At 62.5% G+C, this 56,579-nt stretch carries 58 protein-coding genes and 1 pseudogene (2 of these 59 only partly in view); 47 read left to right on the top strand and 12 right to left on the bottom strand.

Translation table 11 applies throughout. The features are described 5' to 3' along the window. The 37 genes from AB8B02_RS27875 to AB8B02_RS27695 form a co-directional block, all read left to right on the top strand. A protein-coding gene (locus tag AB8B02_RS27875; protein ID WP_439065746.1) for a hypothetical protein crosses the window boundary here: on the top strand, positions 1-267 show its 3' portion. The gene continues 231 nt to the left of window position 1, outside the view; 267 of the gene's 498 nt are visible here — the last part of the coding sequence; the start codon falls outside the window, past its left edge; it ends in the stop codon at positions 265-267. A gap of 75 nt (positions 268-342) precedes the next feature. Beyond that, positions 343-2,475, top strand: coding sequence for a ParB/RepB/Spo0J family partition protein (locus AB8B02_RS27870; protein WP_439065745.1), 2,133 nt, complete (start codon positions 343-345; stop codon positions 2,473-2,475). Between the two features lie 101 nt (positions 2,476-2,576). Next, positions 2,577-3,053 carry a hypothetical protein gene (locus AB8B02_RS27865; RefSeq protein WP_439065744.1) on the top strand — a complete coding sequence of 159 codons (477 nt, stop codon included), beginning with the start codon at positions 2,577-2,579 and terminating at the stop codon, positions 3,051-3,053. A gap of 166 nt (positions 3,054-3,219) precedes the next feature. Next, a complete protein-coding gene (locus AB8B02_RS27860; protein WP_439065743.1) occupies positions 3,220-3,636 on the top strand; it encodes a hypothetical protein in 417 nt (138 codons plus the stop codon). Further along, entirely contained in the window at positions 3,629-4,273 is a 645-nt protein-coding gene (locus tag AB8B02_RS27855) for an antitoxin of toxin-antitoxin stability system (protein ID WP_439065742.1), read from the top strand. Before AB8B02_RS27860 ends, AB8B02_RS27855 begins: the two co-directional genes overlap by 8 nt. 158 nt (positions 4,274-4,431) lie before the next feature. Further along, positions 4,432-8,781 (top strand): strawberry notch-like NTP hydrolase domain-containing protein, encoded by a 4,350-nt coding sequence (locus tag AB8B02_RS27850; protein ID WP_439065741.1) that lies wholly within the window; start codon positions 4,432-4,434, stop codon positions 8,779-8,781. After that, positions 8,782-9,819 (top strand): DUF7146 domain-containing protein, encoded by a 1,038-nt coding sequence (locus AB8B02_RS27845; RefSeq protein ID WP_439065740.1) that lies wholly within the window; start codon positions 8,782-8,784, stop codon positions 9,817-9,819. Between the two features lie 307 nt (positions 9,820-10,126). Continuing rightward, positions 10,127-11,095 (top strand): DUF2493 domain-containing protein, encoded by a 969-nt coding sequence (locus AB8B02_RS27840; RefSeq protein ID WP_439065739.1) that lies wholly within the window; start codon positions 10,127-10,129, stop codon positions 11,093-11,095. Between the two features lie 162 nt (positions 11,096-11,257). Further along, positions 11,258-11,674 (top strand): hypothetical protein, encoded by a 417-nt coding sequence (locus tag AB8B02_RS27835; protein ID WP_439065738.1) that lies wholly within the window; start codon positions 11,258-11,260, stop codon positions 11,672-11,674. Positions 11,675-12,371: 697 nt separating this feature from the next. Then, positions 12,372-12,773 (top strand): single-stranded DNA-binding protein, encoded by a 402-nt coding sequence (locus AB8B02_RS27830; RefSeq protein ID WP_394083207.1) that lies wholly within the window; start codon positions 12,372-12,374, stop codon positions 12,771-12,773. A 411-nt stretch (positions 12,774-13,184) separates the two neighbouring features. Next, positions 13,185-13,352, top strand: coding sequence for a hypothetical protein (locus AB8B02_RS27825; RefSeq protein WP_439065737.1), 168 nt, complete (start codon positions 13,185-13,187; stop codon positions 13,350-13,352). A gap of 204 nt (positions 13,353-13,556) precedes the next feature. Continuing rightward, the gene (locus tag AB8B02_RS27820; RefSeq protein ID WP_439065736.1) at positions 13,557-13,817 is read left to right on the top strand and encodes a helix-turn-helix domain-containing protein; all 261 of its coding nucleotides are present in this window, start codon (positions 13,557-13,559) and stop codon (positions 13,815-13,817) included. 108 nt (positions 13,818-13,925) lie between these two features. After that, positions 13,926-14,204 carry a DNA -binding domain-containing protein gene (locus AB8B02_RS27815; RefSeq protein WP_394083849.1) on the top strand — a complete coding sequence of 93 codons (279 nt, stop codon included), beginning with the start codon at positions 13,926-13,928 and terminating at the stop codon, positions 14,202-14,204. A gap of 118 nt (positions 14,205-14,322) precedes the next feature. Next, complete coding sequence (locus AB8B02_RS27810) at positions 14,323-14,547, top strand: transcriptional regulator domain-containing protein (protein ID WP_394083201.1); 225 nt, start codon at positions 14,323-14,325, stop codon at positions 14,545-14,547. 61 nt (positions 14,548-14,608) lie between these two features. After that, complete coding sequence (locus AB8B02_RS27805) at positions 14,609-15,094, top strand: DUF2285 domain-containing protein (RefSeq protein ID WP_394083199.1); 486 nt, start codon at positions 14,609-14,611, stop codon at positions 15,092-15,094. Positions 15,095-15,231: 137 nt separating this feature from the next. After that, positions 15,232-15,513, top strand: a complete 282-nt coding sequence (locus AB8B02_RS27800) for a helix-turn-helix transcriptional regulator (RefSeq protein WP_394083197.1) — start codon at positions 15,232-15,234, stop codon at positions 15,511-15,513. Positions 15,514-15,523: 10 nt separating this feature from the next. After that, a complete protein-coding gene (locus AB8B02_RS27795) occupies positions 15,524-16,645 on the top strand; it encodes a replication initiator protein A (protein ID WP_439065735.1) in 1,122 nt (373 codons plus the stop codon). Then, a complete protein-coding gene (gene parA, locus AB8B02_RS27790) occupies positions 16,642-17,280 on the top strand; it encodes a ParA family partition ATPase (RefSeq protein ID WP_439065734.1) in 639 nt (212 codons plus the stop codon). The genes AB8B02_RS27795 and parA overlap by 4 nt, the downstream gene beginning before the upstream one ends. A 31-nt stretch (positions 17,281-17,311) precedes the next feature. Further along, entirely contained in the window at positions 17,312-17,566 is a 255-nt protein-coding gene (locus AB8B02_RS27785) for a hypothetical protein (RefSeq protein WP_439065733.1), read from the top strand. Beyond that, positions 17,563-18,081 carry a DUF2840 domain-containing protein gene (locus tag AB8B02_RS27780; RefSeq protein WP_394083187.1) on the top strand — a complete coding sequence of 173 codons (519 nt, stop codon included), beginning with the start codon at positions 17,563-17,565 and terminating at the stop codon, positions 18,079-18,081. Before AB8B02_RS27785 ends, AB8B02_RS27780 begins: the two co-directional genes overlap by 4 nt. After that, complete coding sequence (locus tag AB8B02_RS27775) at positions 18,078-18,623, top strand: S26 family signal peptidase (RefSeq protein WP_394083185.1); 546 nt, start codon at positions 18,078-18,080, stop codon at positions 18,621-18,623. The genes AB8B02_RS27780 and AB8B02_RS27775 overlap by 4 nt, the downstream gene beginning before the upstream one ends. Before the next feature lie 67 nt (positions 18,624-18,690). After that, positions 18,691-19,029 (top strand): DUF736 domain-containing protein, encoded by a 339-nt coding sequence (locus AB8B02_RS27770; protein WP_394083183.1) that lies wholly within the window; start codon positions 18,691-18,693, stop codon positions 19,027-19,029. Positions 19,030-19,032: 3 nt separating this feature from the next. Next, entirely contained in the window at positions 19,033-19,818 is a 786-nt protein-coding gene (locus tag AB8B02_RS27765) for a lytic transglycosylase domain-containing protein (protein ID WP_439065732.1), read from the top strand. Between the two features lie 244 nt (positions 19,819-20,062). Further along, positions 20,063-21,802, top strand: coding sequence for a relaxase/mobilization nuclease domain-containing protein (locus AB8B02_RS27760; RefSeq protein ID WP_439065731.1), 1,740 nt, complete (start codon positions 20,063-20,065; stop codon positions 21,800-21,802). A gap of 31 nt (positions 21,803-21,833) precedes the next feature. Beyond that, positions 21,834-23,822, top strand: coding sequence for a conjugal transfer protein TraG (locus AB8B02_RS27755; protein ID WP_439065730.1), 1,989 nt, complete (start codon positions 21,834-21,836; stop codon positions 23,820-23,822). A gap of 8 nt (positions 23,823-23,830) precedes the next feature. Next, positions 23,831-24,265 (top strand): CopG family transcriptional regulator, encoded by a 435-nt coding sequence (locus AB8B02_RS27750; RefSeq protein WP_394083175.1) that lies wholly within the window; start codon positions 23,831-23,833, stop codon positions 24,263-24,265. A 168-nt stretch (positions 24,266-24,433) separates the two neighbouring features. Next, positions 24,434-25,417 (top strand): P-type conjugative transfer ATPase TrbB, encoded by a 984-nt coding sequence (gene trbB, locus AB8B02_RS27745; protein WP_394083173.1) that lies wholly within the window; start codon positions 24,434-24,436, stop codon positions 25,415-25,417. Continuing rightward, positions 25,414-25,746 carry a TrbC/VirB2 family protein gene (locus AB8B02_RS27740; protein WP_394083171.1) on the top strand — a complete coding sequence of 111 codons (333 nt, stop codon included), beginning with the start codon at positions 25,414-25,416 and terminating at the stop codon, positions 25,744-25,746. The genes trbB and AB8B02_RS27740 overlap by 4 nt, the downstream gene beginning before the upstream one ends. Continuing rightward, the gene (locus AB8B02_RS27735) at positions 25,746-26,027 is read left to right on the top strand and encodes a VirB3 family type IV secretion system protein (protein WP_394083169.1); all 282 of its coding nucleotides are present in this window, start codon (positions 25,746-25,748) and stop codon (positions 26,025-26,027) included. The genes AB8B02_RS27740 and AB8B02_RS27735 overlap by 1 nt, the downstream gene beginning before the upstream one ends. A gap of 10 nt (positions 26,028-26,037) precedes the next feature. Then, a complete protein-coding gene (gene trbE / locus AB8B02_RS27730; protein WP_439065729.1) occupies positions 26,038-28,476 on the top strand; it encodes a conjugal transfer protein TrbE in 2,439 nt (812 codons plus the stop codon). Next, positions 28,473-29,228, top strand: coding sequence for a P-type conjugative transfer protein TrbJ (gene trbJ / locus AB8B02_RS27725; protein ID WP_394083165.1), 756 nt, complete (start codon positions 28,473-28,475; stop codon positions 29,226-29,228). The genes trbE and trbJ overlap by 4 nt, the downstream gene beginning before the upstream one ends. 23 nt (positions 29,229-29,251) lie before the next feature. Then, positions 29,252-29,548 (top strand): putative entry exclusion protein TrbK-alt, encoded by a 297-nt coding sequence (gene trbK-alt, locus AB8B02_RS27720; RefSeq protein WP_439065728.1) that lies wholly within the window; start codon positions 29,252-29,254, stop codon positions 29,546-29,548. 2 nt (positions 29,549-29,550) lie between these two features. After that, positions 29,551-30,909 (top strand): P-type conjugative transfer protein TrbL, encoded by a 1,359-nt coding sequence (gene trbL, locus AB8B02_RS27715; RefSeq protein ID WP_439065727.1) that lies wholly within the window; start codon positions 29,551-29,553, stop codon positions 30,907-30,909. Next, on the top strand, positions 30,909-31,592 hold the full coding sequence (gene trbF, locus AB8B02_RS27710) for a conjugal transfer protein TrbF (protein WP_394083159.1): 684 nt from the start codon (positions 30,909-30,911) through the stop codon (positions 31,590-31,592). Before trbL ends, trbF begins: the two co-directional genes overlap by 1 nt. After that, the gene (gene trbG / locus AB8B02_RS27705) at positions 31,589-32,617 is read left to right on the top strand and encodes a P-type conjugative transfer protein TrbG (RefSeq protein ID WP_394083157.1); all 1,029 of its coding nucleotides are present in this window, start codon (positions 31,589-31,591) and stop codon (positions 32,615-32,617) included. Before trbF ends, trbG begins: the two co-directional genes overlap by 4 nt. Continuing rightward, positions 32,614-33,825, top strand: a complete 1,212-nt coding sequence (locus tag AB8B02_RS27700; protein ID WP_394083155.1) for a TrbI/VirB10 family protein — start codon at positions 32,614-32,616, stop codon at positions 33,823-33,825. The genes trbG and AB8B02_RS27700 overlap by 4 nt, the downstream gene beginning before the upstream one ends. 1 nt (position 33,826) lies before the next feature. Further along, positions 33,827-34,090, top strand: coding sequence for a DUF2274 domain-containing protein (locus AB8B02_RS27695; protein ID WP_394083153.1), 264 nt, complete (start codon positions 33,827-33,829; stop codon positions 34,088-34,090). Here the strand turns inward: AB8B02_RS27695 and AB8B02_RS27690 are convergent. Next, on the bottom strand, positions 33,999-35,003 hold the full coding sequence (locus AB8B02_RS27690) for a LysR family transcriptional regulator (protein WP_394083151.1): 1,005 nt from the start codon (positions 35,001-35,003) through the stop codon (positions 33,999-34,001). The genes AB8B02_RS27695 and AB8B02_RS27690 overlap by 92 nt on opposite strands. Before the next feature lie 23 nt (positions 35,004-35,026). Continuing rightward, a complete protein-coding gene (locus tag AB8B02_RS27685) occupies positions 35,027-36,541 on the bottom strand; it encodes an FAD-dependent oxidoreductase (RefSeq protein WP_439065726.1) in 1,515 nt (504 codons plus the stop codon). Positions 36,542-36,558: 17 nt separating this feature from the next. Between AB8B02_RS27685 and AB8B02_RS27680 the strand changes: the two genes are divergently transcribed. Beyond that, positions 36,559-37,074, top strand: coding sequence for a MarR family winged helix-turn-helix transcriptional regulator (locus tag AB8B02_RS27680; RefSeq protein ID WP_439065725.1), 516 nt, complete (start codon positions 36,559-36,561; stop codon positions 37,072-37,074). 104 nt (positions 37,075-37,178) lie between these two features. Here AB8B02_RS27680 and AB8B02_RS27675 read toward each other — a convergent pair whose 3' ends face one another. After that, on the bottom strand, positions 37,179-38,132 hold the full coding sequence (locus AB8B02_RS27675; protein WP_394083145.1) for a quinone oxidoreductase family protein: 954 nt from the start codon (positions 38,130-38,132) through the stop codon (positions 37,179-37,181). 209 nt (positions 38,133-38,341) lie between these two features. Here AB8B02_RS27675 and AB8B02_RS27670 point away from each other — a divergent pair, with 209 nt between their 5' ends. From AB8B02_RS27670 to AB8B02_RS27660, 3 genes are all read left to right on the top strand, one after another. Next, entirely contained in the window at positions 38,342-39,637 is a 1,296-nt protein-coding gene (locus tag AB8B02_RS27670) for an MFS transporter (RefSeq protein WP_439065724.1), read from the top strand. A gap of 211 nt (positions 39,638-39,848) precedes the next feature. Next, entirely contained in the window at positions 39,849-41,024 is a 1,176-nt protein-coding gene (locus AB8B02_RS27665; protein WP_439065953.1) for a patatin-like phospholipase family protein, read from the top strand. Between the two features lie 250 nt (positions 41,025-41,274). Then, a complete protein-coding gene (locus AB8B02_RS27660; protein WP_439065723.1) occupies positions 41,275-42,597 on the top strand; it encodes an MFS transporter in 1,323 nt (440 codons plus the stop codon). 96 nt (positions 42,598-42,693) lie between these two features. Here the strand turns inward: AB8B02_RS27660 and AB8B02_RS27655 are convergent, their stop codons facing one another. Both AB8B02_RS27655 and AB8B02_RS27650 read right to left on the bottom strand, forming a co-directional pair. Beyond that, positions 42,694-43,032, bottom strand: coding sequence for a MarR family winged helix-turn-helix transcriptional regulator (locus tag AB8B02_RS27655; RefSeq protein ID WP_394083845.1), 339 nt, complete (start codon positions 43,030-43,032; stop codon positions 42,694-42,696). A gap of 154 nt (positions 43,033-43,186) precedes the next feature. Further along, complete coding sequence (locus AB8B02_RS27650; protein ID WP_439065722.1) at positions 43,187-44,701, bottom strand: FAD-dependent monooxygenase; 1,515 nt, start codon at positions 44,699-44,701, stop codon at positions 43,187-43,189. 476 nt (positions 44,702-45,177) lie between these two features. On the opposite strand from AB8B02_RS27650, the gene AB8B02_RS27645 reads away from it, so the two are divergent. From AB8B02_RS27645 to AB8B02_RS27635, 3 genes and pseudogenes are all read left to right on the top strand, one after another. Continuing rightward, the gene (locus AB8B02_RS27645) at positions 45,178-46,269 is read left to right on the top strand and encodes a lipocalin family protein (RefSeq protein ID WP_439065721.1); all 1,092 of its coding nucleotides are present in this window, start codon (positions 45,178-45,180) and stop codon (positions 46,267-46,269) included. 288 nt (positions 46,270-46,557) lie between these two features. Next, positions 46,558-46,788, top strand: coding sequence for a DNA-binding protein (locus AB8B02_RS27640; RefSeq protein ID WP_439065720.1), 231 nt, complete (start codon positions 46,558-46,560; stop codon positions 46,786-46,788). Positions 46,789-46,892: 104 nt separating this feature from the next. Continuing rightward, a pseudogene (locus tag AB8B02_RS27635) lies at positions 46,893-47,057 on the top strand (JAB domain-containing protein); the annotation flags it as partial. A 15-nt stretch (positions 47,058-47,072) separates the two neighbouring features. Here AB8B02_RS27635 and AB8B02_RS27630 read toward each other — a convergent pair. From AB8B02_RS27630 to AB8B02_RS27605, 6 genes are all read right to left on the bottom strand, one after another. Next, positions 47,073-47,768 carry a tetratricopeptide repeat protein gene (locus AB8B02_RS27630; RefSeq protein ID WP_439065719.1) on the bottom strand — a complete coding sequence of 232 codons (696 nt, stop codon included), beginning with the start codon at positions 47,766-47,768 and terminating at the stop codon, positions 47,073-47,075. A gap of 159 nt (positions 47,769-47,927) precedes the next feature. Further along, on the bottom strand, positions 47,928-48,578 hold the full coding sequence (locus AB8B02_RS27625) for an AprI/Inh family metalloprotease inhibitor (RefSeq protein WP_439065952.1): 651 nt from the start codon (positions 48,576-48,578) through the stop codon (positions 47,928-47,930). A gap of 56 nt (positions 48,579-48,634) precedes the next feature. Beyond that, complete coding sequence (locus AB8B02_RS27620; RefSeq protein WP_089266316.1) at positions 48,635-49,618, bottom strand: 2-hydroxyacid dehydrogenase; 984 nt, start codon at positions 49,616-49,618, stop codon at positions 48,635-48,637. Beyond that, the gene (locus tag AB8B02_RS27615; protein ID WP_439065951.1) at positions 49,618-50,394 is read right to left on the bottom strand and encodes an ABC transporter permease; all 777 of its coding nucleotides are present in this window, start codon (positions 50,392-50,394) and stop codon (positions 49,618-49,620) included. The genes AB8B02_RS27620 and AB8B02_RS27615 overlap by 1 nt, the downstream gene beginning before the upstream one ends. Before the next feature lie 56 nt (positions 50,395-50,450). Then, positions 50,451-51,257 (bottom strand): ABC transporter ATP-binding protein, encoded by an 807-nt coding sequence (locus AB8B02_RS27610; RefSeq protein ID WP_439065718.1) that lies wholly within the window; start codon positions 51,255-51,257, stop codon positions 50,451-50,453. A gap of 8 nt (positions 51,258-51,265) precedes the next feature. Beyond that, positions 51,266-52,288: an ABC transporter substrate-binding protein gene (locus tag AB8B02_RS27605; protein ID WP_439065717.1), complete on the bottom strand. Its 1,023-nt coding sequence runs from the start codon at positions 52,286-52,288 to the stop codon at positions 51,266-51,268. Positions 52,289-52,376: 88 nt separating this feature from the next. On the opposite strand from AB8B02_RS27605, the gene AB8B02_RS27600 reads away from it, so the two are divergent. The 3 genes from AB8B02_RS27600 to AB8B02_RS27590 all read left to right on the top strand — a co-directional run bounded on the left by AB8B02_RS27600 (position 52,377) and on the right by AB8B02_RS27590 (position 56,047). Further along, positions 52,377-53,198 (top strand): creatininase family protein, encoded by an 822-nt coding sequence (locus tag AB8B02_RS27600; RefSeq protein ID WP_439065716.1) that lies wholly within the window; start codon positions 52,377-52,379, stop codon positions 53,196-53,198. Between the two features lie 191 nt (positions 53,199-53,389). Next, positions 53,390-53,650 (top strand): hypothetical protein, encoded by a 261-nt coding sequence (locus AB8B02_RS27595; protein WP_068733822.1) that lies wholly within the window; start codon positions 53,390-53,392, stop codon positions 53,648-53,650. 411 nt (positions 53,651-54,061) lie between these two features. After that, positions 54,062-56,047 (top strand): carbohydrate porin, encoded by a 1,986-nt coding sequence (locus AB8B02_RS27590; protein WP_439065715.1) that lies wholly within the window; start codon positions 54,062-54,064, stop codon positions 56,045-56,047. Positions 56,048-56,149: 102 nt separating this feature from the next. On the opposite strand, the gene AB8B02_RS27585 is transcribed toward AB8B02_RS27590, so the two are convergent. Further along, positions 56,150-56,579: the 3' portion of an FMN-binding glutamate synthase family protein gene (locus AB8B02_RS27585; RefSeq protein WP_439065714.1), read on the bottom strand. It continues 1,211 nt past the right edge of the window; the window shows 430 of its 1,641 coding nt (coding positions 1,212-1,641); its start codon lies beyond the right edge, outside the window; it ends in the stop codon at positions 56,150-56,152.

The following is a 56,579-nucleotide window of genomic DNA, read 5'->3' as shown; positions in this document are numbered from 1 at the left end:
GATGAGGAGCGTCTGATGGCGATAGGCCACAGTCTCGAACGCTGCCACCGCCAAGCTGTTAAGGGAGGATTCCACCCAAAGGACAGAACCGGCCTTGCGACCCTCGTGGAAGCCCTGGATCAACCTCACGCCTTCCAGGCCTTTCGCTATCCGCAGATCCTGGGATGGACTCTCCCGGATGCGGCCAGGGGCATTGCACCGCTGGTCGACCATCTGGAAGCAGTCAAATTGCTTCTGGACACGACGGACCGCCCAACCCCAGAGTGAGAGGAGTGTGGGGATTTTCGTGACGGGTTGAGGTCGAGAGAGAGGCTCTCGGCGCCCGTCGCGGAGACTACCACGATGGCTACTGCTGCTCAGAAAATCACCCTGTCGTCCTCGCGCGACATTCCCTTCAACAAGCTGGTCCTCAGCCAGTCGAATGTCCGCAAGGTCAAGGCGGGCGTGTCGATCGAGGAACTCTCGCGGGACATCGCCCGGCGCGGCCTACTACAGGGCCTCAATGTGCGTCCGGTCATCGATGCCGATGGCAATGAGACCGGCATGTTCGAAATCCCCGCTGGCGGCCGCCGCTACCGGGCGCTTGAACTGCTGGTCAAGGCCAAGCGCCTGGCGAAGACTGCGCCGGTGCCCTGCGTCGTGCGTGAAGCCGGCAGCGACATCCTCCTTGAGGACGACAGCCTGGCCGAAAACCTCCAGCGCGCCCCGCTCCATCCCCTCGACCAGTACCGCGCGTTTCAGGATATGCGCCTCAAGGGCATGTCCGAGGAAGAGATCGCCGCCGCGTTCTTCGTCTCGGTCAATATCGTGAAGCAGCGCCTGCGCCTGGCCTACGTCGCGCCCTCGCTCCTCGACCTCTATGCCGAGGACATCGTGACGCTGGAGCAGCTCATGGCCTTCACCGTCAATCCCGACCATGCCCGCCAGGAACAGGTCTGGGATGCGATCAAGGATTCGTGGTCGAAGGAGCCGCATCAGATCCGGCGCATGCTCACCGAAACCACGGTGCGCGCCTCCGACAAGCGGGCACAGTTCGTCGGTCTCGCCGCCTATGAGGCCGCCGGTGGCATCGTCCTGAATGACCTGTTCCAGTCCGACGATGGCGGCTGGCTGCAGGATGTCGGACTGCTCGACCAGCTCACCGACGACAAGCTGAAGGCGGAAGCCGAGGCGATCGGCGCCGAGGGCTGGAAGTGGGTCGATGCCAGGGTCGAGACGCCCTATGGCCACGGTCACGGCTTGCGTCGGCTGATCGGCACGACCACGCCCCTGACCGACGAGGAACAGACGACCGTCGATGTCCTGACCGCGGAATACGAGGCCCTCGAAGCCGAATATGCCGAAGCCGAGCAATATCCGGACGAGGTGGACGAGCGGGTCGGTGAGATCGAAACCGTCCTCGCGGCCTTCGAGAACCGCCCCGTCATCTATGACCCGGCCGAGATCGCCCGCGCCGGCGTGTTCATCAGCATCGACCGCGAAGGCCGCCTGTCGGTCGATTGCGGTTATGTCCATCCCGAGGACGAAGCGCCCCTGGTCGTGGACGGCAAAGGTGACGGAAACGAGGGAGCTTCGCCCGATGGTTCGGCGTCTTCGATCGCCGCTGCGCAACGAGCCGTCATCACCATTGGCGGCCAGTCGGCCGAGCCGGAGGAGGAAGAGGCGAACGTCATCAAGCCGCTGCCCGAACGGTTGGTCTCGGAGCTGACGGCGCACAGGACGCTCGCGCTGCACGATGCGCTGGCAAACAACCCCCATGTCGCCATGACCGCGCTGCTGCATCGGCTGGTGATGGAGCGCTACCGTTACTCCGCACCGAGCGGATGCCTGGAAGTCACCGTGCGCCACCACTTCTTCTCGACTCAGGGACCGGACCTGAAGGACAGCCCCTCGGCCAAGGCGATCAAGGCGCGGTATGAGGACTGGAAGGCGGACTTGCCGACCGACGATGATGCACTGTGGGACTGGATCGCCGCACTCGACGACGCCAGCCGCATGGCGCTTCTCGCCCATTGCGTCGCCTATGGCGTGAATGCGCTCTACGAAAAGGTCGACCGGAACGGCGGCTCCGGGCTTTCGCAGCACAGCCTGGATCAGCGGCTGTCTCAGGCCGACCGGCTGGCGCGCGCCACGGACCTCGACATGGTTGAGGGCGCGGGATGGCGGCCAACGGTCGACAACTATCTCGGCCGCGTCACCAAGCCCCGCATCCTCGAAGCCGTGCGCGAGGGAGCCGGCGAACGCGCGGCCTCGTTGATCGAGCATCTGAAGAAGGGCGACATGGCCAAGGAGGCTGAACGCCTTCTGGCCGACACAGGCTGGCTGCCTGAACCGTTGCGTCTGACCGATGTCGATCAGGCGCCCGACGGAGTTGCCCCCGAGGACGATACCGAGGCGCTGCCTGATTTCCTCGCCGGCGATGACGAGCCGGACCGAAGCGAGGACGACGCGGCCCATCTGGTCGCCGCCGAATAATCCTCACCGGCGGGGCGGCTCCGGTCGCCCCGTTTCCTTCCGTCCCATCCATCCAGGCCCGGCATCCCGCCGGGCCTTTCTCGTTTCTGGAGACTGTTTCCATGTCCGCACATATCGTCCATGACACCGCGCCGCTCGGTTCGCTCATCCGCTACTCGGACTCTACGCCCAAACCTCCGACCCGTTTCACCAAGAAACTCGCCGCCTGGGAACGCCGTAACGGTGTCGGCCGGCTGGTGAAGAAGGAACCGGCCCGCAAGCGCCCGACCTATTGCTCACCGGCATCGATCACCCTGCATGAGGGCAATTTCGCCAGCGGCGGCGTCATCCTCGTGACCATCATGCGCACTCATTCGGTCGATAGCGATCTGACCTTCGAGATCGCCGAGCGGCCCGCCATCGGCATGGTGCGGGTGCTTCAGGATTTCGGCGGCAACAGCGAGCTGCTGTACCTGGCCGAAAGCCGCGAAGCCGCCGAGCTGTGGCTGGCGAAGAACCGCTACAGTTCGGCACGGCTCGAGGACGTGACCGCCGATGAGGTTGGCGCAAATGTCGTCGAAGGCCGGGCGGCGGCGTAGTCGGCCGCTTGCGGATCAGCAAATACAACCCGGCCTCGCAAGAGCGCCGGGCTTTTTTGTCTTCCGCATTCAGAGGAAGAGGAAGGCCGAGACGGGTTTGAGCCGGTCGGGTTGAGAGAGAGCGTCCGCCGGTTCGGCCCGTTCCTGCTCTCTGGAGTAACACTCCATGGCCAACTACTTCACCCATTTCTCGTGCTTGCTCGATGTCGGCATACCCGACAATGCCGCCCGAGCACTCGACCTCTACAATCGCCTGTCCGAGGACGGCGCATCGGAAGACCCGCCTTCGGAGGGCTTCCTGCTGTCGATCCAGCCCGAGCATAGCGGCACCCAGCTCTGGATGCGCGATGACGAGACCGGCGATCCCGAGCGATTAATCCAGTTCGTCAAAATCTGCGCGAAGGAATTTGGACTGACCGGCCGTTGGGGTTTTCAATACGCCAACACCTGCTCCACGGCCCGCGTCAACGCCTTTGGCGGCGGAGCGCATGCCCTCGATCTCGGCACCGGCGAAACAATCGCCTGGACCTATACCGACGGCTGGCTCGCCGAAGTCCTCGACGGAGGCGCGCCCGATGCCTGAGATCATCGAAACCACACTCTATCGGCTCGACGAGTTGTCCGACGACGCGAAAGACAAGGCCCGTGCCTGGTATCGCGAAGGCGCCTTCGACTATGACTGGTTCGAATTTGTCTATGACGACTTCGAGCGCGTCAGCGAAATCCTTGGCCTTCGCCTCAAGACCCGCGCCGTCCGCCTCTATGGCGGCGGTGTCAGGCATAAGCCGTGCATCTGGTTCCAGGGCTTCTGGAGCCAAGGCGACGGCGCCTGCTTCGAGACCTTCTATTCCTACCGGAAGGAGGCTCCACGCCGGATCAGAGAGCACGCGCCCCAGGACACCGAGCTTTACCGGATCGCCGATGCCTTGCAGGCGATCCAGCAGCGCAATTTCTACCAGCTTCATGCCGAAGCCAGCCATAGCGGTCATTATTACCACGAATACTGCATGTCGATTTCGGCCGAGCGCGACAGCGCGACCTGGCAGGACATGACCGCCGATGCCGAGGACACCGTGCTCGAAGCGATGCGTGATCTCGCCCGCTGGCTCTACCGCCAGCTCGAAATCGAATACGAGCATCAGACCTCCGATGCCGTCGTCGACGAGAGCATCGAGGCCATGGACTACACTTTCACAGCATCTGGTCGCCGCTTCGGTTGATCCTGACGAGCGCCCCGCCTCGCGGCCGGGCGCTTTTTTCATGTCGGCCACGGCCGGCCATCTGAGAGGAAGAGGAAGGCCGGGACGGGTTTGAGCCAGTGCGGTCGAGAGAGAGCGCTGCGCGGCTCGATCCGTTTCCGCTCTCCGAGGTTCCTCCCATGACATATGCTTCCTCCGCCGCTCCCCTTCCGGCTGCACCGATCGTTCCAGCCGTCGATACGGCCTTCGCTATCCACCAGGCAGCGTTTCTCCTCCTTCCCCATCTCGAACGCGGCCATCGCGTCGATGGCGCCACCCTGCGCGGCGCGATGGAAACCGCCTTCGGCGCATCCGACGCCACCGGCGCCTGGGATTGGAAAACCGCCTATGAAGCCTGCGAAGCGGCGACCATCCTGTTCCTGCGCAAATACGGAAAGGCGCTTTTCCGCAAAGCCGGTTCTCAGGCCGCCGGCCTGCCGCTTCTGGCGAAGGTCGCCGGGCTTCTGCCCACCCACACGCGCCGTTCGGAAGAAAGCCAGACCTTCCAGCAATTCTCGACGCCGATCCCGCTCGGGCTGATCGCCGCAACCGCCGCCGCCATCACGCCCGCCGACCGGGTTCTCGAACCCTCGGCAGGCACCGGCCTGCTCGCCATCCTGGCCGAGATCGTCGGCGGATCGCTCGTACTCAACGAATTGGCGGAAACCCGCGCCGATCTTCTCTCCCACCTCTTTCCGACCATTCTCGTCACCCGCTTCGATGCAGCGCAGATCCACGACCATCTTGACCCGGCTCTTGTGCCGACCGTGGTGCTGATGAACCCTCCGTTCTCGGTGATGGCCAATGTCTCCGGCCGGATGGCGGACGCCGCTTATCGCCATGTCGCCTCGGCGCTGGTGCGTCTGGCCGATGGCGGGCGGCTGGTGACGATCACCGGATCGAGCTTCGCACCGGATACGCCGACCTGGCGTGATGCCTTCGTCCGGCTTCAGGAACATGGCCGCGTGGTGTTCACCGCGTCCATCGACGGCTCGGTCTATGCCAAGCATGGCACGACCATCGACACGCGGCTGACCGTCATCGACAAACTGCCCGCCGACGATCCGGCCGCGTTTCCGGCATCGCCGGGGATCGCGCCCGATGTCGCAACGCTGATAGGCTGGATCGGCGAGCACGTCCCGGCACGTTTGCCGGTCAATGCCGCGATCTCGGTTCCCGCCACTGCACCCACGGCCGCACCGCGAACCGTTCGCGGCTATCTGAAGCGTGCCGCCGCAGCCTCTCCCGTCCGCTCCGTCGCCGAACCCGAAGGCGTCGAACTCGCCTATGACACCGTGGACTGGACACCTGCCGAAGACGGCCGGATCACCGATGCGATTTATGAAGAATACGGATTGCAGGCGATCCGTATTCCCGGCTCCACGGCGCATCCGACCAAGCTGGTGCAATCGGCGGCCATGTCCTCGGTCGCGCCGCCCAAGCCGAGCTACCGGCCGCGGCTTCCCACCAACATTGTCACCGATGGCATCCTGTCCGACGCCCAGTTGGAGACCGTAATCTATGCCGGAGAGGCCCATGCGGACTTCCTCGCCGGATCATGGACGCTCGACGAAACGTTCGATGTCGTCTCGGCTGCACCCGACGATGCACCGAACGCCGTCCGCTTCCGTCGCGGCTTCATGCTCGGCGACGGCACCGGCGCCGGCAAAGGCCGCCAGTCTGCCGGGATCATCCTCGACAACTGGATGCAGGGCCGCCGCAAAGCCGTCTGGATCTCCAAGTCCGACAAGTTGCTCGAAGACGCCCAGCGCGACTGGTCGGCGCTCGGGATGGAACGGCTGCTGGTCACGCCGCTGTCGCGTTTCCCGCGGGGCAAGGACATTCGCCTGCCGGAGGGCATCCTGTTTACGACCTATGCCACGCTACGCTCCGACGAGCGCGGGAGCAAGGTTTCGCGGGTCAAGCAAATCGTCGAATGGTTGGGCTCCGACTTCGATGGAGTGATCATTTTCGACGAAAGCCATTCGATGCAGAACGCCGCTGGTGGCAAAGGTGAGAGGGGCGACGTCGCCGCTTCGCAGCAGGGTCGCGCCGGGCTTCGCCTTCAGCACGCCCTGCCGAATGCCCGTATCGTTTATGTGTCGGCGACTGGCGCCACGACGGTCCACAATCTTGCCTACGCCCAACGATTGGGCTTGTGGGGTGGCGAGGATTTCCCGTTCTCGACCAGGGCGGAATTCGTCGAAGCCATCGAAGCGGGCGGCGTCGCGGCGATGGAGGTGCTTGCCCGCGACCTCCGGGCGCTCGGTCTCTACACCGCCCGGTCACTCTCTTATGATGGCGTGGAATACGAACTGGTCGAGCATCAGCTTACGCCCGAACAGACCCGCATCTACGATGCCTATGCCGGGGCGTTCAGCGTCATCCATAACAATCTCGATGCCGCGATGCAGGCCGCCAACATCACCAGCGGCGACAGCGGCTCCGGCACGCTGAACAGGCAAGCGAAGTCCGCCGCACGTTCCGCCTTCGAGTCGGCCAAGCAGCGCTTCTTCGGCCATCTCCTCACCAGCATGAAGACCCCGACGCTGATCGCCGCCATCGATCGCGATCTGGCGGATGGCCATGCCGCCGTAATCCAGATCGTCTCCACAGGCGAAGCCCTGATGGAACGCAGGCTGGCCGAGCTTCCCGTCGAGGAATGGAATGACGTCCGCGTGGACATCACGCCCAGGGAATACGTCCTTGATTACCTCGCCCATTCCTTCCCGGTGCAGCTCAACGAGCCCTTCACCGACTCGGAGGGCAACCTGTCATCGAGGCCGGTCTACCGCGACGGCCAGCCGGTCGAAAGCCGCGAGGCCGCCGCCCGCAGGGATCGGCTGATCGAGAAACTCGCCTCGCTCCCACCCGTTCCGGGCGCACTCGACCAGATCATCCAGCGGTTCGGAACCGACGTCGTGGCCGAGGTCACGGGCCGCTCGCGTCGCATCGTCCGCAAGACCAGCCCCGGCGGCGTTGATCGTCTCGCCGTCGAGAACCGCGCCGGATCGGCCAATCTCGCGGAAACCGCCGCCTTCATGGACGACCAGAAGCGTATCCTGATCTTCTCGGACGCGGGCGGCACCGGGCGATCGTACCATGCCGACCTCAATGCGAAGAACCAGCGGCTGCGCATCCACTACCTGCTCGAACCGGGCTGGAAGGCCGACGCCGCCATTCAGGGGCTGGGTCGCACCAATCGGACCAATCAGGTGCAACCTCCGCTGTTCCGTCCTATCTCGACCGACGTAAAGGCCGAAAAACGCTTTCTTAGCACCATCGCCCGCCGCCTTGACACGCTGGGCGCGATCACACGCGGCCAACGCCAGACCGGCGGTCAAGGCCTGTTCCGGCCCGAGGACAATCTGGAATCGCACTATGCCCGCGACGCCCTGCGCCAGCTCTATCTCCTGCTGGTCCACGGCAAGGTCGAGGGTTGCTCGCTTCAGATGTTCGAGGACGCCACCGGCCTCAAGCTCATGGACGATACCGGCATCAAGGACGAACTGCCGCCCATCACCACGTTCCTGAACCGCTTGCTGGCGTTGACCCTCGATCTGCAGGGCGTGCTGTTCACCGCTTTCGAGCAATTGCTGAACGCCAAGATCGAGGGCGCTATCGCCTCCGGCAGCTACGATGTCGGGCTGGAAACCCTGCGGGCGGAATCGTTCGTCGTCACCGACCGCCAGACCATCCACGTCCATCCGGGCACTGGCGCCGAAGCCCGGTTGCTGACCATCACGCAGCGAGAGCGCAACCGCCCGGTCACGCTCGCCGAGGCGCTCGAACAGCTTGCCGACCCTCGGGCGAAACTTCTCATCAATGAACGCTCCGACCGCGCCGCCGTGCAGATCCCGACCACCAGCGTCATGCTCGACGATGGAGAGATCGAACGGCGCATCCGGCTGATCCGGCCGATGGAGGCGCATAATATCCCGGTCAAGATGATGGGCGAGACCCATTGGGTCGAAACGGACGAGGCCGCATTTGCATCTGCCTGGACTGTCGAGGTGGCCGAGGTGCCGGAGTTCGTCGATAGCACTATCCACGTCGTCAGTGGCCTGTTGCTGCCGATCTGGAAACGCCTGCCGAATGACTCGACGCGGGTTTACCGGCTCCAGACCGATGACGGCGAGCGTATCGTCGGCCGCCGCGTATCGCCTGCCTGGGTCGCCGGCGCGATGGCCACCGGCACCTCGGCGCTAACGCCGGACGACGCCTTCGCAGCACTTATGGACGGCAAGACCATCCTCGATCTGACCGAAGGGCTCCAGCTTCGGCGCAGCCGCGTCATGGGCGCCAACCGCATCGAGCTGTCGGGTTTCACCGACGTCATGCGGGACCGTCTTTCGGCCTACGGCCTCTTCCACGAAATCATCTCGTGGAAGCTGAGGATGTTCATCCCCACCGATGCTTCCGGCCCCGCCATCCTGGCCAAGGTGCTGGACCGCTACCCTGTCCAGCGCGTCGGCGAACGGGAGGCATAGATGGCTCGTCAGGATGCCTCCGAGCTCGCGCAACGTCTCGGCCGTCAGGCCGAGGCGGTGTGCAAGCACTATCTGTCGAACGGCCATCGCGAAGGCCGATATTGGCTGGTCGGCGATGTCCAGAACAACGCCGGCCGCTCGATGTTCGTGCGCCTGACCGGCCCGGAATCCAGCAAGGGTGCAGCGGGAAAATGGACCGACGCGGCGACCGGCGAACATGGCGACCTGCTCGACGTCATCCGCGAGAGCTGCGGCCTCATCGACTTCAGGCAAGTCGCTGACGAAGCCCGGTCCTTCCTCAGTCTGCCAAGACCGGAGCCTGATCCGGTTCCCCGATCCCGGCCGGGAACAGCGCCAGCCGGATCGCCGGAAGCGGCACGGCGTCTGTTCGCCATGGCGCAGCCGATTGCCGGAACCGTCGTGGAAGCGCACTTACGGAAACGTGCGATTACGGCTTTGCACGAAACCGGCAGCCTCCGGTTCCATTCGCACTGCTACTATCGGCCCGAGGGGCATGGTCCCACCGAGACCTGGCCCGCGATGATCGCTGCCGTCACCGACTTTGGCGGCGCCCAGACCGGCGCGCATCGCACCTGGCTCCTGCCCGATGGAAGCGACAAAGCCCCTGTCGAAACGCCGAGGCGGGCGATGGGGCATCTCCTGGGGCACGGCGTCCGCTTCGGTATGGCGCAAGACGTCCTGGCTGCCGGCGAAGGAATCGAGACCGTGCTGTCAGCACGCTCTGGCCTGCCCCATATGCCGATGATGGCGGCGCTCTCGGCGGCGCACCTCGCCGCCATCCTGTTTCCCGCAACACTGCGGCGGCTCTATATCGTGCGCGATCAAGATCAGGCAGGGAATGGCGCACGAGACAGCCTGATCGAACGGGCGCAGACGGTCGGGATCGAAGCGGTCGTCCTGTCACCAGTGCTCGGGGACTTCAATGAGGATCTACGTCAGCTCGGCATCGATGCGCTGCGGGCGGCCTTGCGGGTTCAGATCGTTCCTGAAGACGTCAGCCGATTTCTCGCAACGTAAGGACGCATCGGTCACGCCAGGGATAAGCCGCGCAGCAGCCCGAAACCTGCAGTATCCGGTCAGGATGTTTCCCCAATGTGTCGGAGAGGCCGCCGCCCACGGCCTTCTGAGAGGGCGATCGAGCCGTCAAACGGCCCCGACCGGCAATGGCTCCGCCCGGCTATTTTCCGCCGCGCCTTGGGGGCGCTTTGCATCGCGAGGCAAAATAGCCGGTCTTCGCCATCCAGCGCTTGAGGCTTGGCCCTTCGCTTCGCTGCGGGTGCAGGTCCGGTCCGCCCGACAGCTTTCGTCGCCTGCGAAGGCCGCGATGGGCGCGGTCGATCCGACGAGGGCGAATACCATGATGACCGACTACGATGACGCAGGTTTCGAGCCGCCGCACATCTCATCCCCTACCGATCACCTCCTCAACGAACTCCAGCTCTACGGCTACCGTCCCTTCGAGGATGAACCCGACCCAAGGCCGCTTCCCGAAGGCAATGCTGTCGCTGGCGCCGTCGCAGACATCTTCGACGCCCTGATCGCGACCCTCGGCGACACCCGCCTGGAGCCCGACCTCGACGAGCTGTTGTGGTCGACCGTCAATCTCTTCCACCGCGCCACCGCCCGGATCGAACGCGATCTGGATGATAACGAGCAGGCGCAGCGCCGCGGCCAGAGGGAACAGGATGGCAGCGAGGTGAAGTCGGTCGAGCTGGAGCGCCTGACGGCAGAGGGGCAGACCTTCATCGAGCGGCGCAACAGCATGGAACTCTTCCGCGATGTCGCCGCCGAACAGTTCGAGCGCCACACCGGATCGGCCTGGCGGCCGCGCTCCGGGTCGATGGTCAACCACCGCAACCTGACCTCAGCGATGATCGACAGCCGGGACTTCCTCGCCGCCAAGCGTCGGGCCGAAACCGAGGTGATGCTGCCCGCCGGTCCCAAGGTCGCCTTCACCGGCGGTCTCGACTTCAACGATCATCACCTGATCTGGGCCAAGCTCGATCAGGTCCATGCCAAATATGCCGATATGGTCTTGCTGCACGGTGGATCACCGAAGGGCGCCGAGTTGATCGCGGCAAAATGGGCCGACAATCGCAAGGTTCCGCAGGTCGCCTTCAAACCCGACTGGACACGGCACAGCAAGTCCGCGCCCTTCAAGCGTAACGACGCCATGCTGGATGTCCTCCCGGTCGGCGTCATCATCTTTCCCGGCACCGGGATTCAGGAAAACCTTGCGGACAAGGCCCGCAAGCTCGGCATCCCGGTCATGAAGTTCGACGGCGGCGCGTAAGCACCGCCGCTCGGCGGTGGTTCAGCCGCCTTTACTTGACTACACGATCACACTCTGGCTCAAATATAGCATCCTCGAAGAACCGGCGAAGTAGCATAGTCGCAGGCGGAGCGTACCTCTGGCAGCCTGTCGTAACCCACAACCCTTTCTGTGGAGGCTTCCATGACCCTGATCCTGCTCGCCATCTCCTTGTCGATCGCGCTTTGCGTCATCGCCTATAACTTCGCCATCTATGCCTTGCCCTTCATGGTTGGGCTGACAGCGGTCCAATATACTTATGGGACCGACGCTGGATTTCTGATGTCAGGTTTCGCCGCCATCGGTGCAGCTCTGCTTTCTGTCGGGCTCGTCATCGCCGTGCTCGGCTTTGCGAAGAACCCCGCGCTTCGGCTCATCGCGCTCGCTATTTTCGCCGTGCCGGCCGCCATCGCTGGGTACGCGCTTGTTTACGGCGTCACGAAGAACGCCATAGAATCGACCATTGTGCTCAACCTGCTCGGTGGCGCCGGCGGCCTGTTCATCGGCATCGCGGCAATGCTCAATCTCAACGCCCTCGGATCGGCCGTCCTCTCGCGCTGATCTCAGTATTCAGCAATCTGCCGCTTCCCTCAATATCCGCAAACGACGGCAAACGCCACCGGGCCTCGTTTCCCGCTCAGACCTGCAAATAGCAGCGCCAGATCAACGGTGTTCGTCTCGCGGTCTTGGCGTGATGCGGAACGTCGACAATCGAGGTCGACCTACCACAGGCAGGATCGTTATGCCGCTGATTGACCCCTTGCGCCGTGACCACCGATCATGGCGAACCAGAACCTTCATTCCCTTCTCACATACTGGAGCCGCCCGAGAACAATTGAAGGCGATACGGCGCTTTCAACCTCCCCTATTGCCTGAACGTCCCATGCCATGCCTTGCCTTCCATGAACCCGAAGTGCGGGCCGCATGAGTGGCCAGGGAACCCGGCTGCCTATACTGGAGCAGTTCGCGGAGCCCTGTCTCGATGATGAACACCGGCAAGGACGAAGGTTCCGCTGATCGCTCCGAGGCGCTTCGTCGATGGACATATCCCTCCGACTGACTGATCCCCTAAGCCCGTTCAGTTTCCGCCAGCAACCCCTGCAAACCAGACCGAGTTGGCGCCGAAGCGCCGGCCCGCACCACCCTGTTTCTTCGGGGTTCGCCCTTCGCATTCGCTTCGGTGCAGTCGTCTCCCGACGGTCTTGGCCGGGTCTCGTCGGAGGGACGATCCCTCGGACTGAAGCAACGGAGACATCAAATGCAGAACATCGTCATTCTCGCCGGCAACATCGGCCAGGAACCCGAAACCCGCACCACCCAGGGCGGCACCGGCATCACCCACTTCACGCTGGCCACCTCGCGCGCCCGCTACTCCGAAGGCAAGGTTGTCCGGGACGAAAACGGCCGCCGGGCTCAGGACACCGAATGGCACCGCATCACCGCCTTCAACGGCCTCGGCAAGACCATCCAGCAGTATTGCGAGAAGGGAATGAAGGTTCTGGTGCGCGGCCGCATCCACTACACCAAGTGGACCGACCAGCAGGGCAACGACCGCTACGGCTGCGAGATCATCGCCGAGACGATCGATTTCCTCAGCCGGGCCAAACAGACCGAGAGCAACGACAGCAAGTTCATCGACGACGATGATATCCCGTTCTGAGCGGGAGCCGGAAAGCCCGGCGGTGCAAGCCGCCGGGCTTTCTTCATGTTCATGGCAGGTTGAGGACAAGCAGAGATGGTCACCACGCCCCAACGGTTTGCCTAAACGCAGGAGGACGACGGTTGCCGTCAAGCTCAGGACAGATCGCTTGGTAAGCAGCGTGTCGGTGACAGACTTCAATGTGAGCAGAAGGACATCACCGGCTCCTGTGGTCGAAACACCACCCCCGCTCGAAGACGCAATTCCTTGGTTCATGCCGAAGCCTAATGCGATCAACCCGTGAAGGGTCCGCTACGCAAGCGTGCGGCCTCTGCGGCTTCGCCTGCAAGGTGATCTCGGCCTCAACACAAACACTTCGGACGCCTGTCGCGCGGGGGATGGTCCCCCGCCTCCAAGACAGGAGCCAGAACAATGTCCTTCACCCTCGCACACGCTTTCGCCGTCAGCCTCGCCGCCACCCTCATGGTCTCCGTCGTCATCTTCCAGGCTGGTGACGGCACCGTGGGCGCGATGCCCACCGCCGAGTACGACGGTGACGAATCCACCATCATCAACGAAATCGATCCTTTCGCCCCATGACGGGGCGAAGGCCGTCCCGGCCAAACGAAGCCCCCGGCTTCGCGCGCGGCGGGTCCTCGCACTCGTCTGACGACCGAATCAGTCGCCTTCCGAATTCAGCGAAGAGAGCGCGAAACGCCGATTTGAGGTCGCCAAGCAGGCAAAATACGACTATAATAGCCGTTTTCGTGGCGTGCGTCCAAAGTCCGTAGGAGGTGATCATGAATGATCACCGCCCGACAGACACGGGCCGCACGTGCGTTGCTGGGTTGGAACCAGGAGACGCTCGCTGAGAAGGCCCTCGTATCGCTGACCGCGCTCAAGCGTGTGGAGTCAGTTAACGATCTGCGCGTGCATGAAAGCACCCGCGATCAGGTACGAAGAGCATTGGAAGCAGCCGGTATCGTCTTCATGACTTCCGCGCGGGGCGAAGGGGTTATGGTAGTCGATGAGCAGCCGCAGAATACTGGGCAAAAGCAGCGATAGAGGATCCGGTCGTGTTAGACCGACGCCGGCGATTGCCAGCTGGCCGCCATCACAGTGTCAAATCCCCCTGATATTCGGAGGCCTCAGATTCCAATTGACGCTCCGCTCCTGCGGAGGCTCCAGATGACGACGATCACATTTCTCGATGAGCCACCCTCAAGCGCCGCGCTGACCGAATATGATCGCCAGCACGTCAAGCTCTACGTCCGGCTACTCGATGCCGAGGCCGATGGCGCCGATTGGCAGGAAGCCGCCGAAATCCTGTTTGGTATCGATCCGGCGCGTGAACCCGAACGCGCTCGGCTGATCCATGACAGCCACCTGGCGCGGGCGCATTGGATGACGGAACACGGCTATCGGCAACTGCGCCGAGGCCGCCCGAACTGACATCTGGTGTTGTCGCTGCGGCAACACCTGTTGTCCCACCCTGGGCTTTCCACAAAATCGAATCGCGGGAATCAATGCTCGCCTGACGTGTGTAAATTCAGTAGTCAGGAGAACTGCCATGATACCTGAAACAACAGGGTGGCGCAGATCACCAGAATACGACTTCATGGATGAAGTCGGCATCGACGATCTCGCATGGGAATGCTTGCGCCGCAACAGCGACTATCAAAAAGATTTCGCAAATCTGTCTAAAACCGCCAAGCTCGACGAGCCTCTCCCGCCCAAGCTGGCGGAACGGTGGGGTTTGCGATTTCGCCGCCCGGCCAAGCCTAAGCAGTGCTGACGAGACCGTCTTCTGGCTTCCAGAGATCGACACCAGCGTCCTCCACCTGGCCCTCGATACAATGTCGCCAGATGAGACGGCCAAGACCCTCGCCGACCTGGCGGAGGCGAAACGGCGCACCACCCCCGAAGGCCTTCATCTGCTCCATCAGGGGATTTCCCCCGCTATCCAGATAATCATCCAGGCAGAGCTTTCACCCGATCGGCCTCTGGCCGCTCTGGTGCCACTCGGAGCCGACGGTCTCGACCGCATTCAGGCGCTGATACGGCTCTGGCGTCATCTGCATCACCTTCCCGTTCCGACCGATACCCGTTTGACCTCGCAGCAACGGCGCAGGCTGAAGAACATGCTGCGCGCCGCCGATGGCCGGGTGAACCATGCCGACTATCGCGAGATCGCCGAAGTGATCTTCGGCGTCGCGCGCGTTGCGGCCGAGCCCTGGAAAACCTCCGCGCTACGCGACGCAACCATGGATCTCGTCAAGGACGGGTTTGCCATGATCGACAGCGACTACCGCAAACTTCTGCGCCATCGCCGCCGTTCGTAACCGGCCGCTCGATCCGGGGTGTGCGATTTTAGGCCCCCCTAAGTTCGCACTCCCCCCTCGCGGTTGCACTTCGCCACCCTGGCCTTCGTCCGCCGCTGACAGTCAGCGGCCCCAACGACCCCCACGGAGGCCCGATCATGTCCCCCAATCTCGCCGGTTTACCACCGCGCTACCTTCGCACCCCTGAAGCTGCCCGTTTCCTCAGCCTGTCCGGTCGGACGCTGGAAAAACACCGGACCTATGGCACAGGCCCCGCCTACCGGAAACTTGGAGGCCGCGTCGTCTATTCGATTGAGGACTTGCAGGCCTGGGCCAACCGCGGCGCCGTCACCTCGACCTCCGATCCGTCCGGCTCGGTCCTTCCCGCGAAACGCCGCGAAGACGATGCGCCCGAGCGCGGCGCGCGTTCGTACCGTTGAGGAGCCGTATATGTCACGGCGTCGCCTCATCACCTCCAGCGAGCGGAGCAAGCTCGATCCCTTCATCGTAGCCACCGGCGACGCCAGCCCGCGCGACCAGCGCGATCTCATGGAACGCCCCTTCTTCTCGCTGGCCAAGGCCAAGCGTGTCGTGCCGATCCTCTACGAAACCGGCGACGTCCGCGTCGAGGTCTTCGCCGTGCCGGAACACGGCATGGCGACCATCTGGGACGCCGACGTGCTGATCTGGGCCGCTAGCCAGATCGTCGAAGCCGAGAACCTCGGCCTCAAGACCTCGCGCTTCCTGCGCTTCACGCCCTACCAGCTCCTGATGGCCACGGGACGCGAGACCGGCGCCCGCGACTACCGCCTGCTCAAGGGTGCGCTGTCGCGCCTGCAATCGACCTCTATCCGCACGACGATCCGCCACGGTGAGGATTGGCGCCGACACCAGTTCTCCTGGATCAACGAATGGGAGGAACTGACCCGCAACGACGGCCGTGTCGAAGGCATGGAGTTCGTCCTGCCCGACTGGTTCTATCGCGGCGTCACCGACCGGACGCTCGTTCTGGCCATCGACGCGGCCTATTTCCGGCTCACCGGCGGCATCGAGCGCTGGCTCTATCGGGTCGCCCGCAAGCACGCCGGCCGCCAGCCCAACGGCTGGGCGTTCGAGATCGCTCATCTCCATGAGAAATCCGGAAGCCTGGTGCGCGTCTCCGACTTCGCGCTCCAGATCCGGCGCATTGCCATTCGCCAGCCGCTGCCCGGCTATCGCCTGCGCATCGAGCGACAGGGCCGGCGCGAACTGCTCAGAATCCTGCCCGCCGAGTTATCCACAGGCCCTGTGGATAACCATGTGGAAGCACTCGGGACTTCGCACGCAAACGGTATCGGGACTTCACACGCAGCACTATCGGGACTTCGCACGCACGGATCGCAGTTAACCCTTTGGCCCGAAACGGCGATTCCGACCCTTAACTTAGAGTCTAACTCAGAATCTAACTCTTCTTTTGAAAATAGGGCTGTGAACAACCGCGACAGCGGGCGCCCTAACGGACCTGCCGGGCCGATGCAGATCGGAGACATCCTCCGCTTGCGCACCGGCCGCGAGAGCGGGGGCACACGATGATCGTGGCGCTCCTCAATCAAAAAGGCGGCGTCGGCAAGACGACGCTGGCGCTGCATCTCGCCGGTCAATGGGCCAACGAAGGCAGGCGCGTCACCCTGATCGATGCCGACCCGCAAGGCTCGTCGCTCGACTGGTCGCAGCAGCGGGCGCGTGAAGGCCTGCCACACCTGTTCAGTATCGTCGGCCTGGCGCGCGACACCCTTCACCGTGAAGCCCCCGAGCTGGCCCGCAACGCCGATCACATCGTCATCGATGGTCCGCCGCGTGTCGCCGGGCTGATGCGCTCGGCTCTGCTCGCGGCCGACCTCGTGTTGATTCCTGTGCAGCCCTCGCCGTTTGACGGCTGGGCTTCAGCCGAGATGCTGGCGCTGATCGCCGAGGCGCGCGTTTACCGGCCCGAGCTTGCCGCCCGCTTTGTGCTGAACCGTTGCGCCGCGCGCACCGTCATCGCCCGCGAGACTGCCGAGACGTTGGCCGATCACGATCCGCCGGTGCTTTCCGCAACAATCGGCCAGCGCGTCGCCTTCGCCGACATGGCGCAATCCGGCCGCCTGGTTTTCGAGGCGGATACCTACAGCATGGCCGCCCGCGAGATCGCTGCGTTCGCCACCGAAGTCGGGAGGCTCGAGCCATGACGACCCTGCCATTCCACGACGGAGGCAGGTCATGACCAAGCCTGCACCAAGGCGCTGCTTCGCCGCCCGGCCCGCCGATCCCGAGAGCTGGATCAAGGCGTCCGAACCTCCAGCCATTGCGCCGGCGCAGGACGGCGGCTTCACCGCCCGGCTGACAATCGACGTCACGCCCGACCTGCGCGGCCGCATCAAGATCGCGGCCTTCCAGCGCGGCGTAACCGTCGCCGACATGCTCCGCGATCTGCTCGCGCGCGAGTTCCCACCCCCGTCAGGAGACCCCAAATGACCAGCAACGCGGCTCCCCGCGTGCGCGGCGGCCCGTCACCGGCCAGCCCCGCACCTTTCACCACTCTCGTCGAACTGACATGGGTTGAGAAGAAGATCGAGCACTGGATCAGGTTCGGTCGCCAGAGCTACGACCAGATCCTCGACCGCAGGCGGCGTGTCGTCGGCTTTGCGCCCAACAGCCTCTTCGCCTTCGTCCGCTGGGCGTCGAACGACTACGGCACGATCATCTCGCGCATCGACATCGTGCGTGCTGTTGACACGGGCGAGCCGTTCCAGACGCTGCCCTTCGTGCGCCCCGGCGGCGAAATCCTGCTCAGGATCGACGGCTGGCCGAAGGTCGAACGGGTACTGCACCTGATCGACGCCATCGAGGCGACGGGTATCGATCCGGTCGACGTCTCGCCCGACCATTGGCGGCATGTTCACAACCGGCTGACCGCAGGACATGAGCCGCGCGCCTACACCGCCGAACAACATCGGGCGTTCCTGCTGCGCCGGAGGACCGCACCATGACCCGCTTCGGCTACGTCATGACGACGTATTTCTCCGTCTTAGCCGTCGCGGGCCTGTCGTTCGTATCCATCGCGCCGAAGCTGATCTGGAACGCCAGCGCCAGTGCGCCGATCGGCTTTTACACCGTGCGGTCGGCCGACCATCTCGACGTGACCGATCTGGTCGCCGTCGATGCACCGGAACCGATCGCGGCCTTCCTTGCTGACAGCGGCTACCTGCCCCGCGGCACGCCATTGCTGAAGCGCGTCCTCGGCCTGCCAGGACAGACGGTCTGCCGCACCAGCCTCACTGTCACGGTCGACGGGATCGAGATGGGCGATGCCCTCGTGCGCGACCGGATCGGTCGGCCGCTGCCGGTCTGGCAGGGCTGCCGCCGCATCGTCGACGGCGAAATCTTCCTGATGAATTGGGAAGTTCGGGACAGCCTCGATGGCCGGTATTTCGGGCCGATCCCGTCAGCATCGATCATCGGCCGCGCGGTTCCCCTGTGGACCGACAATGACGGCGAAGGTCGCTTCGAATGGCGCGCGTCAACGCGGTGAACGCCCCGCCGACGGCGGGCACACCGCTCGCCAGTCCTCTCATCACCGCAACAGAAAGGAACCACCCATGCCACAGATCGGTCAATTCACCCGCGAGGACACGGGCTTTTCCGGGCGCATCCACACGCTAACCCTCTACCGTGAACTCACCATCGTTCCGGCAGAACCATCGGATGCCGAGAACGCGCCCGACTATCGCGTTCTTCACGGTGGAGACGACGGCGCACCCGAGATCGGAGCCGCATGGAAGCGCACAGGCGACAAGGCGGGAGACTACCTCTCCCTGCTGATCGACGATCCCGTTCTCGCTCAGCCATTCCGCGCCAACCTGTTCCGGAATGGCGACGACGATACTTCATGGTCGCTGTACTGGAACCGCCAGCCCAAGCGCGGCGAGCGGGATTGACCGATGCCGCTCTCCCACACAAAGCCCGCCATCATTACTGCGATCGGACGGCTTCCCGCCGTCCGACGCATCCCCCTCCTTCTCCTTTCCGGCCTTCTTCTCACCGTTGCGCCGCCCGTCGTTACCCAAGCGCAGAGCGTGACGGTGACGCGACTGTCCGTCGCTGATCCACATGCCGCCTTCGTCACCGAAGCTTCGCTGCGGTTCGGCATTCCCGAACACTGGATACGCGCCGTGCGCCGCGTCGAAAGCGCCGGTGATGTGCAGGCCATATCGTCAGCCGGCGCGATGGGCCTGATGCAGGTCATGCCCGACACATGGGCCGAACTTCGCGCCCGCTATCGGCTCGGCACAGATCCTTACGACCCGCGCGACAACATCCTCGCGGGCACGGCTTACCTGCGAGAGATGCACGACCGCTACGGTTCGCCCGGCTTTCTGGCTGCCTATAATGCCGGTCCCGGTCGCTACGAGGAATACCTCGCAGGCCGCCCCCTGCCGGCTGAAACCCGCGCCTATGTCGCCACGCTCGCTCCCCTTGTCGGTGCAGGCGAAATCACTCCCGCCGCCCCCGGCGCTGTCGTCGTCGCTGCCGCCGATCCACGAACCTGGACGCGCGCGCCGCTCTTCATCGGTCGCATGGATGGTGCATCGGCGGTTGATCCGGCCGCATCCGAAACGCGCCCAAATGACAGCCGGACAGCAACTCCGGCGCGCGTGGTTTCGGGCATGGCGCCACGGTCGGGCGGCCTGTTCGTCGCCCGGTCAGATGCAGGAGACCCGCAATGAGGCTTTTCGCGGTATGGCGCAGCGTGGCGAGATTCCGGTCAGGATGGGCGGGATGGCAGGGGGAGCGAGGAAGCACAACCGAACGATGGCAGGATAAAGGGGCGCGATGTGCCCTTCTGTTCGGTTGTCGTTTTTCAAGGAATTATGAGGCGATCTCGCGAGGTGCGCCTGATTGGCGCTCCTCGCGGCTTTACCGCTTTTTGAATGATTTCCGCATCTTGATGCGATGTGCGGGGCTTCGCTCATGAGCAGCGACGACGATTTCCGCATCCGGCCAGGCCGCATCCGCTCGTCTGGCGCACAGCGCACCCGCCCTTTCATCTCGCAGGCTCTGGCTGCCGCCCAGAAGGCGGGCGGCTCCGTCTCACGTAAGGGCAAGATCGGGCCGAACAATCGCTCGCGCTTCGGCAGGGGACAGCGCGCGTCCGTGCAGGCCAACCGCCTCATCACCGCACGCTCGCGCGGCGCCGTCATCAAGAGCCGCTTCATTCGCCACGCGACGCAGCGCGGCAAGCTCGGCGCCCATCTCGGCTATCTGCGCCGCGAGGGCGTCACCCGCGACGGGGAGAAGGCCAGGCTGTTCGGTCCTGGCACCGAGGATGCCGATCCCAAGGATTTCGCCGAGCGCTGCGAGGATGACCGTCATCATTTCCGTTTCATCGTCTCACCCGACGACGCGCTGGAGATGGCCGACCTCAAGAACTTCACCCGCGATCTCGTCGGCCAGATGGAAAAGGATCTCGGCACGAGGCTCGATTGGGTCGCCGTCGATCACTGGAACACCGAGCATCCCCATGTCCATCTGATCGTGCGCGGAGTCCGCGACGATGGCGAGAACCTCGTCATCTCCCGCGACTACATCAAGGAAGGCATGCGCGACCGCGCGCGTGACCTCATCACCCAGGAACTCGGCCCGCGCACCGATCTGGATATCCGCCGCTCCCTTGAACGTCAGATCGAGGCCGAGCGCTGGACGCAACTCGACCGTCAGCTTGTACGCGATGGCGGAAAATCCGGCATCATCGATCTCGCCCCGCACCCCGACCGCCAACCTGATGAATTCCATGCGCTGAAGGTCGGGCGCCTGCGCAAGCTGGAATCCCTCAGCCTCGCCGATCAGGTCGGCGCCGGCCAGTGGGCAATATCCGATACTGCCGAGGCGACACTGCGGGGACTGGGCGAGCGTGGCGATATCATCAAGCGCATCCATCGCAGCCTTTCCGAACGCGGCATCGACCGCGGCGCCGCGAACTACGTTCTGGCCGGCGAAAGTCTCGACGTTCCCGTCGTCGGACGTCTGATCGATCGCGGCCTGGACGACGAGCTGAACGGCACCGCCTATGCCGTGGTCGACGGCGTCGACGGCCGCACCCATCACATCAAATTGCCGGATCTCGACGCCGCCGGAGACAGCGCGCCAGGATCGATCGTCGAACTGCGCAAATTCGATGACGCACAAGGGCGCCGGCGCGTCGCACTCGCCGTGCGTTCCGATCTTTCCATCGAGCGTCAGATTTCCGCGACGGGCGCGACCTGGCTCGACCGGCAGGCCATCGCCCGTGAGCCCACCGCGCTCGGCGGTGGCGGCTTTGGCGTCGAAGTGCGCGACGCCATGGACCGCCGCGCCGAACGCCTGATCGAACAGGGTTTCGCCGAACGGCAGGGCCGCAGCGTCATCTTCGCCCGCAACCTGATCGGCACCCTGCGACAGCGCGAGCTGGATGCGCTCGGCGACAAGCTGGCGAACGAGATCGGGCGGCCGTTCAACAAAGCGGCCAGCGGCGAATATGTGGCCGGCAACTACCAGCGGCGCTTCGCGCTCGCCTCCGGCCGTTTCGCCATGATCGACGACGGCCTCGGGTTCCAGCTCGTGCCCTGGTCGCCATCCCTCGAAAAGCAGCTCGGGCAACACGTCTCTGGCGTCAAGCGCGGCGACGACGGCATCGACTGGAGCGTCGGTCGCAAACGCGGCTTGGGCCTGTGACCATCATCTTGAGCAGGAAGGACCAACAAGAATGTCCGCAACAAAAATCCTCTGGGGCCAACTCCTCGTCGTCATCCTGATCGTCATCATGTCGATCTGGACGGCAACACAGTGGACCGCATGGCAACTCGGGTTTCAGGCGCAGCTTGGAACCCCGTGGTTCGAGCTGGGCGGAATGCCGGTCTATTATCCGCCCGCTTTTTTCTGGTGGTGGTATTTCTACGATGCCTACGCCCCCGACATTTTTACCATGGGCGGGATGATCGCCGCATCCGGCGGCTTCATCGCCGTCGCTGTCGCCATCGGAATGTCGGTCTGGCGCGCACGCGAGGCGAAGAACGTCGCGACCTACGGATCGGCCCGCTGGGCGCAACCCGACGAGGTGAAGGCGGCGGGACTGCTCGATCCCGACGGTGTGGTACTCGGCAAGCTCGATCGCGCCTATCTCCGCCACGACGGACCCGAGCATGTGCTGTGCTTCGCCCCGACGAGGAGCGGCAAAGGTGTCGGTCTGGTGGTTCCTTCTCTCCTGACCTGGCCGGGATCGGCGATCGTCCATGACATCAAGGGCGAGAACTGGACGCTGACCGCGGGCTTTCGGTCGCGGCATGGCCGAGTGCTGCTCTTCGATCCGACCAACAGCAAATCCTCGGCTTACAATCCACTGCTCGAGGTGCGCCGCGGCGAGTGGGAGGTCAGGGATGTGCAAAACATCGCCGACATCCTTGTCGATCCGGAAGGCAGCCTGGAAAAGCGCAACCATTGGGAAAAGACATCCCACGCCCTGCTGGTCGGCGCCATTCTGCACGTCCTCTATGCCGAGACCGACAAGACGCTGGCCGGCGTCGGCGCCTTCCTCTCCGATCCGAAGCGACCGATCGAAACCACGCTCGCCGCGATGATGACGACGGCCCATCTTGGCGAAGCCGGGCCGCATCCCGTCATAGCCTCAGCCGCGCGGGAGTTGCTGAACAAATCCGACAATGAACGCTCCGGCGTGCTGTCCACCGCCATGTCGTTCCTCGGCCTGTATCGCGATCCCGTCGTGGCGGAGGTGACGCGCCGCTGCGACTGGCGCATCGGCGATATTGTCGGCGGAAAACTCCCGACCACGCTTTACCTCGTCGTCCCGCCCAGCGACATCAACCGCACCAAACCGCTGATCCGCCTGATCCTCAACCAGATCGGCCGGCGGTTGACCGAAGATCTGAACGCCAAAGGCGACCGTCATCGGCTGCTGATGATGCTCGACGAGTTTCCGGCCTTGGGGAGACTGGACTTCTTCGAGAGCGCGCTGGCCTTCATGGCGGGTTACGGCCTGAAGGCGTTCCTGATCGCGCAGTCGCTGAACCAGATCGAGAAAGCCTACGGCCCGAACAACTCGATTCTCGACAACTGCCATGTCAGGGTCTCGTTCGCGACGAACGACGAGCGCACGGCTAAACGGGTGTCAGACGCCCTCGGCACAGCGACCGAGATGAAGGCGATGAAAAACTACGCCGGGCACCGGCTGTCCCCTTGGCTCGGTCATCTGATGGTGTCGCGCTCTGAGACCGCTCGGCCGCTGCTGACCCCCGGCGAGATCATGCAGCTTCCACCCGTCGACGAGATCGTCATGGTGGCGGGAACGCCACCGATCCGGGCGAAGAAGGCCCGCTATTTCGAGGACGCGCGGTTTCAGGAGCGCGTCCTGACCCCGCCGACGCTCTCGAAACCGAAGACCGCAAAGCCCGACGACTGGAGTGCGCTGCCCGTGCCGGCACGGCCCGAGATGGCGGCCGCGTCATCCAGCGGCGGCAAAACCGATGACGACGATCCGACCGAATCCGAACGCCGCCATCAGCCCGAACTGAACAAGGCCAAGGCCGTCGAGAAGCGAGAACCCATCAACAACGAGTTCGAGCCGGACCCAGCCGATGAAACCGAGGATGATGCGGCGCGCAACAGCCGGATGAACCGGCTCATGCAGCGCACGGCCCGCCTCGCCTCGCTCGATCCCGGCGACGGAATAGAGATGTGAGACGCCCGATGAAGAAACCCGCCAAGAAACAGCGCCTGTCCGTCTATCTCGACCCGGATATCATGAAGACGCTGGCCGGCTATGCCGCCCGCCGCGATCAATCCCGTTCGTTGATCGCCGAAGCGGCCATCGCGTCCTTCCTGTCGCCGGACGCAGCCGAACGGCAGGAGGCGGCGACAACCAGGCGCCTGGACCAGCTCGATCGCCGCATGACGCGGATGGAGCGGGATCTGGGCATCTCGGTCGAGACGCTGGCCGTGTTCGTGCGGTTCTGGCTGACGACGACCCCGGCCCTGCCCGAGCCTGCGGCACAGGCAGCGCGCGCCAAGGCCGGTGAGCGTTACGACGCGTTTATCGTCGCTCTTGGACGACGACTCGCGAAGGGGCCGAAGCTTAATCAGGAAATCTCCGAAGACGTCGAACCTCCACGCGACGCGGAATAATCATCGTTCCGCGCCTTCACAAGTCATCGGCCATTCCGCCGATCCCCTGTTGTTCTACGCTAGGCCGCTACTACGTCCAAGACCTTGTTGCGACGCCCTGATTTCTGCCTCTCTTACTCATCCCCGATCCAGGGCTGGCCGAACGGTCCCTGAACGCAAGGGGACGACATGGCGGAATCTCACCAGACATCACAGGCGACAACGCGGGGTGCGCGCATGCTGCGTACCGCCCTTGGCCCCGCCATCGCCCGGTTTCTGGAAGACCCGTCGATCGTCGAGGTGATGCTCAATCCTGATGGCCGGCTCTGGATCGACCGGCTTTCCGAAGGTCTGTCCGATACGGGCGAGAAGCTGTCGCCGGCAGACGGCGAGCGCATCGTCCGCCTGGTCGCGCACCATGTCGGAGCCGAGGTGCATCCCGGCTCGCCGCGCGTCTCGGCCGAGTTGCCCGAAACCGGCGAGCGTTTTGAAGGCTTGTTGCCTCCCGTGGTCTCGGCCCCGGCCTTCGCCATCCGCAAACCCGCCGTCGCGGTGTTCACCCTCGATGATTACGTCGCTGCCGGGATCATGTCGGTCGACCAGGCCGAGGCGCTGCGCGTCGCGGTCGCCGCGCGCAAGAACATCCTCGTCGCGGGCGGCACCTCAACCGGCAAGACCACGCTGACCAACGCGCTGCTGGCAGAGGTCGCCAAGGGCACGGATCGCGTCGTCATCATTGAAGATACGCGCGAGCTACAATGCGCCGCCCCCAACCTCGTCGCCATGCGCACCAAGGATGGCGTCGCCTCGCTCTCCGATCTGGTCCGGTCCTCACTGCGCCTGCGCCCCGACCGCATCCCGATCGGCGAGGTGCGCGGCGCCGAAGCCCTCGACCTGCTCAAGGCCTGGGGCACCGGCCATCCGGGCGGCATCGGCACCATCCATGCCGGCAGCGCCATCGGCGCTCTGCGGCGGATGGAGCAGCTCATCCAGGAAGCCGTCGTCACGGTCCCCCGCGCCCTGATCGCCGAGACCATCGATCTGGTCGCCGTGCTGTCCGGCCGCGGATCGCTGCGCCGCCTTGCCGAACTCGCCTGCGTCGAGGGGCTAGGCCCCGACGGCGACTACCGCGTCACCCCTTCAACCCAGCCCCCAACAGGAGAACTCACATGATCCGTCATGCCATCCGTATCCGCCGTCATGTCGCGACGGCCGCCGCCGTCACCTATGTCAGCCTGTTCCTCGCACCCGCCGCTCATGCGTCGGGATCGTCGATGCCGTGGGAGGCCCCGCTTCAGTCGATCCTGCAATCGATCGAAGGGCCGGTCGCCAAGATCATCGCGGTAATCATCATCATCGTCACCGGCCTGACGTTGGCCTTCGGCGACAGCTCCGGCGGCGCGCGCAAGCTGATCCAGATCGTCTTCGGTCTGTCGATCGCCTTCGCGGCCAGCTCCTTCTTCCTCAGCTTCTTCAGCTTTGGCGGCGGGGTGCTCGTCTGATGGCGACGTCGCTGGAAAACCTGGCCGAGGTGCCGGGCTTCGTGGCCCCCGTCCACAGGGCGCTGACCGAGCACATCCTGCTCGGCGGCGCCCCGCGCTCGCTCGCCATCGTCAACGGCACGCTGGCCGCAGCCCTCGGGCTCGGCCTGCGGCTCTGGCTGGTCGGCATCGCGCTTGGCCTGCTCGGCCACTTCGCCGCCGTCTGGGCCGCCAAGCGCGATCCGCTCTTCATCGATGTGGTCCGCCGGCATCTGCGCATCCCCGGTCATCTCCGCGTCTGAGGACCCCCCCATGATGAATCTCGTTGAATATCGCCGCACCGCTACGCGCCTCGCCGACTTCCTGCCCTGGGCGGCATTGGCAGGTGACGGCGTGGTGCTGAACAAGGATGGTTCATTCCAGAGGACGGCGCGGTTCCGTGGCCCCGATCTGGACAGCGCCGTTCCCGCCGAACTGGTCGCCGTCGCCGGGCGATTGAACAACGCCTTCCGTCGCCTCGGAAGCGGCTGGGCGATCTTCGTCGAGGCGCAGCGCCATGCCGCCGCGACCTATCCGGCAAGCCGGTTTCCCGATGCTGCATCGGCCCTGGTCGACGCGGAACGCAAGGCGGATTTCGAGGAGGCAGGCAGCCATTTCGAGTCCAGCTATTTCCTGACCTTCCTCTATCTGCCACCCGCCGAGGACGCCGCTCGCGCCGAGACCTGGCTTTACGAGGGTAAGGCCGAATCCGGCGTCGACGCCCGCGCCATCCTCTCCGGCTTCATCGACCGCACCGACCGCGTGCTACAACTGGTCGACGGCTTCATGCCGGAGTGCGACTGGCTCGATGATGCCGAAACCCTGACCTATCTGCATGGCTGCATCTCGACCAAGCGCCACCGGGTCCGCGTGCCCGAGGTGCCGATGTATCTCGACGCGCTGCTCGCCGATCAGCCGCTGACCGGAGGGCTGGAGCCGCGTCTGGGCGATTCCCACCTGCGTATCCTCACCATCGTCGGTTTTCCCACGGCGACCACGCCCGGCATTCTCGACGAGATCAACCGGCTGGCCTTTTCCTATCGCTGGTCGACGCGGGCCGTGATGCTCGACAAGACCGACGCGACGAAGCTGCTGACCAAGATCCGGCGGCAATGGTTCGCCAAGCGCAAGAGCATCGCGTCCATCCTCAAGGAAATCATGACCAACGAGGCCTCGGCCCTGGTCGATACCGACGCCTCCAACAAGGCCGCCGACGCCGACCTGGCGCTTCAGGAACTGGGCGCCGACTACGCCGGTCAGGCCTATGTCACGGCCACGGTGACGGTCTGGGACGACGATCCGCGCATCGCCGACGATAAACTGCGGCTGGTCGAGAAGGTCATCCAGGGCCGTGACTTCACTTCCATGCCTGAGACCATCAACGCGGTGGACGCCTGGCTCGGCAGCTTGCCAGGCCATGTCTATGCCAATGTCCGGCAGCCACCGGTATCCACCCTGAACCTCGCCCACATGATCCCGCTTTCGGCGGTGTGGGCAGGGCCGGAACGGGACGAGCATTTTGCAGCGCCCCCTCTGCTCTTCGGCCAGATCGAAGGCACGACCCCGTTCCGGTTTTCCCTTCACGTCGGCGATGTCGGCCACACCCTGATCGTCGGCCCGACGGGTGCGGGTAAATCCGTGCTGCTGGCGCTAATGGCGCTCCAGTTCCGCCGTTATGCCGGCGCCCAAATCTTCGCCTTCGACTTCGGCGGCAGCATCCGCGCCGCCGCGCTCGCGATGGGCGGCGACTGGCACGATCTCGGTGGCGGGTTAAGCGAAGGCGCCGCGGATAGCGTCGCGCTGCAGCCGCTCGCCCGTATCCATGACACCTACGAACGGGCCTGGGCCGCCGACTGGATCGTGGCGATCCTGTCGCGCGAAGGCATCACCATCACCCCGGACGTCAAGGAGCATCTGTGGTCGGCGCTGACCTCGCTGGCCTCGGCCCCGGTTCAGGAACGCACCATCACCGGGCTGGCGGTCCTGCTGCAATCCAACGATCTCAAGCAGGCGCTACGCCCCTACTGCGTCGGCGGCCCCTACGGCCGGTTGCTCGATGCCGAAGCCGAACATCTGGGCGGCGCATCCGTCCAGGCATTCGAAACCGAGGGCCTAATCGGCACCGGCGCCGCGCCCGCTGTGCTCGCCTACCTGTTCCACCGCATAGCCGACCGGCTCGACGGATCTCCGACCCTGTTGATCATCGACGAGGGCTGGCTGGCGCTGGACGACGACGGCTTCGCCGGCCAGCTCCGCGAATGGCTGAAGACGCTGCGCAAGAAGAACGCCAGTGTCGTCTTCGCCACGCAATCGCTTAGCGACATCGACAATTCCGCCATCGCCCCGGCCATCATCGAAAGCTGCCTGACCCGTCTGCTGTTGCCGAACGAAAGGGCGATCGAACCGCAGATCACAACGATCTATCGCCGTTTTGGTCTCAATGACCGGCAGATCGAGATCCTCGCACGGGCGACGCCCAAGCGCGAATATTACTGCCAGTCGCGGCGGGGCAACCGGCTGTTCGAGCTGGCCTTGAGCGACGTGGCGCTGGCGCTGTGCGCCGCTTCCTCGAAAACCGACCAGACCAGCATCGCACAGATCGTCGCCGAGCACGGCCGCGAGGGCTTCCTCACCGCCTGGCTGCGCCACCGCGACGTGGCGTGGGCCGCCGACCTCATCCCTGACCTTACCAACCTGGAGACACCATCATGACCATCCGCCGTTCCCGCGCGGCCTTCATCGCCGCCACCATCCTCGCCACTCCCCTGGCGCTGTCTCCGATCCTGACGACGCCGGCGCACGCCATCATCGTCTATGACCCGACCAATTATGCGCAGAACGTGCTTCAGGCCGCGCGCGCGCTCCAGCAGGTCAATCAGCAGATTACCCAGCTTCAGAACGAAGCGACGATGCTGATCAATCAGGCGCGCAATCTCGCGAGCCTGCCATATTCGTCGCTCCAGCAGTTGCAGCAATCCGTGCAACGGACGCAGCAGCTTCTCGCCCAGGCGCAGGGCATTGCCTTCAACGTCCAGCAGATCGATCAGGCTTTCCAGACCAAATACGCCAACGTCTCGCTATCCGCATCCGATTCCCAGCTTGTCGCCGATGCCCGCTCGCGCTGGCAGAACACCGTCGGCAGCCTTCAGGACGCCATGAAGGTGCAAGCGACCGTCGTGGGCAACATCGACACCAACCGCACCGAGATGTCGGCGCTGGTCGGCCAGAGCCAGGGCGCCACCGGAGCCTTGCAAGCGACGCAGGCCGGCAATCAGCTTCTCGCCCTTCAGGCCCAGCAACTCGCCGACCTCACAGCCGTCGTCGCCGCCAACGGACGAGCGCAGGCGTTGCAATCGGCTGAAGCGGCAGCGGCGGCCGAACAGGGGCGCGAGCAGCGCCGCCGGTTCCTTACCCCCGGCTCCGGCTACCAGCCGGGGAACGCCCAAATGTTCAACAACAACTGAAAGCCGAAACGGGGGAATCCACCATGGACGGCAAGATGCTCGCTCGCCTCGGCGCCGTCGTCTTTGTCGCAGTCGCGATCACCGCGACCGCGATCGAGATGACCCGCAAGGAAGAAGTCCCGGCGCCAGCCTCCACCCGGCAACTTCAGCCGTCCACCCCCGATCCACTGCGCGCCGGTCAACGCCGCTGCCAGCAGCTCGGTGAAGCCGCGACCCGCGACGCCGAATGCCTGGGCATCTGGGCCGAAAGCCGTGATCGCTTCCTCGGAACCCCGTCGCCAGTCACACCGGCCGCTCCCCATCAGGACGAAGGACAATAATCATGGGCGGTACCGGCGTCATCGACCAGTTTCTTCAGGTCTTCACCAGCTACATCGACTCAGGGTTCGGCCTGCTCGGCGGCGAGGTCGCCTTCATCGCCACCACGCTGATCGTCATCGACGTGACGCTGGCCGCTCTGTTCTGGTCGTGGGGCGCCGATGACGACATCATTGCCCGGCTGGTGAAAAAGACCCTGTTCGTCGGCGTCTTCGCCTACCTGATTTCCAACTGGAACAATCTGGCGAAGATCGTCTTCGACAGCTTTGCCGGCCTCGGCCTCAAGGGTTCCGGCACCAGCTTCACCACGGCCGATCTGCTCCGCCCCGGCAAGGTCGCCCAGACCGGCCTCGACGCCGGACGGCCGCTGCTGGAGTCGATCTCCGGCCTGATGGGCTACTGGGCCTTTTTCGAGAACTTCATCCAGATCGCCTGCCTCCTGTTTGCCTGGGCGCTGGTGTTGCTCGCCTTCTTCATCCTGGCCGTCCAGCTCTTCGTCACACTGATCGAGTTCAAGCTGACGACGCTCGCCGGCTTTGTCCTCATTCCCTTCGGCCTGTTCGGCAAGTCCGCCTTCATGGCCGAGAAGGTCCTCGGGAACGTCATTTCCTCCGGCATCAAAGTGCTCGTCCTCGCCGTCATCATAGGCATCGGCTCGACCCTGTTCGGCCAGTTCACCGCAGGCTTCGGCGGCGCAACGCCGACCATCGACGACGCCATGGCCATCGTGCTGGCGGCGCTTTCCCTCCTCGGTCTCGGTATTTTCGGCCCCGGCATCGCCAACGGCCTTGTCTCCGGCGGTCCCCAGCTCGGCGCCGGCGCCGCTGTCGGAACCGGCCTCGCCGTCGGTGGTGCAGCCATGGCGGCAGGCGGCGCGGCAGGTCTCGCTATGAAGGGTGGTGCCGCGGCTTTGTCCGGTGGCGCGGCCGCCGTTCGCGGGGGCGCCGCCGCTGCCGGCGGAGCCTCTACCGCCTATGGCCTCGCCTCTGCTGGTCAGTCCGGCGCGAGCGGTGTCGCTTCCGGCCTTGGCGGCGTGGCGAAGGCAGCGGGCAGCGCAGCCGTATCGCCACTGAAGCACGCAGCCTCGAAAGCCGCTGAGAGCGTCAAATCCAGCTTCTCGGGCGGCGCGAAATCCGCCTTCGAGACCACCGGCGGCTCCTCGACCATGGGAACGGTCGGCGGCGAGGCCGAAGCCGCTGCCCCGACATCTCCCGCCGCCCCGCACGGCCCGCCTGACTGGGCCAAACGGATGAAGCGCTCGCAGGGCCTGTCCCACGGCGTTTCCGCCGCCGCCCATGCGGTGCGCTCCGGCGACAGCCACGGCGGCGGCTCTTCCATCAACCTTTCTGAAAGTGACCGCTGATGTTCAAACGACCCGCCACCCATTACGGCAAGACGCCCGAACCCGAGACCCCTTACCAACGCGCCGGACAAGTCTGGGACGAGCGCGTCGGCTCCGCCCGCGTCCAGGCGAAGAACTGGCGATATATGGCCTTCGGTTCGCTGATCCTGTCTGCCGGCTTCGCCGCCGCCCTCGTCTGGCAGTCGGCGCGCGGCACCATCGTCCCCTGGGTGGTGCAAGTCGACCGTCTCGGCCAGTCGCAGGCGATCGCGCCCGCGGTTGCCGACTATCGCCCGACCGATCCCCAGGTCGCCTGGCACCTGGCCCGCTTTGTCGAACAGGTCCGCTCGATCCCGGCCGACGCCATCATCGTGCGCCAGAACTGGCTGCGCGCCTATGACTTCACGACCGATCGAGGCGCGATGGCGCTCAACGATTACGCCCGTACCAACGACCCTTTCACCAAGGTCGGCAAGCAGCAGATAGCCGTCGACGTCTCCAGCGTGATCCGAGCCTCGCCGGACTCGTTCCGCGTCGCCTGGGTGCAACGCACCTATCAGGACGGCTCACTGGCCTCGACCGAACGCTGGACCGCCATCCTCACCATTGTCGTGCAGTCGCCCCGCGACGCCGAAAAACTCCGGGCCAATCCGCTCGGCATCTACGTCAACGCAATCAACTGGTCGAAGGAGCTGGGGCAATGAGCCGGCAGACGATGAACCCTGCCGGACTTCCGGCTTTCCGCAAAACCGCCATTCTGGCCGTGCTGCTGGCGACGACAGCGCTGGCCGGCTGCGCCACCATGAAGAAGCCGCCGGAAATCTCTTACGACGATGCCGCGCCCGCTGTGCAGACCGTCGATCCGGCCTCGCCGGTAAGAGTGGTCGAACTGCCGCGTCCGCTGCCGCTACCTGGACAGATGAAGCCGGTCGAGGAGTCCCGCCGCGCACCTGAGCCGACCGATCCGGCTGCCCGCGTCAATCAGGCCAATGCCGCCGCCCGCATCCAGCCAGTGCGCGACGGCTTCATCAACGCCATGCAGGTCTATCCCTATACTGGCGGCGCTCTCTATCAGGTCTATACCGCCGTCGGCCAGATCACCGACATCGCGTTGCAGCCCGGCGAACAGCTTGTGGGGTCAGGCCCGGTCGCCGCCGGCGACACCGTGCGCTGGATCATTGGCGACACCGAAAGCGGCTCCGGCGCGACGCGCCAGATCCACATCCTCGTCAAACCCACCCGCGCCGAGCTGATGACCAATCTCGTCATCAACACCAACCTGCGCACCTATCACATGGAACTGCGCTCGACCGAGCGCACCTATATGGCGTCGGTCTCCTGGCAGTATCCGCAGGACCAGCTCATTGCGCTGCGACGCCAGAATGTTGAAGCCCAGGCCCAGCAGCCCGTCGCGACCGGCGTCGATCTCGCCAATGTCAATTTCCGCTACGCCATCGAAGGTGACCGCGCGCCCTGGCGGCCGCTGCGCGCCTATGACGACGGGCGGCAGGTGTTCATCGAATTCCCGCGCGGCATTGGCCAGGGCGAGATGCCGCCGCTGTTCGTCGTTGGCCCGGAGGGCAATACCTCGGAACTGGTGAACTACCGTGTCAGCGGCCGCCACATGATCGTCGACCGCCTGTTCGCCGCTGGTGAGCTTCGCCTCGGTTCCGGCAATTCCCAGAAGCGCGTCCGCATCACCCGCACCGATGGGAGGCCTGCATCGTGAGTGAAGAAGAATCCCGAAAAGAGGACGTGGACGCGCCGCTGGTCGGAGCGCCGGGCGAACCGGCGGCGCCCATGCGTCTGCGCGCGGAAGCCCCACGCGTCACCCGCCTGTCGCGCAAGGTGCTGGCGGGCCTCGGGCTCGTCGCCAGCCTCGGTGTCGGCGGTGCGCTGATCTATGCACTCCAGACCCGCGATCCCGGCACCGGCAATGAGGAACTCTATTCCACCGACAACCGCGCCACGGCCGACGGCATCGCCGGCCTGCCGAGGGACTATACCGGCCCTGTCCTGGGACAGCCGCTCCCCGGTGATCTCGGGCGTCCCATCCTCGATGCGCAGAACAGAGGCCAGGCCGTGCCGGTCCCCGGCATGGCGGTTCCCGATCCGGGCCTCAGCGCCGAGGAGCAACGACGGATTCAGGAGCTGGAGGCAGCGAGGACCGCGCGGCTGTTCGCCTCGACGGAAACGCGGACGACGACATCCGCTGTCACGGCTGGCGACAACCATTCGCCTGCGCCACCGTCGCTGGCTAGTCTCGGACTAGGCCCGCAGCCTTCCACACCCAACGCCCAGGATCGCCAGCTCGCCTTCCTCAATGCCGCGGTCGACCGGCGCACCGTGTCGCCGGATCGGATCGCCGCACCTGTATCGCCTAACGTCCTGCAGGCGGGCTCCATCATCTCGGCCGCGCTGATCACCGGCATCCGTTCGGATCTTCCCGGCCAGATCACCGCCCAGGTGACGGAAAACATCTATGACAGCCCTACGGGCCGCATTCTGCTTGTGCCGCAGGGCACGCGCATCATCGGCGAATACGACAACGGCGTCGGCTTCGGACAGCGCCGCGTGCTGCTGGTGTGGAACCGCCTGATCCTGCCCAATGGCAAGTCCATCGTGCTGGAACGCCAGCCGGGCGCCGATGCCGAAGGCTATGCCGGTCTCGAGGATGGTGTCGACTATCACTGGTGGGACCTGGCCAAGGCCGCCGCTCTTTCGACCCTGCTCGGCGTCGGCGCAGAACTCGCCACCGACGACAATGACCGTCTGGTCAGCGCCATCCGCGATGGCGCGCAGGACACCATCAACGACGCCGGCCAGCAGATCGTCCGCCGTCAGCTCAATGTCCAGCCGACGCTCACGATCCGACAGGGTTTTCCGGTCCGCGTGGTTGTGACCCGCGATTTAGTCCTCGAACCTTACGGAGGCTGACATGACCAAGCTGAAACTTGGACCGATCACCGAAGACAAGCCGGTCAAGATCACAATCGATCTACCCGGCAGCCTGCATCGCGATCTGGTCGCCTACGCCGAAGCCCTGGCTAGAGAGATCGACCAACCGGCGACCGATCCGAAGCGGCTGATCGTGCCGATGCTGGAACGATTCATTGCGACGGATCGGGGGTTCGCGAAACTTCGCCGTGCGCCGGAACACGCTTCACGCCCTGTGAAGCATCCGTCAGACCCTTCGCAATGACGCACTCCCCACAGCTTTTCGAGATGACCTTCGCCAGGCTCAGAAACCGCCGGAAGGCGGGGTTGTCGTTGCGGGGCGACCAGACCGCGCAGAAGGGCAGGATCTCGCCTGCGAGCGGGCGATACACAACACCGGGGAATTGCGCGGCAACGGTCGCTTCGCTGGTCAGCGTCAGGCTGTGTCCACCGGCAACGATCTGCATCAGGGTGTCGCGATAGACCGCATGATGCTGGATGTCAGGGCTATAGCTAGGCTCGGAAAGATGCTTCACCAGATAATCGTGGATTTCCGGCCCCGACTGCGCCTCGCTGACAATGAATGCCTGGCCCCGAAGGTCGCTCCACTTGATTTCCGCCTTACCGGCGAATTCGTGTGCGATCGACATAGCCACATAGATCCGCTCGTTCCACAGATGCGTAACATCGCACCCCTCGACCGCAGGCGTGCCGGTCAAGAAGGCGACATCCAACCGATTCTGCTGGATCGCCGGAATGTGTTCGGAAGCGTCACCTTCGATATAGTCGATCCTCACCTCTGCATGGTCAGCACCGTAGGCATCTAGCAGTGTGGCAATAAAGCCCGATGCCATTGAGGACATCAGGCCTATTCGAACGATCCCCGCCTGCCCTCGCCCGACCATGCCAACCTCTTGCGCAGCATAAGTGAGTTGGTTCAACGCTCGGCGCGCTCTTCTTATGAACCGTTCGCCCGCAATAGTGAGGCTGACGCCGCCATGCCCTCGAAGGAACAGGGCAGCGCCAATCTCGTCTTCCAAGTCGCGGATTCGACGGCTGACAGTGGATGGCTGGACATTGAGCGCCCTAGCCGCACGCCGGACACTCCCAAGCTCCGCCATTGCGATGACGTAGCGCAAATGGCGGATTTCAAATCTGGGAGCCTTTGCGTCGTCCATAGCGCCTCGCATCGCGGATCAGCTCAGTACGGGAAGCCGTCGGTGCCTGTTAGTCCCACCTCCGTGAAGAACGTTTGTAGTGCGGCAGCCTCGTCTGCGGTCACTATCGCGGCGACATAGCCGTCAGGTCGGACCAGCACCCATTCGCCGGATGCCAATTTGTACGCATCGCGGAAATGACTACCCACGTCCTGTAGCTCGCAGCCGGCTCCGACCCTGTGAATGTGCAACCCACGTCGCGGCTCGATAATATCGCGCTCTGTCTCGAAACCGATGAGCGTCCAGTGCGAGCCGCTGAACAGCTCGAAGAGGCGTCGGGAACATCCGGCCGCGCCACGAAGCGGTGCGTCAGGCGCCCGATCTCCTGCAAGCAGGGTGCCGACGCGACCGGAAGGATCAAGCGCAAGCGGCGACTGGGGATACCCTATGTCGAGCTGGCGCACCTCACGACCGCGCCGCATCTCTCCTCGTTTTGCGGCCTCGAGAAGGCCGGTCGCAAGCCCTAACATCGCTTGGGCGATCGGCCGCCGCTCGTTTTCATAGCTGTCAAGCAGACGTTCCGAAGCACCATTGAGCACTGCCGCCAGCTTCCAGCCCAAATTGTAGGCGTCCTGCACGCTGGTATTGAGGCCCTGGCCGCCAGTGGGCGGATGGATGTGGGCGGCGTCGCCGACGAGGAGCGCGTGGCCGACCCGGTAGCGATCGGCAAGCCGGGCATTCATGAAATAAGCCGACGCCCAGGTCACCGATTGAACCTTCACGTCATTGCACGCGGTTCGCTCGGCGATCACTCGCTCGATCCCTTCGGCCGAGAGGTCGACTTCACCGTCCAGCGGCACGGGCGCCTGGATCTGGAACAGATCGGTTCCGGCGAGCGGGCAGATCGAGACCATACGCTCCATGTCGCCGTCGTTGAACTGATGCCAGGCCCCGCGGTCGAGGCCGGTCAGCGCCACGTCCGCCACTACTGCCCTCACACCGAGCGTCTTCCCGGGGAAATCTACACCGAGGGCACCCCGCACAAAGCTTCGGCCGCCGTCAGCTCCGACGAGGTAACGGCTGCGCACGATCTCTTCGCCGGCTGGTCCCACCAGGTGCGCCGTAACGCCTTCCTCGCCCTGCTCGAAGCCGATCAGTTCGCATCCGAATTCGACCTCTCGACCAAACTCCGCCAGCCGATCGCGCAGCACCCGTTCCGTCAGAAACTGCGGAACCATCAGCGCGATTTGATAGGGCTCTGCCGGCGTTGGATCGTCCTGCTCGGCCATATCCTTTTCGACATAGGTGCCATCATTCCGATACTCGCGCATCCGCGGATAGGTGCCGCCTGCCGCGACGATCCGGTCGATGATACCGAGGTCCTCGAAGACTTCCTGGGTTCGTGGCTGAATGCCCTTGCCGCGCGAACCTGAAAATGGCTGAGCCATCTTCTCGATCAGGCGGAACGGCACGCCGCGCCGCGCCAGGTCGATAGCCAGTGTCAGACCGGCGGCGCCGGCACCGCAGATCAGCACCGCCGTAGTGTTTTCATCTTCCATTACCGCCTCCAATGTGTATGATGCACATATCATCAGGAGGCTTAGGCGTGTCAATAAAAAAAGTGCAAAATGCACATATCAAGAAGTCACTGCCCGAGTTGCACCGGTCGCTCATTGACATTGCCGGGCTCATGAACCGCCCTGAGCGGGATGCGCAATTGCTGGAAATGGCCGGCCTTACGCTGGAGCGTGCGCTGTTTCCTCTTCTCGTGTCGATCGAGCGGCGGGGACCGATCGGCGTTGTCGAACTCTCCGACGGGGTTGGGCGCGACTACACCACGGTCAGTCGCCAGGTTGCACGTCTGGAGGCGCTCGGCCTCGTCGAGCGCCGCTCAGGCGCGACTGACAAGCGAGTGCGCGAGGCGGTCATTACACCGCGAGGGAAGGCTGCGACCGATGCAGTCGATGTCGCGCGGGAAAAAATGGTGCTGACCCTGTTTCAGGATTGGACGCGCGAAGACTTCGACGAGCTACTGCGGGTCATGCGGATGCTCGCCGACAGCATGGGTGCCGAGCCAGTTCTCGAACGTTGAAAATGACGCGAGAGGGCTGACGGATAGGGTGCAGCCAGCTCTGGCACGAGTGCCTCATTTCGCTACGCTCAACGCTTGCCTACGCGCTCAGTCGGACTCGGCCGTCAGACAGTGAATACAGTGCGGTTCTTGCTGTCGTCCGCATTCCACGCCTGGCTCCCGCCCGAAAGAGCGGCCGACTTGAATGCGATCTTGAAGTTTCCAGGCAGCACCGCTCGCAACAAGGCTGTCACCGCGCCGAGATGACGCTCAAGCGAAATGCTACCATGGCCGCTGCCCATGAGTTCAATTGGAGATGATCTCAGAACGGCGCTAGGCAGCGTGATATCCGCGCCGCTGACGGAGCCGATCTGAACGAAGCGGATCGGGATTGCATCCGGCCCGGCCTTGGCACCCGCGATCAGCAGGCGCTCTGCGCTAGGCCCCCAAAGATAGTCCACGACCACGTCGATTCTCTCTGCGAATTGTTCGATGAACCTTTGCTCAAGCGCGTCTCCATCTGCGACCAGTGGAATGGTCACATCAGCGCCCAGTGCAGCAACGTCGCGAAGAGCTGCTTGATCGCGGCCGGTCGCAATGACCTTTGCTGCGCCCATATGCTTGGCGATCTGAACGGCGAGCCTCCCTGCGGTCCCGGTAGCGCCGTTAACGAGAACAGTCTCGCCAGCCTTGAGGTTCGCGCGCTCCGCATAGGCGACCCAGGACGACATGCCGGGGTTGGCGATTGCCGCGGCCGTCAGGTCGTCAAGTTCGGGCGGTAAGGGAAGGCATTGGGCTGCGGAGACGACGGTCCGTTCGGCCATGCTGCCGAAGGGGGGCCGCGGCAGGACAAAATAAACTCTGCGGCCATCATCCAGCAGGCCTACCCCGTCAATGCCCGCGACAAACGGGAGCATCCTCGACGAGCTGTAATGGCCACCCGAGGCCCGGCTCTTGACCAACTGGCTCATCGCAGCGGCCTTCACGGCGACCCGCACCTCGTCCGGTCCGACGATCGGATCGGCAAAATCCATATAAATCGGCGACTGCCCGATTTTTTGAACAACCAAAGCCTTCATAGCGCTTCCCTCATCCATTGCGTGCACGATGCACATATAAGGGATGGAAAATAACGTCAACATAAATGTGTATTATGCACTTTTCTGTTGACGACCTTCATCTATCGTCGTTATGTGCATACTACACATTGATCAGGTGATGACAAATCCCTGCGCAGCGAATTTGGTCATCCGCGACGCATGTCCGGTCAACAGCAAGGAGTCGCGAGATGAACGTCGGCGCATCAATAGTAGGGAACGATAAGGCAACGCCAAGACTTGATTGGCGAGTGATGCTGCCGGTCTTCCTGGTCGTCAGTCTCTACGCAGCAAGTGCTGCCGCCGTTTTGCCAATCCTGCCTTTCTACCTCAAAGAAATGGGCGGAACGCCGCTCATCTTCGGTATTGTGATAGCCACGGAAGCTCTCACGCAGTTTGTGGCGGCGCCTCTTGTCGGTCAGCTTTCTGACCGCTTGGGACGAAAGAAGATCCTGCTGTCAACTCAGGCGGCTGCTTTCACCAGCCTCCTACTGCTCGCTCTAGCAAAGGCCGTGTTCCCGGTCCTGCTGGCGCGCATATTGTTCGGCTTCACAGCAGGGACTTTCACCGCTGCTGCCGCCTACGCCGCAGACCACAGTTTCCCGGCCAACCGCCGCCAGGCAATCGGCATTCTACATGCCGGTGTCGGGCTCGGTGGCATCGTCGGAGCGAGCCTGTCAGGCTATCTGTCCGGAATCTCGCTGACCGTTCCAATTTACGCCGCTATGGCGCTGTCGGCGGCCAGCCTCGCCGTGACAGCTATCTGGATCAAGGGCAGTTATGCGGCGTCCCACCGCTTCGATGAGTCGGCTCCAAACGAGGCTTCCCTCGGTAAGGTCTCATTCAGATCGATCGTCAGTTCTCCTTTGATCCGCGTACTTGTGATCGTACTTCTCTGCTACTTCTTTGCCTATGGCATGTATAGCTCTCAGATCGCCAATTACCTCCAGGCAACCTTTGTCAGTGAGGGCAATTCATTCGGACCTCGCGAACTCGGTTACATCTTGGCCGCGGACGGTGCTATCAACATCATCGTCCAGTTGTTCCTGCTGCAATGGCTCGGGCGGTACTTCACGGAACGTCGGCTGATCGTTCTCATATGCGCCATTGTGGCCATCGGCTACATCACTGTCGGCTTTGCGATGACGCTTCCGGTTCTCGTCTTTGCCATCCTTTGCGTAAGTGCCGGTGACGCTTTGGCCCGCCCCACCTTCTTCTCGGCGCTTTCCGTCCATGCCCCGCAGGAACGGCAGGGCATCGTCATCGGAACGACCCAGGCACTGATTGCTATGACGGATGTCATGTCTCCCGTTCTGGCCGGCTTTCTCATTGGTCAGGCGCTGTACGGGGTTTGGACGGGCGGGATTCTCGCGTTCGTTGCAATCGCAGGGACAATCGCCTGGACGCGACTTCCGCAGACCGACCCTGAGGTAGTAGCAGGAGCGAGCCGTTCCAACGATCAAATGCCTCGAAACGCCGATGACTGAGGGCGACGGCAAGAGACGTCCCGCCGGTGAACCCTCGGCAATGCAAGATCATCCGGCATCTGCCCAGCGAAAACGATCGAACTCTGCTGGCGGGGCGCATTCAGTGACAAGCCAAATTCCGATTGAGTGCGCCAAGGCTGATATCCTGCCCTCGCCCGACATAGCTACGGCTTCTGCTGCCCAATATATCTCGCGCTCCTTGGCGGGCTTGATGTCTCCCAGAATTGCTCTAGGAACGATCCGCCGTTCAGTCTGCACAGTCACGTTTCTCCTTTTCGTTGCAATGATCCTGTCGGGATGCACCCAGACGTTGGAGCGCGCTTCCGATGCGCAAGAGGCCAATAATGCGTTCGTTGTCGGTTATGGCGAGATCCGCGCCCAGCGGTTTGCGTCCCGCAACGAAACCCTCACGAAGCATCGCGACTGGGCACTTACAGCGCAGTCCGATCAGCAAAACATCCTGATGATTTCCGGCGGGGGCGCCGGAGGCGCTTTCGGTGTCGGCGTCCTCGCGGGCTGGACTGCCTCGAAAACACGCCCACACTTTGATGTCGTAACCGGCGTCAGCACGGGTGCACTGATCGCGCCATACGCGTTTCTCGGCACCGCCTACGACGACACATTGGTGCATCTTTATACCGGCGGCGTCGCTCAAGACCTCGTCGCGATCAATGGTCCGTTCGGAGTGTTCGGATCGAGTCTGCTCAAATCCGGGCCGCTGAAGAGACTCGTCGATCAATTCATCACGCCAGATGTCCTCAACGAAATTGCTGTCGAGCATCGCAAGGGCCGCCGACTGTTCGTCCTCACGACGAACCTAGATACTCAACGCGGCGTGATCTGGAACATGGGCGCCATCGCTGCAAGCGGAAACCCCGATGCGCTGAATCTGTTTCGAGATGTCATCGTTGCTTCTTCAAGTGTTCCGGGCGTCTACCCGCCCGTTATGATCCAAGCCGCGTCCAATGGCCGACATTTCCAGGAAATGCACTCGGATGGAGGCTCGACCTCGCAGATCCTGACTCCCCCGCTCCTCACCGCAAGCGCCCATCCTGCAAAAACGTCCATCCGACTACAAATCAATCTCTACGTCATCGTCAACAACGCACTCATACCGGAGTTTAACGTCACGCCGAACAGAACGGTATCCGCTCTCGGGAGAGCTTACTCGACTTTCCTTAAGTCCCAAGCACAGAGCGAATTGACTGCTCTTTACAACTACGCCAGTCGAACTGGGGCACGTTTGCAAGTAGGATCGATCGAAGCTCAAGTTCCCTATTCGATGCTCAATCCGCTTGATGGCAGTTATATGCAAGCGGTGTACAAGCTCGGATACGATCGGATCACTTCAGGAACCTTGTGGAAGAACACGCCGATTTTTCGCTGATGCTGTGGCATTAGCCAGTGCACCAATGGCTTCCTCACCGCGGGTCGCTGTCGCTCGCCGGGTTCTCGTAAATTCTCATTCGGCAGCCAGACGTGACGTCATTGCGACCAATTGTTGTTCGGTGAGACTACGGCAGTCCATCCGAAGAATGCGATAGCGTAGTCAAATAATGTGCATCATACACTTTTATCATTGACACGGCCTCGCCTCTGCCAACTATGTGCATAATGCACATAGAGGTAGACTCAGGATGACAAACGAAACTGATGCACGGAGTCCGACAGAGACAAGGACTGTCCTGCTGCCGATTTTCGCGGTCGTCGTCGTGGACACCGCCAGTGCTGGCCTTATCTTGCCCCTCCTGCCATTTTATGCGCAGGAGTTTGGTGCCACTCCGCTCATGATCGGTCTATTGATCGCAAGCTTCGCCATCTGCGAACTGTTTGCAGGGCCGATCCTGGGGAAGGCGTCTGACCGATACGGCCGCAAGCGTCTTCTACTGATCAGCCAAATCGGCACATGCGCGAGCTTTCTTATCCTCGCCTCAGCGCATAGTCTTCCCATTGTTTTTGCCGGACGCATCGTGGACGGTTTGTCCGCGGGCAACGTTGCGATCGCCATCGCTTACGTCTCGGATCGGAGCGAACCCGGAAAACGGCGCCAAGCTATCGGCGTCGTGAGCGCGGCGATGGGTTTAGGCACCATGATTGGGCCGGCCCTTGGTGGCATGCTCGCTCCAATCGGACCCGCCGTGCCTTTTTGGCTAGCTGCGGCCGTCTCTTGTGCCAGCATCGTATTGACCTGCGCTCTCCTCCCTGCTGACGTTCGCACTTCGTCCGGCGCCCGGGTCTGGAGCCGCGTCTTTGGGACGGGGCAACCGTCGGCAGCTCAATCGCATTTCGACGAACAAGCTGACGTCGTGGGGGCAGCCATTACCCCGTTGCCATCGAAAAGATTCTTTCGTGAGATCAGCGACCTAGTTAAGCTGCCAAATGTGAAGGCGCTTCTGACCGCAATCGCTTTGTTGTATATGGCGTTCAGCTTGTTCAGTTCGCAACTCGCTCTTGTGCTTCAAGCGCGATACCATTGGGGCGGCGAATCCTTTGGCCCGACAGAAATCGGGCTCCTATTCACTGCCGCCGGCGCAACAAACATTCTGATTCAGATTGTGGTGATGCGCGCCATTGGCTCGACTTTCCACGAGAGGACGGTCGCCGTAGCTTCGTTCGCCTTGCTTGCGTCCGGTTTCGTCCTCATCGGTTTCGGCAATACGATCCCTGGGCTGGCAGTTGGAGTTCTTGCGATCGCCTCCGGCGTAGGGCTGGCAAGACCCACACTCTTCGCAGCGCTAAGCCTTGCGGTGCCGCCCACCTCGCAGGGCGTTGCGATGGGGATGGCTCAGTCGCTTGCCTCCCTCATCAATATCATAGCGCCCATCGCGGGTGGGCTTTTGATCCAGCAGCAAAACTTCATAGGCTGGGCCGTGGCCCTCACCGCCATCGCACTGACTGGATTGGGCGCGGTTGGGCTACTCTCTATGTTCCCCAAAAAGTCTGCTTCCGAAAGAGTGTGATGAGACATCTGCAGGTTTTCGCGGACCGAATTAACCCGCAGTCGCCGAGCTTGGAGATCAGACCTGCTCGGCCGACACTACGACACGACACTTACCTCAGCTTCGATCATCGTCTCGAATGTTTGCATACATCCGCCTAAGAAAAGATAGTAAAACATTGACGTCCTCCGGCGAAAATCCCGCAAGGGAACGGTTGTTGCCTTTCTGAAGTAAATGTTTACTCTGTGGCAAAATCTCGTGAGCTGCGGGCGTCAGGTCAATTCGCTGTATGCGTCTATTCGAACTAAGCGGAGTTCGAGTTATGAAACCGTCTCGTTCAAGTCGCGCAAGCGTTTGGGCCATGGAAGGTTGTTCAACGTGGAGCAACCTCGCGAGATCTGCCTGTGTAGAAGCCTCGCCGGTCTTCAGCGCTGTTAACACGGGGAGGCTTCCCATCCCCAAGTTAAGAGGCCGTAGCTCAGCTTCTGCCAAGCGCGTCAGTTCCTGCGCCACCCGCTTGATATAAAAGGATGGCGACTGTCTGGGATCTATGTCGTCCATAGTGTGCCTGCCGCCGCCTTCCCATCTCCAATATTCGCCCGTTCGCTCATCAGCCCAACCACCTCTCCATCGCATCAGCCAGTGAGGCGCTAGTTGATGGCTCGCCCTCTGCCTCAACCCAAGCGACGTAGCCGTCCGGCCGAACGAATGCCGCCGCCAATGCTGGAATTGAGCCAAGCACAGGAAGGTGCCAGTTCAGCGAGTTGCCGTCGACGTCGGGGCTGACTTCGAAGTGGTCGACCGCCGAGATCCAGCGGTCTGGTACGACTGTTCCCTTCGTTTGATTAAAACTCAGCAAAAGCGGGCGCGCTGAGTGCATCAGCGTAAATGTATCCTGCTTCCCATGGTCCGTAAGCAGGGAAAGATTCGGCATGCGTCGTCCTACGAGGGGATGCAGATCCGCGCCCCATGGATACCGGAGCGCAAGACCGCTCAACGTCCCTGCCATCCCACGCATCACTTCCGGTATGTCGAGCCACATTCCAACGACGTTGCGCAATGCGTCGATCTGATGTCCAGGCTTGATGAGCGCCGTCTGCGCTCTCGCCAACTCCAGCACCCGCTCCGCGACCGGATGGCGCTCCTGATGATATGTATCGAGCAAAGGCTCGGCCGACGCGCCAGCTACAACTGCACCGAGTTTCCAACCCAAATTCACCGCGTCCTGGATCCCGAGATTGAGGCCTTGGCCGCCAATTGGCGAGTGCGTATGCGCGGCATCTCCCGCGAGGAAGACTCGTCCGTGACGGTACTGATCTACCTGTCTGCAACCATCCGCGAACCTCGACATCCAACGAGCCTTGAGCAAGCCGTAGTCGGTACCGAGACCTTCGAGCATAGCTTGACGTAACTCGTCCAACGTGACCGGCGCGTTCCGATCGTTCGGAGCGGCGAGTTTCATCAAGCTGACGCGATACCAATCTGGCTCCGCGCGCGAGACTTGGTAGGTTCCGATCCGTGTATTCCGCCCAAACGATTCACGTTCGTTGGGAGGATTACCAAGCTGAACATCGGCGACGATCCAGTGGGAAACTGGGTCATCTCCAGGGAAGGCCAACCCGCAGATTCGCCGCACGGCGCTATGACCACCGTCACATCCGACAACATACTGTGCCCTCAGCGCTCTCGCCTCGCCCCCATCGTCGACGATGAGATCCACGCCGAACGTGTCCTGAGCAAGGTGCAAAAGCTCCGTCGACCATCTGATGGGCACCCCAAGCTCCTCGACGCGTTCTCCCAATATCCGTTCGGTTTCAGACTGCGGCAGGATAAGAGCATCCGGCCAGTCCGGATCCACCTCTTTCGGCATCATGGGAAGACCCGAAAACAGCACGGCTGGAAGTTGGCGTCCCCGCTCGAGAAATCGTTGGGCCAAATTTCGCTGGCCGAATATCTCCATTGTGCGAGCATTGATGCCGGGAGCGCGTGACTCGCCAAAAGTGCCCGTGGAGCGCTGTTCGATCACCGTGACATCGGCACCTCCCAAACTCAACTCGGCGGCCAGCATCAGGCCCGTGGGGCCCGCGCCAACGACGATCACCTGCGAACTAGATCTTTCATCCATTTGACAATCCAAGGCTTGAACAAAGTTCATCATAGGTACCTATGATATGCAGCTATGTAAAGTCTCCTGAAATGTTTTCCGGCGGCGCGTCCCTCGCCTTTCTATCGCGAGACCAAAATGGCTGGCCTTAGCCATCGTGTCCTGCACTCGCGCTCCCGACAGGGTGCTGACCAACGGCAATTTGCCGACCGGTGCCGAGAAGATCGCCTCGATGCGGGCCCGCCGCCGCAATAGACTCGCATTGGCTTCGCGACCGAGGGACGCAATGCAGTTCTGAGGCACGGGTATCCACGACAATCTCGCCGACAAGGCCAATAAGCGTGGCGCCCCGGTCTGAAGGTTCGGCAGCGCTGAGCGCCGCCAGACTCGGCGCTGATGTTACAACTCAGGCTTCGCCTCGTTCATCCCGCCTGCATAATCGCCAGAATAATGTGCATTATACACATTTTTAGTTGACGCCACCGACTCCAAATTATATGCATATTACATATTTCGGCATAAAGATCATTTTACCGGAGCAACTGCTTTGCAGCGCCGCCAAGCGGGGCTCGGAGCCGCTCGCCCAGCACGTGAAGCAGAAAGGTAAGCATGTGACCGTACCGCTCCTTACAGCAAATCTGGCTACGCAGACGGGTGCCATTCCAACAAGCGTCGACATCGTCGCTGATCTGGCACACAAACCCGGATACACGCTCAACTCGTGGTTTGCTATCGGCCACTTCGAGTCTCAGGGACATACGCTCAACTACTTGGTCCACCTGTTCGCACTCAGCATCCGGGGGATCACTGTTGGCGTGGACAGCGCGGTAAGCATCACCGATGAGACTACAGGCTGGTATGGCGTGCAGCATGGCTTTCACTCGATTTTTCGCGCGAAAGCCAGCTCGGATCGGCTGCTTGTCAGAACGCCGAACAGTTTGATTTCGGGAACGCTGGACGAATTGCGTATTCGTGCACAGATCAAGGGCGCCAGCATCGATGTGACCCTTAGGGCCGTCGGTCATCCGCTCTACAATAAGGGGACGGCGCGGTTCGACATGCTGGGCATGGACGTCTACCAGTACTCCATCCCGACGCTGGAAACGACAGGCCGTCTGCTCGTGGATGGTCGTGAATTCCCGGCCTCGGGTATGAGTTGGTTCGACCGGCAATGGCAAAAGCAACCGCTTGGCCCGCCGCGCGGCAAGTGGACTTGGATGGACCTCAACCTCAGCAACGGTTGGCGGATCAGCCTTTGGGATGCCGCTGGCCTGGACGGCAAGTCAGACGCATGGGTGACTGTGATTGACGAAAGCGGCAAGCATAGGGTTGCCGAGTTGGTCCCGCTCGTCGACGACGCCTGTGACTACTGGGTCAGCCCGCAGTCCGGCTCCCGCTTCCCGACCAGATGGCGGGTGAAAGTGCGTGCGCTCGACATGGATCTTCAGGTGGTTGCGAAGCCGCGTGAGCAAGAGGTCAGGGGCATGCACGCGCGCTATGAAGGCGCTAGCTCGGTCAGCGGCACCGTGCGCAACGAGAAGGTCAGCGGCTACTGTTACGTCGAGATGGTCGGCGATTGGCAGGCCTGAGGGTCGATCTAGCCACTAAGTAACTCAGTGGCTAGATCGAATGTCCAGAAAATGAGCCGTTGAACACAGTCTCGGCTAGGAAGCCTTCAGGTTATGAGCCTGAAAGCAAAGCCGTCTGCCTAATGAAGAAGTGCGTTGCAACGCTGGTTAGCGCTGCCGAGAGACGGCAAACCCTCCGTTTTTTAACCTACGCTAGCCCTTCTCCCTACTACGACATTTACCCCCTTCCCTGGCGGACGTGACCGAGTGTTCATTAATGTGTCAACACGTTAATGGAGGACATTCAACATGATCGATCAGACGTATCTCACACCCGAAGAGGTCGCTGAACGCTATCGAGGCACAGTTAGCATTGGTACACTGCGAAACTGGCGATCCATGAGAATTGGTCCCGCTTACGTGAAGGTGGGCAAGTCGGTTCTCTATCCGGTCAACCAACTTGAGATTTGGGATCAGACGAATATCGTGAAGTGCCGTGCGTCAAAACGACTCGGAAGGAGAGGGGGGGATCAACGATGATAGATGGAGGGGTCGGCAAAACCTCCGATCCCAAAAACCTACCCCTGCGGATTTAGAATTTCAAAATTGCATAACATTTTCAAATACATAATTTATAAGCTAGAGTGGTGCACAATCATCCTTCCGGCGACCCGACACCGTCGCAGGCCGATGTGCAGATGACCAAGGCGGTGATCGATGTTGCCGCACCGCTCGGCATCGCGGTGCATGATCACATCATCGTCGGCAAACATGGGCATGCGAGTTTGAAGGGCCTGAAGCTGATCTAAGGCCAATCAGAACACTTAGTTCTTGGTGGTTTTGACGTACTCTTCTGCTGCTCGAATACCACTCTTTGCCTTGAGTGTTAAAGCAGTTGTCCGCGGCTTCCATTCGGACACCAGTTTTTCTGCGTTCCTGAGTTCTTGTTCGGACAACAGTGCAGCCATCTCATTCACATTTTTCGCGGGCGCCAGCTTCGAGAGCTTGAAATACGCATACGACAAAGACAGATCCTTTGGCGTTCCTTTTCCGGCAGAATACAAACGGGACAAACCAAAGAGTGCACCGGGATATCCCTGATCGCCCGCCCTTTTCCACCATTTGAGCGCTTCTTCTGAATTTCCTCGCCTGTCGTACAGATTAGCGACATCGTGCTGCGCAAGCGCGTAGCCGGCTTCGGCAGAAACGAGCTCATATTTCAAAGCTTGATCCGAGTCAGACTCCACGATGCCTGCGCCTTGCCCGTCATAGTAACAACCAAGCTTATAGGCTCCCAACGGGTCGTTCAACGCAGCCGATTTTTGAAACCACTCAAAGGCCTGCCCGCGATCCTGTTGAGTGCCGATGCCATTATTATACATCATGCCCACGTGATATTGCGCCTCTGCATCTCCCTTGTTCGCCAATGCGACCATTGCATTAAAGGTGTCAGCGTCATTTGCACTGGCAGGCATTGAGAAAAATAAAAGGCACGAAAAAGCCAAGGCGAAAAATTTCATCTCACCCTCCAATCGGGTTTGAACCATTTCATCTTGGTCATTCACAACGGAAATAGGTTCGAAGAAGCTGATTTGAACCAGACGGATTGATGCGTAGCGCGCAATCCAGGCAACGACCTCTCCTCGTCGTCCCCGCAAAAGCGGGCGCGGAGCGACCTCCTACTGCCGCAGCAGGATGAGCGGGTCGGCACTATCCGGCACGCGGCGCCACTGAGCGTTGTCGTCGGCTTCGAAATGCCAAGTCTCGCCCGATGCCGACATCATCAGCAATTCGCCCCGTTCGAGGCGCCACTGTTTGGGATTGAAATTCGCCACCAGGGGTTCACAGCGCGGCTTCAGGAAGACGGCGAAATTATCCTGGGTCGTCTCGGTATTGGTCAGCGTCAAACCGCAGACCACGCGGCCGCTGCCGCGCACCATGGACCAGTCGCCGATCATCTGGTCCATCGACTTGGTCAGCGAGCGGGCTGCAGCGAGATTCTGCAGGATATAGACGCCTTCGCCGGTACGAATGCCTTCAAAGATGCCGCTCTCGACCTCGGTGAAATCGATCACGGCTTCGCCCGTCGGATTCTGCAGCCGAACGATATCGAGCCCCTTGATGTTCCAGGCTGCGATATCCTTGGTGAAAGGCAGCGCCTTCGCGCAATCCGGTTCGAGTTCGAGCTTCAGCCCCTGTGGCGACGTGTCGTTCTTCAGCGTCACCACGCAGGTCTTGCTGCGCTCGGTGGTGGAGAGCTCCCACTGCCCGATCATGTTTTTCCGAAGGGTGGCAGCATCCTGGGCTCGCGCCGGGGCGCCGGCGAGCATCGCGCCGGCAACTGCCAGCGCAAAATATCGACAGCGCCCCGACGCGAGTCTCACGATCAGCGTCCCTTTATCGGCGTTTCCGCAATCGGCGTCGTCGGCGCCTTGCCGGCGAACCAGAGTTTGAGGTTGTCGACCACAAGCTGATCCATCGCGTTGCGCGTCACCACCGACGCCGAGCCGACATGCGGCAACAGCACGACGTTCTGCATCGACTTCAGCTCGTCCGGCACTTTGGGCTCCTGCGCAAACACGTCGAGGCCCGCGGCCAGAATGGTGCCCGATTTGAGCGCCGCAATCAGTGCGGGCTCGTCGATCACCGAACCGCGTGCGATATTGATGATGATACCGCGCGGACCGAGCGCCTGCATGACTTCCGCATTGACCAGGTTGGCCGTCGACGGTCCGCCCGGTGTGATGACGATCAGCGTATCCACCGCCTTCGCCATCTCGATCAGGTTCGGATAATGCTTGTGCGAGACGCCAGCGGCGGGGTTGCGGGAGTGATAAACCACCGGCACCAGCGACGCGTCGAGACGGCGCGCGATGGCCTGACCGATCCGGCCCATGCCCACCATGCCGACCTTGCGGTCGCGCAGCGAGCCGACCGTGAGCGGATAAGGCTGCGTCAGCCACAGGCCCGAACGGACATATTTGTCCGCCTTGATGAATTCGCGGGCAGTCGCAATGAACAGGCCGAGCGCCGTATCGGCGACTTCCTCGGTCAGCACGTCCGGCGTGTTGGTGACGAGAATGTTGTTCTCGGCGGCATATTTCGCGTCGATGTGGTCGTAGCCGACGCCGAACGAGGAGATGATCTCGACCTTGGGATATTTCGCCAGCACGGCGCTGTTGGTTGGCACCAGGCCGGTCACGGCAATGCCACGGATTTTCTCGGCGACGCCCGCCGGCAGCCGTTCGAGATCGTGCTGGGTTTCATATTTATGCAATACGAACTGATCCGAGAAACCGTTATTGATCAGCGGCTTCGTCGGTCCATAGATCAGCAGGTCGATTTTGTCCGAAGAGATTCCCGTCCCCATTATTTTTCCTTTCGCAGTGCACTCTCATGCCAGCGCCGCAACAATCCGTGGGATACCAGCGCGAGCAGCATATAAATCACAATCCCCGCAACGGACAGCAACAATAACGCAGCGAACATTCGGGGAATATTGAGGCGATAGCTGGATTCCGAAATGCGATAGGCGAGGCCTGAACCAGCACCCGCCGCACCTGCAGCGATTTCCGCCGCCACCGCGCCGATCAGCGACAATCCGCCCGCAATGCGCAATCCACCAAGAATGAACGGCAGTGCCGCCGGAAGCTTCAGATAGCGCAGCACCTGCCAACGCGATGCGCGGTAGAGCTGAAACAGACCGGCCAGATTGCGATCCACCGAATTGAGGCCGAGCGTCGTATTGGCCAGCACCGGAAAGAACGCGACGATCCAGGCGCAGACGACGACAGCCGTCTGCTGCGGTAGATAGATCAGCATCAAGGGCGCAATGGCGATGACGGGTGTCACCTGCAGCACGATGGCATAGGGCAGCAGCGAATATTCCAGCCATTTGGACTGGTTGAACAACAGCGCCAATGCGATGCCGCCGACAGCTGCGGCAATGAAACCTTCGAGCGCGGTCAGAAGCGTCACGCCGAGGGATTCAGACAGGATCGACCAATCGGCGATCAACGTCTGAAAGACGAGCAAGGGGCCGGGCAACAGATAGGGCGGGATTTCGCCGATCCGAACGACAAGATCCCACAGCACGATGCCCCCAATAAACACGACGACGGGCCAGAGGATGCGCTGCCACGGCATGCTGCTGCCGGGCATTGCCGAACCGCGATCGACCGTGGGCAGTGGCTCCAGCCCTTTCATGCCCGCGCCTTTGTGTCATTGGCCATCTCGTCACTGGCCTGCATCAGCGCCTGCGAGACATCGCGGCAATAGCCAGCATAGGCCATCGAGGTGCGGAACGCGTCGTCACGCGGCTCGGCGGATTCGATATGGCATTCGGCGCTGACGCGACCTGGCCTCGACGTCATCACCACAACGCGCTGCGACAGATAAACCGACTCGAACACCGAATGGGTGACGAAGATGACCGTCTTGCCGAGTTCGCGCCACAACGTCAGCAAATCGTTATTGAGCCGGAAGCGCGTGATCTCGTCGAGCGCCGCAAAGGGCTCGTCCATCAGCAGGATATCCGGCTCGGTCACCAGCGCGCGGGCCAGCGACGCCCGCATCTTCATGCCACCCGACAATTCGCGCGGATAGGCTTCGGCAAAGTCCGCGAGACCGACCTGTGCGAGCACCTCATCCACCCGCGCCGTCTGCTGCGCATCCGGCATATGTGCCAGCTTCAGCGGCAGTCGCACATTTTCCCGGATCGTGCTCCATGGCATCAGCGTCGGCTCCTGGAATACGAAGCCAATAGCGTGACTGCTCCTGTGTGCGGCCACATCCAAAGTGCCGGCAGACGGCGCGATCAGGCCTGCAATCAGGCGCAGCGCGGTGGATTTGCCGCAGCCGGACGAGCCCAACAGCGAGACGAACTCGCCCTTGCGAATGTCGAGATCAAGCGGCCCCAGCGCCACGGTGCCGTTGTCATAGACCTTCGTGACACCGCGCAGGCGGACGGCGGTGGGGGCATCGCTCGACGACAAGGCAGGTTCGACCATCTGCCGGGCTACTTCTTCGGCCGGAGATCGAGACCGACACCCTTGTTGATGAACTGCAGCGTATAGGCCTTGCGATAGTCGATGTCGCGCTTGACCACACCTGCGCGTGACATCTTGTCGAAGAAGCTGGCAACACGTGCTTCGCTCATGGCGCCGATGCCGTCCTTCAGCGTGTCACCTGAGTCGACGATACCGTATTCCTTCATCTTGGCGATGGAATAGGCCAGCAGGTCATCGGTCATTTCCGGGTTGAGCTTCTTGATGACCTCATTGGCGGCTTTGTTGTCGCCATAGAGATAGTTGTACCAGCCAATCATCGAGGCATCGACGAAACGCTGGACAAGGTCCGGCTTCTTGTCGACCCATTCGCGGCGCGTTTCGATCAATGTCGAATAGCCATCGAAACCGTAATCCGCGAGCAGCATCACGGTTGGCTTGAAATTGGCCTGCTTCTCGACCACGAACGGCTCGGACGTGACATAGCCTTGCATAGCGCTGTTCTTGTCGACGATGAAAGGCTGCGCATTATAGGTGTAAGGCTTGACCTTGGACGCGCTGAAACCGAGTTCGGATCGCATCCATTGGAAATAGCCGGCGACGCCCTCCTTCGAGATCAGCAGCGTCATCGGCTTGAGGTCTTCGAGCTTGGTCACCTTGGGATTGGGATGCGCCAGAAAGACCTGCGGGTCCTTCTGGAAAATCGCGGCGACAGCGACCACCGGCACATTATTGGCGACGGCATCGAAGGATTGCAGCGTGTTCGCGCTCATAAAGAAATCGAGCTTGCCCGAGATCAACAGGATGCGGTTGTTCACGTTCGGCCCGCCCGGCACGATGGTGACGTCGAGCCCGTAATTCTTGTAGGTGCCATCCGCGACCGCCTGGAAGAAGCCGCCATGTTCAGCCTCGGCCACCCAGTTGGTCCCGAAACTGACCTTGTCGAGCCTGGTTTCCGCTGTGGCGGGCGACCGCGCGGCCATCACGGCCAGTGCGCCAATGGTTAACGCGCGCAGCAGGGATATCGGGCTCATATTGGACTCCGTCGACCGTTATGGCCCATGATAGGAAGCAATCTGCTGCCAGACTACCCTGCAAAATTGACCAAAGAAACGCACCTCGATGACTGCCAACATGCCGCCCCGCGACTGGACTGCCATTCACTGGCCCGACATCGCCAAGAGCGATCCGGCCTCCTGGATTGCAGTGCTGCCGCTCGCCGCGACCGAGCAGCACGGACCACATCTGCCCCTCAGCACTGACGTCATGATTGCGGAGGCCTATCTTGCAGAGGTCCAGCACCTGCTGCCTGCCGATATTCCGGCGACGTTTCTGCCGCTTCAACCTGTGGGCATTTCAACCGAGCATCTCGCCTTTCCCGGTACTCTGACCCTGCCGACCGAGATCGCATTGCAGACCTGGACCGCGATCGGCGAAAGCGTCGCGCGCGCCGGCGTTCAGAAACTCGTTATCGTGACCAGTCACGGCGGCAACAGCGCAGCGATGACGCTCGCGGCGCAGGACTTGCGCGCCGAATACGGCATGCTGGTCGCCACCACCGGATGGAATCGGTTCGGTGCGCCGGATGGCCTGTTCACCGACGAAGAATTGCGTCACGGGATTCATGGCGGCGCCGTGGAAACATCGATCATGCTGGCGCGCTATCCGCAGCATGTGCGCAACGACAAGATCGCAAACTTCGCATCGTCGGCGATTGCAATGGAGAAGAATTATCGCTGGCTGTCCGCAAGCCGGCCCGCGCCATTCGCGTGGCAGGCCGAAGATCTGCATCCCAGCGGCGCTATTGGCGACGCCACGCAGGCATCAGCCGACAAGGGCGAGAAACTGCTGGCACACGGCGCAAAAGCATTCTGCGAACTACTCGCGGACATGCATCGCTTCGACGTGACAGCGTTTGATCGCGAACCGGATGCCGGCGCGTGAGATGTGGTTAATCGCGGATTGCGCGATTCACGCGACGACATATTCCGCGCGGATGACGACACGATTCTGAAACCAAAAGAATTTGCCTGAAACCAAATAGTTCGACCGGGCCTCGAACCCGATCCGTTTGGGCTCCGACTGATTGGCATGCAGGCCACGATGGCTGCACTTCAACAGGATGGAGTTATCCCATGTCGATCAAGTCCAAGATTGCTGCTTTCGCTCTCGTTGCTCTCACCGCTGCCGGCACCATGGCATCGTCCCAGCAGGCTCAGGCCAAGGGCCCGGGCATCGGCTTCGGCATCGCTGCCGGTGTTGTCGGCGCCGCAGTCGTCGGCAGCGCCATTGCCGCCAACAACGGCTACTACGGTTACGGATATCGCTGCGGTTGGGTCCGCCAGTATGACGGCTACGGCAACTATGTCGGCCGCGTCCGGACCTGCAACTACTAATCTCTTGATCGACTGACGTGGATTTGCGTCCGACACGGGCGCCTCATCCACCCCGTGTCGCACCAGACCCGCTCGGTCGTCCCCCCGAGCGGGTCATTTTTTTGCGCTCGCCAAATGCCTTTCGAGCCGTCCCGGCCAGCTGCTGTTATCCAACCGTCATGATCGGCTGCCACTGAAACATGCTTCTCCAGTTGCTTCTTGCTATTGCGAATTAGTTGCAATTATAGTCAGGGAGTCGACGGGTTGCTCATTTCGCTTCGTTTTGTCTCATGACGACCTTCGACACCCCCACTGTTATGGGCGAATCGACTATTTTTGTGGAATATCAAACGGTTCGTCGCACGCTCGGCGGCGACCTAAAGCGAGAAACGACGGCCGCATGAAGTACCCCGACCGATCGCGAGTATTGTCGTGAAGCGCGTTTTGGCCGGTTTTGCGTTGGGCGCATTGGCGTTCGATGGCTCTGCGATCGCGGCCGATATTTCGCCCGGCATGGCGCTGAAAGCGCCCCGCCTGGTTTACGACTGGACCGGGTTTTATCTCGGCGGTCACATCGGCTATGGCGGCGGCAGCTTTGGTCCCGGCAGCAATCCGCTGCCCGCGCAGGGCGTTTTCCTGCCGCCTTCGCCGACCGGCCTGATCGGCGGCTACCAGATCGGCTACAACAGGCAGCTCAGCAACAACGTCGTGCTGGGCTTCGAGGCCGACGCCACGTTCAGCAGTCCGCAGGACGCAGCGCGGTTGATGCCAGCGCCTTTCCATACGACCTTCGACTATTTTGCGACCGCACGCGGCCGCATCGGCTACGCCTTCGGTGCGTTGATGCCGTACGTCACCGGTGGCGTGGCGTGGGGACGCACCAAACTCACTCTCAATGAGGCCGACGGCGACCTCATATCATCGGCGACCCGCACCCATTTCGGCTGGACCGCCGGCGCGGGCGTCGAATTTGCCGTTGGCGGCAACTGGACCGCGAAGGCCGAATACGCCTATCTCGATTTGATGCGGCAGACCTATGACCTCGGCAATGCCGGGCTGCCGAATGTGAGCGTTGATCCGAATATTCACACCGTCAAAGTCGGCTTGAATTATCGGCTGTGGGACACACCGCCATGGTTGCCGTCAGCCCCCATCGTCGGCAAGACTGTGCTGCCGGAATCGACAGACTGGAACGTCCACGCCCAAACCACCTTCATCGCGTCCGCCTATCCGCGGATTCGCTCGCCCTATGAAGGCACCAACAGCCTTCCTGGCGGCGGCCAAGGGCGCGAGACCTTTACGACGACGGCGTTCCTCGGCTGGCGACTGTGGCAGGGCGGTGAGCTCTATCTCAATCCCGAGCTGGCGCAGGGCTTCGGCCTCAACTCCACGCTCGGCCTCGCCGGCTTCCCCAATGGCGAGGCGCAAAAGGGCGGCGCGCCGTTTCCGCGCTTTCGGATGCAGCGCTATTACTTCCGCCAGACACTTGGCCTCGGCGGCGAGCAGGAAGACGTCCCCGACGCCGCCAATCAATTGGCAGGCAAGCGCGATATCGACCGCATCACGCTCACGGTCGGACGCTTCGCGGTGGGTGATTTCTTCGATGGCAATTCCTACGCCAAGGATCCGCGCGCCGACTTCATGAACTGGGCAATGTGGTCATCGGCCGCTTACGACTTTCCAGCCGACCTGCCGGGCTTCACCCGCGGCGCCATCGTTGAACTGAACCGCAAGGACTGGGCGATCCGAGCCGGCCTGTTTCAAGTGCCGGCGCAGCCTAACAACGACGTCCTGACCTTCAAAACTGGCGGCGCGGTCGTCGAATTCGAGGAGCGTCACCAGATCTTCGACCAGCCCGGCAAGCTGCGCGTCGGTGCCTTCATCAATCGCGGCAATACCGGCAGCTATCGCGGCGCACTGGCGATCGAGGCCAATGATCCCACGCTGGATATCAACGACGTGATGTCCTCGATCCGCCGCGCCAGCGACAAATACGGTTTCTACGTGAATGGAGAGCAGCAAGTTGCCACTGACGTTGGCATCTTCGGGCGCGTCAGCTGGAACGATGGCCAGAACGAGATCCTGTCCTTCACCGATATCGACCGCAGCGTCTCTGCCGGCGTCTCGATCAAGGGCAGCCATTGGGGCCGCGCCAATGACACGATCGGCTTAGGCGGCGCGATCAACGGCCTGTCCGCTGCGCATCGCGACTTCCTCGCCGCTGGCGGCAACGGATTGCTGATCGGGGACGGACGGCTGAATTACGGCACCGAGCGCATCCTCGAAACCTATTATGCCTATGCCATAGACAAGAACTTCACCCTCACGGCCGACTACCAGCTGATTGCGAACCCTGCCTACAACAAGGATCGCGGGCCGGTCTCGATCTTCTCGGGCCGATTGCACGGCGAGTTCTGACGACACATCCTGCGCCGTTTGTAGCCCGGATGAGCGCAGCGATATCCGGGATCGCCACACGCACGGTCCCGGATATCGCTGCGCTCATCCGGGCTACGATATCTAGGCCGAACGTTCCAGAGCTGCTGGCAGGAACGAGCCCGCTTGCGCCATCTCCCATGCATCGCGAAAGCGCTTGTCGCCGGTGCCATCGACCAGCTCGTTGTGGCGCAGTGCCGGATACATCCGCGTGAAGGACAGGACGTCGGTGCTGGAGGCGCGATGCGAGAAATGGATCGGGCGAATATCCTGCGGATGAGCGAGCCCGGCTGCCGCGATCAGCTCAGCCAGCGCATGCAACGTCGCCTCGTGATAGTTGTAAACGCGATCGGTCTTCTGCGGCACGGCGAGCGCGCGATTGCGCGTGGGGTCCTGCGTCGTGACGCCGGTCGGACAACGATCGGTGTGGCAGCTCAGTGACTGGATGCAGCCCAGTGCGAACATGAAGCCCCGCGCCGAATTGCACCAATCGGCGCCGAGCGCCATCGCGCGG

Origin of the sequence: Tardiphaga sp. 862_B3_N4_1 (genome assembly GCF_051811085.1) — a bacterium.
Taxonomy (GTDB): Bacteria; Pseudomonadota; Alphaproteobacteria; order Rhizobiales; family Xanthobacteraceae; genus Tardiphaga; species Tardiphaga robiniae.
This window is presented reverse-complemented; position numbering and strand designations above follow the sequence as displayed.

Coding starts and splice junctions, on each gene's coding strand:
- AB8B02_RS27740 (WP_394083171.1), top strand. CDS start 25,414: ATGATCCGTCATGCCATCCGTATCCGCCGTCATGTCGCGACGGCCGCC.
- AB8B02_RS27670 (WP_439065724.1), top strand. CDS start 38,342: ATGAACGTCGGCGCATCAATAGTAGGGAACGATAAGGCAACGCCAAGA.
- AB8B02_RS27860 (WP_439065743.1), top strand. CDS start 3,220: ATGGCCAACTACTTCACCCATTTCTCGTGCTTGCTCGATGTCGGCATA.
- AB8B02_RS27865 (WP_439065744.1), top strand. CDS start 2,577: ATGTCCGCACATATCGTCCATGACACCGCGCCGCTCGGTTCGCTCATC.
- AB8B02_RS27765 (WP_439065732.1), top strand. CDS start 19,033: ATGCCGCTCTCCCACACAAAGCCCGCCATCATTACTGCGATCGGACGG.
- trbB (WP_394083173.1), top strand. CDS start 24,434: ATGGCGGAATCTCACCAGACATCACAGGCGACAACGCGGGGTGCGCGC.
- AB8B02_RS27685 (WP_439065726.1), bottom strand. CDS start 36,541: ATGGAAGATGAAAACACTACGGCGGTGCTGATCTGCGGTGCCGGCGCC.
- AB8B02_RS27825 (WP_439065737.1), top strand. CDS start 13,185: ATGTCCTTCACCCTCGCACACGCTTTCGCCGTCAGCCTCGCCGCCACC.
- AB8B02_RS27625 (WP_439065952.1), bottom strand. CDS start 48,578: ATGCTCGCCGGCGCCCCGGCGCGAGCCCAGGATGCTGCCACCCTTCGG.
- AB8B02_RS27795 (WP_439065735.1), top strand. CDS start 15,524: ATGTCACGGCGTCGCCTCATCACCTCCAGCGAGCGGAGCAAGCTCGAT.
- AB8B02_RS27695 (WP_394083153.1), top strand. CDS start 33,827: ATGACCAAGCTGAAACTTGGACCGATCACCGAAGACAAGCCGGTCAAG.
- AB8B02_RS27780 (WP_394083187.1), top strand. CDS start 17,563: ATGACCAGCAACGCGGCTCCCCGCGTGCGCGGCGGCCCGTCACCGGCC.
- AB8B02_RS27690 (WP_394083151.1), bottom strand. CDS start 35,003: ATGGACGACGCAAAGGCTCCCAGATTTGAAATCCGCCATTTGCGCTAC.
- AB8B02_RS27640 (WP_439065720.1), top strand. CDS start 46,558: ATGATCGATCAGACGTATCTCACACCCGAAGAGGTCGCTGAACGCTAT.
- AB8B02_RS27665 (WP_439065953.1), top strand. CDS start 39,849: ATGTCTCCCAGAATTGCTCTAGGAACGATCCGCCGTTCAGTCTGCACA.
- AB8B02_RS27855 (WP_439065742.1), top strand. CDS start 3,629: ATGCCTGAGATCATCGAAACCACACTCTATCGGCTCGACGAGTTGTCC.
- trbG (WP_394083157.1), top strand. CDS start 31,589: ATGAGCCGGCAGACGATGAACCCTGCCGGACTTCCGGCTTTCCGCAAA.
- AB8B02_RS27655 (WP_394083845.1), bottom strand. CDS start 43,032: ATGGGAAGCCTCCCCGTGTTAACAGCGCTGAAGACCGGCGAGGCTTCT.
- trbJ (WP_394083165.1), top strand. CDS start 28,473: ATGACCATCCGCCGTTCCCGCGCGGCCTTCATCGCCGCCACCATCCTC.
- AB8B02_RS27610 (WP_439065718.1), bottom strand. CDS start 51,257: ATGGTCGAACCTGCCTTGTCGTCGAGCGATGCCCCCACCGCCGTCCGC.
- AB8B02_RS27675 (WP_394083145.1), bottom strand. CDS start 38,132: ATGAAGGCTTTGGTTGTTCAAAAAATCGGGCAGTCGCCGATTTATATG.
- AB8B02_RS27785 (WP_439065733.1), top strand. CDS start 17,312: ATGACCAAGCCTGCACCAAGGCGCTGCTTCGCCGCCCGGCCCGCCGAT.
- AB8B02_RS27735 (WP_394083169.1), top strand. CDS start 25,746: ATGGCGACGTCGCTGGAAAACCTGGCCGAGGTGCCGGGCTTCGTGGCC.
- AB8B02_RS27650 (WP_439065722.1), bottom strand. CDS start 44,701: ATGGATGAAAGATCTAGTTCGCAGGTGATCGTCGTTGGCGCGGGCCCC.
- AB8B02_RS27805 (WP_394083199.1), top strand. CDS start 14,609: ATGTCGCCAGATGAGACGGCCAAGACCCTCGCCGACCTGGCGGAGGCG.
- AB8B02_RS27755 (WP_439065730.1), top strand. CDS start 21,834: ATGTCCGCAACAAAAATCCTCTGGGGCCAACTCCTCGTCGTCATCCTG.
- AB8B02_RS27835 (WP_439065738.1), top strand. CDS start 11,258: ATGACCCTGATCCTGCTCGCCATCTCCTTGTCGATCGCGCTTTGCGTC.
- AB8B02_RS27870 (WP_439065745.1), top strand. CDS start 343: ATGGCTACTGCTGCTCAGAAAATCACCCTGTCGTCCTCGCGCGACATT.
- trbF (WP_394083159.1), top strand. CDS start 30,909: ATGTTCAAACGACCCGCCACCCATTACGGCAAGACGCCCGAACCCGAG.
- AB8B02_RS27605 (WP_439065717.1), bottom strand. CDS start 52,288: ATGAGCCCGATATCCCTGCTGCGCGCGTTAACCATTGGCGCACTGGCC.
- AB8B02_RS27810 (WP_394083201.1), top strand. CDS start 14,323: ATGATACCTGAAACAACAGGGTGGCGCAGATCACCAGAATACGACTTC.
- AB8B02_RS27620 (WP_089266316.1), bottom strand. CDS start 49,618: ATGGGGACGGGAATCTCTTCGGACAAAATCGACCTGCTGATCTATGGA.
- AB8B02_RS27770 (WP_394083183.1), top strand. CDS start 18,691: ATGCCACAGATCGGTCAATTCACCCGCGAGGACACGGGCTTTTCCGGG.
- AB8B02_RS27830 (WP_394083207.1), top strand. CDS start 12,372: ATGCAGAACATCGTCATTCTCGCCGGCAACATCGGCCAGGAACCCGAA.
- AB8B02_RS27750 (WP_394083175.1), top strand. CDS start 23,831: ATGAAGAAACCCGCCAAGAAACAGCGCCTGTCCGTCTATCTCGACCCG.
- AB8B02_RS27820 (WP_439065736.1), top strand. CDS start 13,557: ATGATCACCGCCCGACAGACACGGGCCGCACGTGCGTTGCTGGGTTGG.
- AB8B02_RS27630 (WP_439065719.1), bottom strand. CDS start 47,768: ATGAAATTTTTCGCCTTGGCTTTTTCGTGCCTTTTATTTTTCTCAATG.
- AB8B02_RS27595 (WP_068733822.1), top strand. CDS start 53,390: ATGTCGATCAAGTCCAAGATTGCTGCTTTCGCTCTCGTTGCTCTCACC.
- trbK-alt (WP_439065728.1), top strand. CDS start 29,252: ATGGACGGCAAGATGCTCGCTCGCCTCGGCGCCGTCGTCTTTGTCGCA.
- AB8B02_RS27660 (WP_439065723.1), top strand. CDS start 41,275: ATGACAAACGAAACTGATGCACGGAGTCCGACAGAGACAAGGACTGTC.
- AB8B02_RS27680 (WP_439065725.1), top strand. CDS start 36,559: ATGATGCACATATCATCAGGAGGCTTAGGCGTGTCAATAAAAAAAGTG.
- AB8B02_RS27760 (WP_439065731.1), top strand. CDS start 20,063: ATGAGCAGCGACGACGATTTCCGCATCCGGCCAGGCCGCATCCGCTCG.
- AB8B02_RS27800 (WP_394083197.1), top strand. CDS start 15,232: ATGTCCCCCAATCTCGCCGGTTTACCACCGCGCTACCTTCGCACCCCT.
- AB8B02_RS27645 (WP_439065721.1), top strand. CDS start 45,178: ATGCATATTACATATTTCGGCATAAAGATCATTTTACCGGAGCAACTG.
- AB8B02_RS27600 (WP_439065716.1), top strand. CDS start 52,377: ATGACTGCCAACATGCCGCCCCGCGACTGGACTGCCATTCACTGGCCC.
- AB8B02_RS27840 (WP_439065739.1), top strand. CDS start 10,127: ATGGGCGCGGTCGATCCGACGAGGGCGAATACCATGATGACCGACTAC.
- AB8B02_RS27850 (WP_439065741.1), top strand. CDS start 4,432: ATGACATATGCTTCCTCCGCCGCTCCCCTTCCGGCTGCACCGATCGTT.
- AB8B02_RS27615 (WP_439065951.1), bottom strand. CDS start 50,394: ATGCCGTGGCAGCGCATCCTCTGGCCCGTCGTCGTGTTTATTGGGGGC.
- parA (WP_439065734.1), top strand. CDS start 16,642: ATGATCGTGGCGCTCCTCAATCAAAAAGGCGGCGTCGGCAAGACGACG.
- AB8B02_RS27775 (WP_394083185.1), top strand. CDS start 18,078: ATGACCCGCTTCGGCTACGTCATGACGACGTATTTCTCCGTCTTAGCC.
- trbL (WP_439065727.1), top strand. CDS start 29,551: ATGGGCGGTACCGGCGTCATCGACCAGTTTCTTCAGGTCTTCACCAGC.
- AB8B02_RS27845 (WP_439065740.1), top strand. CDS start 8,782: ATGGCTCGTCAGGATGCCTCCGAGCTCGCGCAACGTCTCGGCCGTCAG.
- trbE (WP_439065729.1), top strand. CDS start 26,038: ATGATGAATCTCGTTGAATATCGCCGCACCGCTACGCGCCTCGCCGAC.